General features: G+C 41.0%; 46 protein-coding genes and 1 riboswitch (2 of these 47 cut by a window edge). Of the genes, 15 read left to right on the forward strand and 31 right to left on the reverse strand.

Going from position 1 to position 57,671, the window contains the following annotated elements; all coding sequences use genetic code 11:
- From AAG747_RS19735 to AAG747_RS19745, 3 genes are all read right to left on the reverse strand, one after another.
- A protein-coding gene (locus tag AAG747_RS19735) for a SusC/RagA family TonB-linked outer membrane protein (protein WP_346822941.1) crosses the window boundary here: on the reverse strand, positions 1–84 show its 5' portion. It extends 3,249 nt beyond the left edge of the window; only the first 84 of its 3,333 coding nucleotides appear in the window; its start codon is at positions 82–84; the stop codon falls past the left edge of the window.
- Positions 85–674: 590 nt separating this feature from the next.
- The gene (locus AAG747_RS19740) at positions 675–1,709 is read right to left on the reverse strand and encodes a FecR domain-containing protein (protein ID WP_346822942.1); all 1,035 of its coding nucleotides are present in this window, start codon (positions 1,707–1,709) and stop codon (positions 675–677) included.
- Between the two features lie 255 nt (positions 1,710–1,964).
- A complete protein-coding gene (locus AAG747_RS19745) occupies positions 1,965–2,573 on the reverse strand; it encodes an RNA polymerase sigma factor (protein ID WP_346822943.1) in 609 nt (202 codons plus the stop codon).
- Between the two features lie 444 nt (positions 2,574–3,017).
- Here AAG747_RS19745 and AAG747_RS19750 point away from each other — a divergent pair, with 444 nt between their 5' ends.
- The 4 genes from AAG747_RS19750 (at position 3,018) to AAG747_RS19765 (ending at position 7,727) form a co-directional block, all read left to right on the forward strand.
- On the forward strand, positions 3,018–3,713 hold the full coding sequence (locus tag AAG747_RS19750) for an endonuclease/exonuclease/phosphatase family protein (protein WP_346822944.1): 696 nt from the start codon (positions 3,018–3,020) through the stop codon (positions 3,711–3,713).
- A 209-nt stretch (positions 3,714–3,922) separates the two neighbouring features.
- Positions 3,923–4,130, forward strand: a riboswitch (cobalamin riboswitch).
- Between the two features lie 189 nt (positions 4,131–4,319).
- Complete coding sequence (metE, locus tag AAG747_RS19755) at positions 4,320–6,629, forward strand: 5-methyltetrahydropteroyltriglutamate--homocysteine S-methyltransferase (protein ID WP_346822945.1); 2,310 nt, start codon at positions 4,320–4,322, stop codon at positions 6,627–6,629.
- Positions 6,630–6,789: 160 nt separating this feature from the next.
- Complete coding sequence (locus AAG747_RS19760; protein ID WP_346822946.1) at positions 6,790–7,278, forward strand: PAS domain-containing protein; 489 nt, start codon at positions 6,790–6,792, stop codon at positions 7,276–7,278.
- Positions 7,279–7,367: 89 nt separating this feature from the next.
- Positions 7,368–7,727, forward strand: a complete 360-nt coding sequence (locus tag AAG747_RS19765; RefSeq protein ID WP_346822947.1) for a hypothetical protein — start codon at positions 7,368–7,370, stop codon at positions 7,725–7,727.
- 86 nt (positions 7,728–7,813) lie between these two features.
- Here AAG747_RS19765 and AAG747_RS19770 read toward each other — a convergent pair whose 3' ends face one another.
- Positions 7,814–9,481 carry a peptide-N-glycosidase F-related protein gene (locus AAG747_RS19770; RefSeq protein WP_346822948.1) on the reverse strand — a complete coding sequence of 556 codons (1,668 nt, stop codon included), beginning with the start codon at positions 9,479–9,481 and terminating at the stop codon, positions 7,814–7,816.
- A gap of 296 nt (positions 9,482–9,777) precedes the next feature.
- Here AAG747_RS19770 and AAG747_RS19775 point away from each other — a divergent pair, with 296 nt between their 5' ends.
- Complete coding sequence (locus AAG747_RS19775; protein WP_346822949.1) at positions 9,778–11,055, forward strand: patatin-like phospholipase family protein; 1,278 nt, start codon at positions 9,778–9,780, stop codon at positions 11,053–11,055.
- A gap of 63 nt (positions 11,056–11,118) precedes the next feature.
- Here AAG747_RS19775 and AAG747_RS19780 read toward each other — a convergent pair whose 3' ends face one another.
- A complete protein-coding gene (locus AAG747_RS19780) occupies positions 11,119–13,149 on the reverse strand; it encodes an OmpA family protein (protein WP_346822950.1) in 2,031 nt (676 codons plus the stop codon).
- Between the two features lie 565 nt (positions 13,150–13,714).
- On the opposite strand from AAG747_RS19780, the gene AAG747_RS19785 reads away from it, so the two are divergent.
- From AAG747_RS19785 to lolA1, 3 genes are all read left to right on the forward strand, one after another.
- Positions 13,715–15,184 carry a nicotinate phosphoribosyltransferase gene (locus AAG747_RS19785; RefSeq protein ID WP_346822951.1) on the forward strand — a complete coding sequence of 490 codons (1,470 nt, stop codon included), beginning with the start codon at positions 13,715–13,717 and terminating at the stop codon, positions 15,182–15,184.
- A 421-nt stretch (positions 15,185–15,605) separates the two neighbouring features.
- A complete protein-coding gene (locus tag AAG747_RS19790; protein ID WP_346822952.1) occupies positions 15,606–18,134 on the forward strand; it encodes an FtsK/SpoIIIE family DNA translocase in 2,529 nt (842 codons plus the stop codon).
- A 63-nt stretch (positions 18,135–18,197) separates the two neighbouring features.
- The gene (lolA1, locus tag AAG747_RS19795) at positions 18,198–18,848 is read left to right on the forward strand and encodes an outer membrane lipoprotein periplasmic chaperone LolA1 (RefSeq protein ID WP_346822953.1); all 651 of its coding nucleotides are present in this window, start codon (positions 18,198–18,200) and stop codon (positions 18,846–18,848) included.
- A gap of 223 nt (positions 18,849–19,071) precedes the next feature.
- On the opposite strand, the gene AAG747_RS19800 is transcribed toward lolA1, so the two are convergent.
- Positions 19,072–21,192 carry a carboxy terminal-processing peptidase gene (locus tag AAG747_RS19800; RefSeq protein ID WP_346822954.1) on the reverse strand — a complete coding sequence of 707 codons (2,121 nt, stop codon included), beginning with the start codon at positions 21,190–21,192 and terminating at the stop codon, positions 19,072–19,074.
- 397 nt (positions 21,193–21,589) lie between these two features.
- Complete coding sequence (locus tag AAG747_RS19805) at positions 21,590–22,924, reverse strand: PhoH family protein (RefSeq protein ID WP_346822955.1); 1,335 nt, start codon at positions 22,922–22,924, stop codon at positions 21,590–21,592.
- Positions 22,925–23,270: 346 nt separating this feature from the next.
- On the opposite strand from AAG747_RS19805, the gene AAG747_RS19810 reads away from it, so the two are divergent.
- Positions 23,271–24,089, forward strand: coding sequence for an SDR family oxidoreductase (locus tag AAG747_RS19810; protein ID WP_346822956.1), 819 nt, complete (start codon positions 23,271–23,273; stop codon positions 24,087–24,089).
- Positions 24,090–24,137: 48 nt separating this feature from the next.
- Here AAG747_RS19810 and AAG747_RS19815 read toward each other — a convergent pair whose 3' ends face one another.
- From AAG747_RS19815 to AAG747_RS19830, 4 genes are all read right to left on the reverse strand, one after another.
- The gene (locus tag AAG747_RS19815; protein WP_346822957.1) at positions 24,138–25,904 is read right to left on the reverse strand and encodes a tetratricopeptide repeat protein; all 1,767 of its coding nucleotides are present in this window, start codon (positions 25,902–25,904) and stop codon (positions 24,138–24,140) included.
- Between the two features lie 115 nt (positions 25,905–26,019).
- Positions 26,020–27,024 carry a sugar phosphate nucleotidyltransferase gene (locus AAG747_RS19820; protein WP_346822958.1) on the reverse strand — a complete coding sequence of 335 codons (1,005 nt, stop codon included), beginning with the start codon at positions 27,022–27,024 and terminating at the stop codon, positions 26,020–26,022.
- 192 nt (positions 27,025–27,216) lie between these two features.
- Entirely contained in the window at positions 27,217–28,719 is a 1,503-nt protein-coding gene (locus AAG747_RS19825) for a lipopolysaccharide biosynthesis protein (protein WP_346822959.1), read from the reverse strand.
- 74 nt (positions 28,720–28,793) lie between these two features.
- Positions 28,794–29,570, reverse strand: coding sequence for an enoyl-CoA hydratase/isomerase family protein (locus tag AAG747_RS19830; protein ID WP_346822960.1), 777 nt, complete (start codon positions 29,568–29,570; stop codon positions 28,794–28,796).
- Between the two features lie 396 nt (positions 29,571–29,966).
- Here AAG747_RS19830 and AAG747_RS19835 point away from each other — a divergent pair, with 396 nt between their 5' ends.
- On the forward strand, positions 29,967–30,944 hold the full coding sequence (locus AAG747_RS19835; RefSeq protein WP_346822961.1) for a tetratricopeptide repeat protein: 978 nt from the start codon (positions 29,967–29,969) through the stop codon (positions 30,942–30,944).
- A 76-nt stretch (positions 30,945–31,020) separates the two neighbouring features.
- Here the strand turns inward: AAG747_RS19835 and AAG747_RS19840 are convergent, their stop codons facing one another.
- The 7 genes from AAG747_RS19840 to AAG747_RS19870 all read right to left on the reverse strand — a co-directional run bounded on the left by AAG747_RS19840 (position 31,021) and on the right by AAG747_RS19870 (position 36,610).
- Positions 31,021–32,700 carry a capsule assembly Wzi family protein gene (locus tag AAG747_RS19840; RefSeq protein ID WP_346822962.1) on the reverse strand — a complete coding sequence of 560 codons (1,680 nt, stop codon included), beginning with the start codon at positions 32,698–32,700 and terminating at the stop codon, positions 31,021–31,023.
- Between the two features lie 107 nt (positions 32,701–32,807).
- Positions 32,808–33,635, reverse strand: a complete 828-nt coding sequence (locus tag AAG747_RS19845; RefSeq protein ID WP_346822963.1) for a DUF6089 family protein — start codon at positions 33,633–33,635, stop codon at positions 32,808–32,810.
- A gap of 263 nt (positions 33,636–33,898) precedes the next feature.
- Positions 33,899–34,855: a signal recognition particle-docking protein FtsY gene (gene ftsY / locus AAG747_RS19850; protein WP_346822964.1), complete on the reverse strand. Its 957-nt coding sequence runs from the start codon at positions 34,853–34,855 to the stop codon at positions 33,899–33,901.
- A 99-nt stretch (positions 34,856–34,954) separates the two neighbouring features.
- The gene (locus tag AAG747_RS19855; protein WP_346822965.1) at positions 34,955–35,107 is read right to left on the reverse strand and encodes a DUF4295 domain-containing protein; all 153 of its coding nucleotides are present in this window, start codon (positions 35,105–35,107) and stop codon (positions 34,955–34,957) included.
- A 2-nt stretch (positions 35,108–35,109) separates the two neighbouring features.
- Complete coding sequence (gene rpmG / locus AAG747_RS19860; protein ID WP_346822966.1) at positions 35,110–35,292, reverse strand: 50S ribosomal protein L33; 183 nt, start codon at positions 35,290–35,292, stop codon at positions 35,110–35,112.
- 33 nt (positions 35,293–35,325) lie between these two features.
- Entirely contained in the window at positions 35,326–35,565 is a 240-nt protein-coding gene (gene rpmB / locus AAG747_RS19865; RefSeq protein WP_346822967.1) for a 50S ribosomal protein L28, read from the reverse strand.
- 175 nt (positions 35,566–35,740) lie between these two features.
- The gene (locus AAG747_RS19870; protein ID WP_346822968.1) at positions 35,741–36,610 is read right to left on the reverse strand and encodes a ChaN family lipoprotein; all 870 of its coding nucleotides are present in this window, start codon (positions 36,608–36,610) and stop codon (positions 35,741–35,743) included.
- 334 nt (positions 36,611–36,944) lie between these two features.
- On the opposite strand from AAG747_RS19870, the gene AAG747_RS19875 reads away from it, so the two are divergent.
- On the forward strand, positions 36,945–38,615 hold the full coding sequence (locus AAG747_RS19875; RefSeq protein ID WP_346822969.1) for a hypothetical protein: 1,671 nt from the start codon (positions 36,945–36,947) through the stop codon (positions 38,613–38,615).
- An 80-nt stretch (positions 38,616–38,695) separates the two neighbouring features.
- On the opposite strand, the gene AAG747_RS19880 is transcribed toward AAG747_RS19875, so the two are convergent.
- The 3 genes from AAG747_RS19880 to AAG747_RS19890 form a co-directional block, all read right to left on the reverse strand.
- On the reverse strand, positions 38,696–38,926 hold the full coding sequence (locus AAG747_RS19880; protein ID WP_346822970.1) for a cytochrome b5 domain-containing protein: 231 nt from the start codon (positions 38,924–38,926) through the stop codon (positions 38,696–38,698).
- Positions 38,927–39,035: 109 nt separating this feature from the next.
- The gene (lipA, locus tag AAG747_RS19885) at positions 39,036–39,917 is read right to left on the reverse strand and encodes a lipoyl synthase (RefSeq protein ID WP_346822971.1); all 882 of its coding nucleotides are present in this window, start codon (positions 39,915–39,917) and stop codon (positions 39,036–39,038) included.
- Positions 39,918–40,164: 247 nt separating this feature from the next.
- Complete coding sequence (locus tag AAG747_RS19890; RefSeq protein WP_346822972.1) at positions 40,165–40,908, reverse strand: hypothetical protein; 744 nt, start codon at positions 40,906–40,908, stop codon at positions 40,165–40,167.
- A gap of 77 nt (positions 40,909–40,985) precedes the next feature.
- On the opposite strand from AAG747_RS19890, the gene AAG747_RS19895 reads away from it, so the two are divergent.
- A complete protein-coding gene (locus tag AAG747_RS19895) occupies positions 40,986–41,390 on the forward strand; it encodes an OsmC family protein (protein WP_346822973.1) in 405 nt (134 codons plus the stop codon).
- Positions 41,391–41,442: 52 nt separating this feature from the next.
- Here the strand turns inward: AAG747_RS19895 and moeB are convergent, their stop codons facing one another.
- The 6 genes from moeB to AAG747_RS19925 form a co-directional block, all read right to left on the reverse strand.
- Complete coding sequence (gene moeB / locus AAG747_RS19900) at positions 41,443–42,570, reverse strand: molybdopterin-synthase adenylyltransferase MoeB (protein WP_346822974.1); 1,128 nt, start codon at positions 42,568–42,570, stop codon at positions 41,443–41,445.
- A gap of 176 nt (positions 42,571–42,746) precedes the next feature.
- Complete coding sequence (locus tag AAG747_RS19905) at positions 42,747–43,382, reverse strand: polysaccharide deacetylase family protein (protein WP_346822975.1); 636 nt, start codon at positions 43,380–43,382, stop codon at positions 42,747–42,749.
- Between the two features lie 128 nt (positions 43,383–43,510).
- The gene (locus tag AAG747_RS19910) at positions 43,511–44,842 is read right to left on the reverse strand and encodes an NAD(P)/FAD-dependent oxidoreductase (RefSeq protein ID WP_346822976.1); all 1,332 of its coding nucleotides are present in this window, start codon (positions 44,840–44,842) and stop codon (positions 43,511–43,513) included.
- Positions 44,843–45,008: 166 nt separating this feature from the next.
- Positions 45,009–45,413, reverse strand: a complete 405-nt coding sequence (locus tag AAG747_RS19915) for a DUF2721 domain-containing protein (RefSeq protein ID WP_346822977.1) — start codon at positions 45,411–45,413, stop codon at positions 45,009–45,011.
- Between the two features lie 90 nt (positions 45,414–45,503).
- Positions 45,504–46,520, reverse strand: coding sequence for a YpdA family putative bacillithiol disulfide reductase (locus AAG747_RS19920; RefSeq protein WP_346822978.1), 1,017 nt, complete (start codon positions 46,518–46,520; stop codon positions 45,504–45,506).
- 177 nt (positions 46,521–46,697) lie between these two features.
- Entirely contained in the window at positions 46,698–48,482 is a 1,785-nt protein-coding gene (locus AAG747_RS19925; protein WP_346822979.1) for a peptide MFS transporter, read from the reverse strand.
- Between the two features lie 426 nt (positions 48,483–48,908).
- Here AAG747_RS19925 and AAG747_RS19930 point away from each other — a divergent pair, with 426 nt between their 5' ends.
- A complete protein-coding gene (locus tag AAG747_RS19930; protein ID WP_346822980.1) occupies positions 48,909–49,565 on the forward strand; it encodes a cupin domain-containing protein in 657 nt (218 codons plus the stop codon).
- Positions 49,566–49,649: 84 nt separating this feature from the next.
- On the opposite strand, the gene AAG747_RS19935 is transcribed toward AAG747_RS19930, so the two are convergent.
- Positions 49,650–50,567 carry a chromosome segregation protein SMC gene (locus AAG747_RS19935; protein WP_346822981.1) on the reverse strand — a complete coding sequence of 306 codons (918 nt, stop codon included), beginning with the start codon at positions 50,565–50,567 and terminating at the stop codon, positions 49,650–49,652.
- Positions 50,568–50,827: 260 nt separating this feature from the next.
- On the opposite strand from AAG747_RS19935, the gene AAG747_RS19940 reads away from it, so the two are divergent.
- Positions 50,828–51,442 (forward strand): methyltransferase domain-containing protein, encoded by a 615-nt coding sequence (locus tag AAG747_RS19940; RefSeq protein ID WP_346822982.1) that lies wholly within the window; start codon positions 50,828–50,830, stop codon positions 51,440–51,442.
- A gap of 166 nt (positions 51,443–51,608) precedes the next feature.
- On the opposite strand, the gene AAG747_RS19945 is transcribed toward AAG747_RS19940, so the two are convergent.
- From AAG747_RS19945 to AAG747_RS19955, 3 genes are all read right to left on the reverse strand, one after another.
- Positions 51,609–52,268 carry a phosphatidylserine decarboxylase family protein gene (locus AAG747_RS19945; RefSeq protein WP_346822983.1) on the reverse strand — a complete coding sequence of 220 codons (660 nt, stop codon included), beginning with the start codon at positions 52,266–52,268 and terminating at the stop codon, positions 51,609–51,611.
- A 154-nt stretch (positions 52,269–52,422) separates the two neighbouring features.
- Positions 52,423–53,697, reverse strand: coding sequence for a Glu/Leu/Phe/Val family dehydrogenase (locus AAG747_RS19950; protein ID WP_346822984.1), 1,275 nt, complete (start codon positions 53,695–53,697; stop codon positions 52,423–52,425).
- A 262-nt stretch (positions 53,698–53,959) separates the two neighbouring features.
- A complete protein-coding gene (locus tag AAG747_RS19955) occupies positions 53,960–55,576 on the reverse strand; it encodes a hypothetical protein (protein WP_346822985.1) in 1,617 nt (538 codons plus the stop codon).
- Positions 55,577–55,832: 256 nt separating this feature from the next.
- Between AAG747_RS19955 and pbpC the strand changes: the two genes are divergently transcribed.
- On the forward strand, positions 55,833–57,671 hold the 5' portion of the coding sequence (gene pbpC / locus AAG747_RS19960) for a penicillin-binding protein 1C (RefSeq protein ID WP_346822986.1). It continues 465 nt past the right edge of the window; only the first 1,839 of its 2,304 coding nucleotides appear in the window; its start codon is at positions 55,833–55,835; its stop codon lies beyond the right edge, outside the window.

Raw genomic sequence — 57,671 nt, forward strand, 5'->3', positions numbered from 1 at the left:
TTTCTGGCTGGAAGCATCGTGTGCTACCAGCAGGCCACAAAGCCAGCATTGTATCAAAATTCCCAGAAAAGATAATTTTGACATTTTCACAAGTTTCCTAAGTAAATACTGTGTCATAAGGTGTAGTTAGTTTTAATGACTGAAAAATGGTGATTATTGAATCACTAGAATAGACTAGCAGTATAGGAGGATTGAGGGTGGTTTTCCCACCGGCCATATAGAAAGTAAGATCTTAACTTGAATTCATTTTCATACCTAAAAGAGTTTATTTTACTGTTTACGAACACACTGCAAGAAAAAAGAACAAACCTCTTTTTCTTGTCAGGGTTAAGTACTTCTTCTTCGATATTGGCAATGAAGAAGGCTTTTGTAAATGACTTAGTGGTTAACTAAACGAATGTTTAAAACCCACTTTCAGATTGCCAACCCTTCAAATTTTGTGGATTCTAATTCGGTTAGCAATTCTATCGCGTCCTTCACTTAGTCAATGGAGCTAAAGTAGAAATAAACATATCCGCCCATTCACAAAGCTTAGGTTTAGTTGTGTACTAAATAGAGAAAGTGATGTTAAAAGTTGAATAGTAAGGTTTTTATCATAGGCAATTTTATCGTATTTCGATTAAAATATAAGCTTCATCGCTTTATCTTTTTATGCAATATGTACTTTGTTATATCTATTGATTTGATTTCCGGATAGTCACTGTTTTCCCATCGATTTGAAAATCGAACTTGGACGCAAAACCAAAGCCCTCCAATATGGTTTTCAAGCTTTTCCCTTTAAACTCCCCGTTGAACTGATACTGTCCGGGATGATAACCTTGCACTTGAAACGAAACACCGTACCATCGACTCAAGCGTTCTAAAACTTCGTTGAAAGAGGCATTCTTAAATTTCAACACACCATCTTTCCAGCCCACTACTTCCGTATAATCAAAACCGGATTCTTTAAACTTCCCCGTATTGGCTTCATATATCAACATCGTTGAAGGCATTAGCTCCATACTTCCTGTAGACGCCCGTTCTTTTACGACAACTTTCCCTTCTACCAAGGCCACCCGCACTTCATTTTGCCCCGGATAGGCGTTGACATTAAACTCCGTACCCAACACTTTGGTCTCCACCCCGGCACTTTCCACGATAAAGGGTTTAAGGGAATCTTTGGCCACTTCAAAATAAGCCTCCCCTTCCAAAATCACCCTTCTGTTTTCTTTTACAAACTTTTTCGGAAAGCGAATTCTACTTCCGGCATTCAGCCAGATTTTGGTACCATCCGTGAGCCGGACTTCCGAACGTTGCCCTAAGGGATTTTCCTTTTCGATCCACACCAACTCTTCTTCCACTACAGTCGTTTGCCTTTGAATTTGATAATAAAAAGAAAAGCCAACGCCTAATAACAGCAGTATAGCTGCAGCTACTCTCCACCAATTACTTGTAGTAAGCCACTGGCCTTGTGGTTGTGTAGCAGTATCAATTTGATTCCAAACCTTCTTTTTCGATTCTTCTCTAGGAGAAGATACCTCTTCAAACTTCAATACCTCTAACAGTTGCACAGCTTCCTTCAATTCTTCTTGGTATTCGGGATGTTCTTCTTGCCACCGTTTCCAATACTGCTCTAATTCCGCATCCTGAGCTGTGCCTCGCAACTTCACCCATCGTTGAAAATCTTCGTTCAGAAGCAAATCCGTCACTGTATTTTCGTTTTTTTTCATTTTTCTTGGTTCGTCAATCGCAAGGTTCTTTATTAATATAGAGGCAAGACAGGTTCGATTTCCATCATTATTTTTTACTTTTTTTATAAAAAATCCCAAAATAAAAATCAACTATTTCATTATCAATTATTTACAACTCATTTTTTTCATAAAGAATAGGCAGGTTTCTTTCTGACCGAAAAAAGTAAGCCCTCCATATCTTTAGTGCATGTTACAATAAAAGCTTTTTCAGAAGATTTCTTTATGGGTAAAAACTCAGTACCAATAAGAAAGAAAGGCAAAATACAGAGAGCAAATTAAGGAGAATTGCTGGCGAAGTGCTTCCATGGCACGGGCAAACAAGTTATAGGTAGACTTCATCTCCAAAGCCATCACATCAGCTATCTCCTGATAACTTAGCCCTGCATAAAATTTAAGATAAATAATTTCTTTTTGTCTTTTACTCAATGATTGCAATGCCTGTTCCAAGCGTTGACTTCGTTCAGATTCGGTTTGCTCGTTGATCAACGTCTCTTCGATGGACAAACTAATGGAAAAGTTCAGGTTATCATTAAGCTCCATAAAATTCAGAGGATTGCCTTTTTGTTGGGTCAGGTTCCTGATCAGTTTTCTGCGCAGTGCTTTAAACAAATAAAACCGGATGGAAGAAACCTCTCCTAACCGCTTCCGGCTTTTCCACAGTTCTACAAAAAGCTCCTGAATGCCATCTTCGATAAAGTTGATGTCCGGAGTAATTTTATGCCCATACTCAAATAAACTATCAAAGTAGTTGTCATAAATATATGCGTAAGCAGACCTATTCCCCTTCTGGAACTCTTTCCAAAGCTGTTTATCAGTAATATGATCAAATACCTCGGCCTTCATTTACAGATCAAAGACTGCGTTCAATTTTGTTTATTTGGTTTCAGCAAAATACTACTTTTCGAATACAATGACATCCTTCAAAAAGTACAAGAGCATGGAAGTAGTGCTACCACAGATTGGAAAAATAGACAAATTATTTCAAATTTATGTTCAATTTTCCGGATTCACAATCCACCTGTTACAGAAGTTAAATAACAACATGTAATGTTAAGTAAACTGCAAATTATCACAGCTCAACGGATTTCCAAATTTTCTATGTAATTTTCCACTGTAATTCCGGGCCCTTCGGGCAAGATACAGAGGTGCCCATTCACTCATGGTAACATGACTAATTTATTCCTTAAATAAAAACCCTAACTTATGTGCATTCGAACTATTTTCTTTTCTTGTGTTTTATCTCTTACTATCTGTGTAGGTACACAAGCTCAAAAAAGAGTAAAAATAATGACTTATAACATCTACCATGGCGAAACGATGAAAGGCGACTTTGACTTGGATTATCTTGCCGAAACCATCGAACAACATCAACCTGACTTGGTGGCCATGCAAGAAGTGGATTTTAAAACCCAAAGGGCCAAAGGTATGGACCTGGTAACAGAATTAGGCTACCGGTTAAAAATGCAAGGTGTATTTGGAAAAGCAATGAGTTTTGACGGAGGAGAATACGGAGAAGGAGTGTTATCTAAATTTTCTTTTGCCAAAACCCAGAACTTTGCTTTAAGCTGTTCTGAAGGAAAGGAGCCCCGGGCAGCCCTCGCCGTATGGATACAATTGCCTGCCGGTGACACGATTTGCTTTGTAGGCACTCACCTTGACCACACAAAAGACCCCGCGGACCGGATTACGCAAGCCAAAGAGCTAAACCAACTGTTTGCCAACCCTCAATACCCTACGGTGTTAGCCGGAGATTTAAATGCTTCCCCAGACAGCAAACCCATTAAAACCTTAAAAAAACAATGGAAACTGACAAGTGGTAAAAATCCGGAACCCACGTATTCAGTCGAAAACCCCCGGGTCAAAATTGATTATATCATGACGCACAAAAACCACAAATGGAAAGTAATCGAAACGCAGGTTATTAAAGACAAAATTGCCTCTGACCACTGTGGCTATGTAGTAACCTTAGAATTAGAGGATTGAGGGATGAATGGGTTGAAGGATAGAAGAGTTGAGGGATTGGGGGGAATATAAAGATATTTAACAAAAACGTCTCCTCTCTCTTTTGGGAGTAGGGAATGAGTGAGTGGTGAGTGAGTGAGATGGGGAATGAGTGAGAGGGATTTTTGAGCCCTGTCGTTATTAGTGATGATGGATTCCTTTTAACTGTAAAAAAATTTCCTACCTTTGTTGCTTCAAATGCCGTTATTGGTTTCCGCGAAAGCGGGATTAAAAAGGAACCATGTGAAAATCATGGGCTGACGCGCAACTGTAAATCCGGTTCCGGAACACTTCCGGAGTCAACACCTCTGGTCAATGAGCCACTGTCTTTCTCTCAAAGATGGGAAGGCGGCCAGATGACGGATAAGCCAGGAGACTTGCCAATTACGATATGACAATGCTTTCGCGATTTGAAGTTTTTTGTCAGGCAGTATAACCTTATTCTCTTTCCTTCACAAAGTGGCTTGTGCAAGTGCATTTTGTGCCTTCTCCATACGGAAAGCAGTTGGGGTATATCCTACCTACGCACTCAATCAAGAAAGCATACTTCTAATTATTTTTTATTTCATTTTTAAACATTCATGAAGTATGCTAAAGAACAATTTAGGTTACCCGCGTATTGGCGCTAAGCGCGAACTCAAAAAAGCTTGTGAACACTTCTGGGCAGGAAAAATCTCTGAAAAAGATTTGCTCCTTACCGCCAAAAACCTTCGAAAACTCAATTGGCTTACTCAACAGGAAGCAGGCATTGACTTAATCCCTTCCAACGACTTTTCATTCTATGACCAAGTCTTGGATATGTCATTGATGTTGGGCGCTACTCCCGAGCGTTTTGCTTCACTGGCTAACGATCCGCTTACCTTGTACTTTGCCATGGCACGTGGCTATCAACAAGACGGACTAGACCTCAAAGCTTTGGAAATGACCAAATGGTTTGATACCAACTATCACTATTTGGTGCCGGAGTTTACCGCCAACCAATCTTTTGAATTGTTTTCTACGAAAGCAGTGGATGAATTTTTAGAGAGTAAAGCTTTAGGCATTCATACCAAACCTGTATTGATTGGCCCTGTGTCGTATTTACTGTTGGGCAAAGAGAAGGAAGAGGGTTTTCACCGCTTGGATTTGCTGGACCGTCTTTTACCGGTTTACAAAGAATTACTGACCCGTTTGAGTGAGCAAGGAGCCACTTGGGTACAATTGGATGAGCCTTACCTGACGGCTCATTTGGACCCCAGCACCAAATTCGCCTATCAGAAGGCATATAAAACTCTCCGGGATGCGTTTCCGGAGTTAAAGATTTTACTGGCTAGCTACTTTGCCGAATTAGACGACCCGGAATTTACCGCACAACTTCCGGTATGCGCCATACACCTCGACTTAGTCAGAGCTCCACAACAGTTGGAGGCCGTCCTTCATCACCTTCCAAAAGAAACTTCCCTTTCTTTAGGAGTGATCGATGGAAGAAATATATGGAAGCCCGATTATCAAAAAGTACAAGCGATTGTCAATAAAGTGTTGAAGAAAATTGATGAACAACGCATCCTATTGGCACCCTCTTGCTCGCTGTTGCATGTCCCTTATGATCTGGATGCCGAAGAAGCCTTGTCTCCTAAGCTCAAACAATGGCTCTCTTTTGCCAAGCAAAAACTTCATGAGCTGAACGACTTACACCGTATTCTCACTCAAAACGATACTACTTCGCTACAGCAAAATCAAAAATGTATTGAGGACCGGGCCAGGTCCGTACTGATTCACCGTAGCAAAGTAAAAGAACGGGTTAGTAAATTGACAGAGAAAGACAGCCAACGGGAGAGTGCTTTTGACCGAAGACAAGCTCTTCAAAAAGAAGCCTTGCAATTGCCTTTGTTTTCCACAACTACTATTGGTTCATTCCCCCAAACGCCTGAAATCCGGAAACTAAGAGCTCAGTTTAAAAAACAACAGCTTTCGGAAAGTCAATACGAAGAGAAACTTCAGCAACTCACCCAAGAGTTGATCTCCTGGCAAGAAGAGGCCGGACTGGATGTATTGGTGCATGGCGAATACGAGCGAAACGATATGGTCGAATACTTTGGCGAACAGTTGGAGGGCTTTGCTTTTACTCAATACGGCTGGGTGCAAAGCTATGGGTCCCGTTGTGTAAAACCACCTGTGTTGTTTGGAGATGTGGAAAGAACCGCTCCTATGACAGTGAAATGGAGCACGTTTGCCCAATCGCTCACCAACAAACCTGTAAAAGGAATGCTCACCGGACCTGTTACTATTTTACAATGGTCTTTTGTCCGGGATGATCAGCCCCGGGAAACCACAGCGACACAAATAGCATTGGCTATCCGCGATGAAGTGAGGGACTTGGAACAAGCCGGAATCCGTGTAATCCAAATAGATGAGCCTGCTTTTAGAGAGGGCTTGCCCTTGCGCAAAGAGCACTGGCGCCATTACCTCGATTGGGCCGTAAAAGTGTTCAAGGTGGCTTCCAGCGGAGTAGAAGACCAGACTCAAATCCATACCCATATGTGCTATTCCGAATTTAACGATGTGATGGAAGACATTGCAGCCATGGATGCCGATGTGATTACCATCGAAACATCCCGTTCGCAAATGGAATTACTGGATGCTTTTTCAGACTTTCACTACCCGAATGAGATAGGTCCCGGGGTTTACGATATCCACTCACCAAGGGTCCCTACGGTGGAGGAAATGGTAGAATTATTGGAAAAAGCCCAACAAAAACTTCCTGCGGAAAATTTATGGGTCAACCCGGATTGCGGTTTAAAAACCCGTAAATGGCCTGAAACGCAACAAGCGTTGACCAATATGGTATTAGCGGCTAAAATTATGAGAAAAGCCCCTCAGGAAAATCGTCAATCCTTGCAAAACCAAGAAGTCAATTAGTGCATAGTGCTTGACATCTGACTCTCTGCCTGGCCATTTGCTTTGGCTGGGTGGAGCGTTTTCCCATTCTTTTCTTTCCAATGCAGATTTACCTTTTCGGTATTATACCTTTATAGTGGCCTCACTATCTTCAAGACTTTTTAACAAACCACCGATTGCTATGGAGCCTTATCAAAAATCGTTAAAAGGAAAATTAAAACCCCTGATATGTTGGGATATTTATCACGCTCATTTTCAAAAACAACATCTGTTACAACAAGACTTAGAGCAAATCCTCAACTTAGTGCAACAACACCAATGGCAAACGGCTTTGAACTTCAGAAAACTGCTTCAAGAAGAATATACATTAGTGGTAACCAATCCTCAAAAAGAAATTACTTGGGTCAGCTCCGGCTTTATTGATATGACGGGCTATGCTCCTTCCTATGCCTTGAACAAAAAGCCGGGTTTTCTACAAGGTCCGGATACAGATTCAAAAATGGTAAAAATGATTTCTGCAAAACTCGCACAAAAGGAAAAGGTCAGTGGAAAATTGATCAATTACAGAAAGGGAGGCATCCCGTATCTCTGTGGCTTGGAGATCCATCCTCTTTTCACTTCCCGTCAGCAATTTTCGCATTTCATTGCGCTTGAAAAAGAAATAGTATAAGTAAGGAGGACCGAACAAAGAGGAAGAAAAGCCAAAAAGTGAATTTTTCTGTAATTTTACCATCTCATTAAATCTTACAGTATTATCTTATGAAAAAACTTTTCCTTGCTTGCTTTACACTGATTGCATTACTTTCATGTGCTCCTCAAAAAAACTTTGGTAAAAAAGTAAAGAAAAAATACCCCCTAACCTATCAAGGTATTGAAAAGTGGGCTTACCGCCAACACCCTCAGGATACCAAAGCCCGGACACAAAGTATTCATCAACAAAGTGAAGCTTTTTGGCATATTGCGGAGATCTTACAAAACCAACCGGAGGAGAAAACCGAAAAAATGTTGAAAGTTGCCATGTACCGTTGGAATTGGCTGGAGGGGGATCCTATTTATGAAAATGATCAACCGGTAGACTGGTTTATGGTATGGGAGGAGTATTTACAGAAAACAAGATAAAATCCGTATTTCCATAAAATTAAAAACCTTCCAGGTTTTGAAAACCTGGAAGGTTTACTATTCCAATCAGCTTGGGATACTCTTTCTTATTTCAAACTTCCTACATAAAATTGCAAGCGCAACTCTTGCCCAAAGTCATAGGGAAACTCCACCAGTATTTCCCCGTCTGTAGAAAGCAAGGCCACCCGCCCGTTTCGCCCGATCATTTCCGGGTTGCTGTTCCGGTACCACCAGTGGCGCACCATTCCGTCCTCCGCCTGGTCTGTCAGACGAAATTCGTAGCAACCTTCTTCTAACTCAATCACATCGTCATATACTTGTTCATCTTCCAAGATAGAACGTTCAAAGTATACTTCTCCCCTCTCATTACTGATCGTATAGCCATTCTCCCGGGCTCGTTCTTTGTTATTGGCTTCTATATGCAAGATAAAACGTTTCGGCAGTTTGACAGGAGCTTCCACTTCGCTACTCATGTTGTTATTTGCCGGGTATTCATCCTTTACCGCATTCGGTTGGCCAACAGACACTTCAAACTTCGTATTACCCTTTTCTTCTAATCCATCCCAACTGGGAACAGGCAAGACCACGGTAGCCTTTTCTAAAAACTCCAATCGTCCTGACCATTGATACGTTTCTTTTTTTCCTCCTTGCAACCCATAGGTAATTTGCAAAGACTGCAAAGTAGCACTACCCGTATTCTGAATGAGGATTACCGGGTTCTTACAAGAGGGATTCAAACGGCTATACGCATCTTGGTTGGTAGGACTGATGATTTCCATCACCCGGGCATCGTTTTTAAAATTAGGGGCTCCATAGGAAAACAGCTGGTGGGCCATTCTGAAATTCCCGCCTTTTTCTCCATTATCCGAATACGGTTCAATGCCATAATCCAAGGTGATGGTTTTACCAGGCCGTACATGCCGGGTCAATTCAAAATCGTAGGTATCCACAGGAGTTCCCGGGCACCAACCGGCCCGGTCAAAAGGCCAAGTGCCCCCTTGAGGATAAATAGGATTAAAACCGCAATCTTTCCAAACATTCCAGCGAAACAAAGCCTCCTCATTGAGGTAATACGTATGGGTTTTACTGTCCCATTCACAGCAGTTTCTAGGGCCAAAATGTCCGTGGCCGGAAATCCGGCTTCGAAGCATAAACATTTTTGCCTGAGCCTCCAAGTGTATTTCCGTTGCTTTCAGCTTTTTATCATCAGACAAGTCTTCGTAAACATAACTTCCGGAGGGATAGATGTTCTCTACTTTAAGTATGTTGCGGGGAGGAGTTCCTTTGATAAAATAGAATTTCATATCCAAGAGCTCCTGCGTATTTCCGGAAGACAAATCTACTTTCCCCTTCAACAAAGGAGCGTAATCCGACACATCGTATACATAGGTCCAGCCTTTCTCGCCCTTCAAATCCAGCCGTTTGCCATAAGGAGTTACAAAGGCTTCAATTTCAAAACTCTCAACCGTGGAATCTTCTTTCCGTACATAAATCACCGTATTGGTGGAATAGTCCCATTCCCCGCATGGGTAGCGGTCGCCCGTAGTCGCTTCGTCACATTTCAGCGTACGAACCATTAGAATTTTTTCATAGGTATCGTCTGAGCCGGGAAATTCGAATACGCCTCTCCTTTTTTCGATATCCTCAAAAGTAAAGGTTTGAACCACCAAGGTATCTTTGGCGACAGTCTGGGTAAATGCCGGGGCATTGGCAAAAACGAGTAACAATAAGTTAAGTAGTGTAAGACGGATCATAAAATTTGATATAGTGATTTGATAAGGCCCTGTTAAGGGAATATTTTCCAGTTTTCTCGAACATTTTTTCAACAAAAAATATCCTACTGTAAAAGTATAGAGGGTAAAAAGATTTCCCTAATTTGAAAACTTTATTTTTGAAACCGGGTAAGCGTCACCCACACAGAACTAATCATGGATTTTCTTGGTGATGTAAGTAGAAATACCAACTTTGCAATAGAACAACACCTACAACTACCTAATTAGCAAATACTCAAAAAATCATTTCAACTACTACCTGAAAAACTCCGGAAGCCATGATGAACCTCGATCAATTTCTAAACAATGACACGATTCTCAAGCTGCGAAATAAAGCGCATCAACTAAAAAAGGACCCTAATTTTATCGTCTCAGACATCGTTGACGACCAACATCATCAATATGTGGATTTGGTGCAAGAAGGAGGCGGCATCCTGGGCATAGCCCTGCTCGGGTACACCTATATTATGGAGGAAGCGGGCATTCGCTTTTTCAACTTGGCGGGGACTTCTGCAGGCTCAATCAACGCTCTATTGATGGCAACCACCGGTCAGATCAATGAAAAAAAGTCGGAACGGATTTTAGGATACCTCAAGGATCAAAATTTATTTGATTTTGTCGATGGCCCCGAACGGGTCAAACGATTGTTACAAAAAGCCATTGCCAGCAGGGGCCGGTACAAAGTAGTCGCTTTAAAACTTCTTAAAAATGCTTTGTTGATTAAAAAGCTTCTCAAAAAACGAATGGGGGTTAATCCGGGAAAAGCCTTTGAAAATTGGCTGAAAAACATCCTAGAAAAGCATCAGGCAAGCACATTGGAAGCTTTACAAACAGCCCTCCGGCAAATCCCTCATTTGCACCATCGCGAACATATCGAAATCCATTATGATGCGGTCAAGCTGGCGATTATATCGGCCGAAGTCACTACCAAAACCAAAGTGGAATTTCCCAAAATGGCCCATTTGTATTGGGACCTGACAAAAAACAGCCCTCATCCGGCATCTTTTGTACGGGCTTCCATGGCCATTCCCTTCTTCTTTGAGCCCCTGACACTGAAAAACCTGCCCGGTGCCGGCCAGAGCAATCACCCCGAATGGATGGAATATGCGGGCTACCGTGGGGCCATTCCTTCGGAAGTAAAGTTTGTAGACGGAGGCTTGGTCTCTACTTTTCCGATCAATGCCTTTCATATTAAAAACCGCCTGCCTAACAAACCGACTTTTGGGGTAAGACTGAGTACTTTCAGAGAAGAGCCTGCCGATACTTCACACTTTCCGGGCTTTATGGGAGGGATGTTGGGTACCATGCGTCAAATTCACGACCTGGACTTCCTGCTTCGTAATGACGATTACAAACAACTTATCTGTAGGATTAATGCCGACAAGCAATTCAACTGGTTGAACTACAACCTACCGGACCAGGAAAAGGTTGAACTATTTAACTTGGGGGCTACCCGTGCCATGGAGTTTTTGGATAACTTCCGTTGGGATTATTATAAGGAAACCCGGAAAGTATTGATCAATGAGCGGCCTTCCATGATCAAACATTACTTATAAACGTTGGGGGCATTTTACTGTTTGGTCTTTTGCGAGGAGAAAGGGATATAAAGCTCTTTCTCCTCACATTTTTAAGACTCTGAACTCCACTCTTCGGTTCATTTTTTTATGTTCCGGATCGCGGCTTCTGGAGAGCGGACGGGTACTGCCGAAAGCCTTGGTTTTGATACGGAGCGAATCCACGCCTTTGGAAATCAAATACGTTTTGACGGCCTTTACCCGTTCTTTCGAAAGCTCCATATTCAAGGTGGGATCGCCACCAATGTCTGTATGGCCTTCCAGTACGACTTCAAGATGGGGGTGCTTCAAGATGGTTTCGGCAATCCGGTTCAATTCCGAAAAGGATTCTTTTAACAACAGGTCTTTACTTTGGTAAAAAAATATGTTGTTCAGCACAATGGACTGACCTACTTCCAAGGGCGTTAAATACAAGTCTTTTTGCAATTCACTGTAATGAGCCGTATGGCTCAGGTCAATATTTTCATGCTGTGAGAGGTAACTTTCCGCTCTGGCCCAAAAACCATAACGGTGATTTACCGGAAGAATAATTTTGTAAATACCGGTACTGGGATCTGAAAATGCCGTACCGACTTCTTTTCCACTTCGCAAGTCCTCGTACACAATTTCCGCAGCTAATGGCTCATGGGTTTTGTGATTCAATACCTTGCCACTGATCAAGACGACCGGGTCCGGCCTTAAGGTTTCGGGCAACCGGGCCCTGAAGAGGTCCGCACTTTTATCAATTGAATTTTTATATGAGACAAAATAAGCATACTCTCCGGAGGCATCGATGGTATAGGAAGCGTCCCAGTCTTCAGAATTAAATACAGGACCCAAATTCACAGGCTCGGTCCAGTTGGTCCAGGTATCGTCCAGGCGCCTGGCCATATACATGTCCGCACTGCCATAACCACTGAACCCCATCGATGAAAAATATAAGGTATACCCATCAGATGCCAAGAAGGGAGTCAGTTCCGGAGCTGCCGTGTTGATTTTTGACCCGAGGTTCAAAGGTTTGGACCACACTTCCTTTCCTGTTGCATTTTTTGTTTTAAAACTCACATACAAATCCCGGTCACCATAACTGGTACTGTCCTCAATGGCCAGTAAAAGTACCTTTTTGTTATTGGCCAATGAATATTCACTGAACTTGCTGAGGTTTTCGTAATTCTGAATGATCAACTTCTCCGGAAAGCTCCAACCTTCTTTAATTTTATTACTGATTGATACTCCCCCACTGGCGGACCCGTCTTGATGATAAACATTGCCCAACAACAAGGTGTTGCCATCGGGAGTGACCGAACAAATATAATTATGGTTAAAGTTATTCAGCGGAGCGGGCATTTGCCGGGCTGTGGTCCATTGCCCGTTTTCGAAGGTCGTTACCCAGATATCGTCTTTGGTAACTTTTTCACTCGTTTTCCGAAAGTTTTCCGGATGATTTTTCCGGTCGAAATAAAGCGTTTTTCCATCCGGAGAGATAATGGGTAGAATCTCATCATAAGCGGAATTTATCTGCACTGGTAAATGCTCGATTTCCACAGATGTTGTGAGCTTCTCCGGTAAGTTAATTTTCGCTTCCAGTTTTTCTTTTCCAGTAGAGATTCCGATGGCATCAATATGATTCCAGCCAGGAACCGAATTGGTTTTTAGTACAACTTTGGCCGAGGTAATGGGAAATGTAGTTGTATCCATCAATACGCTCAGCATCCTCCCTTTCTCCGGAATAGCTCCGGGATTGGTATTTTCATAAATCCGGTGAGAAGTGCCCTGAGTATCCGTAATTTCTATTTTTGATATGGTTCCGGGATTAAAGCTTTCGGCTACCACCAATTGGCAAATACGCATCGGATACTCAAACCCTACTTTTATCCATTCTTCATGCACCGAACCCGGTTTGGCTGGTGACCAGGCACATGGGCTACTACCGGCGGCAGGTAGCTTATTAGGTTTTCCCAATGCTTGTATGGCTTTATATTGCTTAGAGGTGGTGCCTGCTCCATATTCAGAGGAAACACCTACCACTTCACTAGCCCACTGAACCGTGATGTGTTGTGCCCATCCCCCTACACACAATCCCATGCATATCAGCATACTAAAAAACTTTTTCCTCATTATTCAGTTTGTGTCATTAGTTTACGTTTCAGTGCTCATCTATCCAACGTTTATGTTTTTAAGCACTTGTTATTTTATTTGTTCTAAATACCTGTACTTATTAGGTAAAGCAACTACTTGCCTGCTATTCATCACATATCAGTATCAAACATGATCAGCTACTCCCTCACATCTTATCCCATTGATGAAGGAAGTCCGGTGGCCATTTGTCCGGAAGCATGTTTTAATACATTTCGTTTCTTGGGATCGTCAAAGATGAAGCGGTGAAATGTGGAATACACTTCCCGAAATAACCCGGCCGAATATATGCCGTTGCATGTAATTCCTCTATCCAACTTCGCTAAATGACTGGCTTTCTATTTTTTTAAAGTTATGAAATTTCCTAGATTCGAACAGAAATCAACCATTTTCAGATCCTTCATTCAATGGGCATATTGATTATTTTACCCAGGTTGTTATCACTGATCACAATTGTATGAATAGTTAACCATGCTCCAATTCAAATAATATACCCAAATATTTTGCACGATAATATTAAAACATAATGAAACTGACCAAAGATCTCTATAAAACTTCACTGGGCTTGTTTACCGACCTGTATGAAGTCACAATGGCCTATGGCTACTGGAAAACCGGAACCACCGAAAAAGAGGCTGTCTTTCATTTGTACTTTCGCAATAACCCTTTTCACGGAGGATATGTGATCAACTGCGGATTGGAATATGTAATCGACTACCTGGAAAACTTTAAGTTTGAACCCAGCGATCTGGACTATTTACGTTCCTTGACGGGAAATGATGATAAACCGCTGTTTGAACCGGCTTTCCTGGATTACTTACAGGAAATGAAGTTTGAGTGTGATATAGATGCCATTCCGGAAGGTACCATGGTATTTCCGCATGAGCCCTTGATTCGCGTAAAAGGTCCGCTGTTTCAATGTCAGCTTATCGAAACCCCTCTATTGAATATTATTAATTTCCAAAGTTTGATTGCCACCAAAGCCGCCCGTTTAACACTCGCCGCCAAAGGCGATCCGATTTTGGAATTCGGTATGCGCAGAGCACAAGGTATTGACGGTGCCTTGGCTGCCAGCAGGGCTGCCTATATCGGGGGCTGCGATGCCACCTCTAACATACTTGCGGGCAAACTCTTTGATATACCGGTAAAAGGTACGCATGCCCACAGTTGGGTGATGTCTTTTGAAGATGAAGCGGAATCTTTCCGGGCTTATGCCAAGGCCATGCCGAACAACTGTATCTTTTTGGTGGATACGTTCAATACATTGGAAGGCGTGAAAAAAGCCATCCAGGTAGGCAAAGAACTGGAAAAAGAGGGCTATCAAATGGCTGGAATCCGGCTGGACTCCGGTGACTTGGCGTATTTGAGTATTGAAGCCCGTAAATTGCTGGATGCAGCAGGATTGAAATACGCTAAAATTGTGGCCAGTAATGATTTGGATGAATACCTGATTGCCAGTTTGAAGGATCAACAGGATGCCAAAATAGATATCTGGGGTGTGGGCACCAAGTTGGCTTCTTCGTATGACCAGCCCGCATTGGGTGGCGTGTATAAAATTGCCGCCATCAAAGACAACCACGATCATTGGGAATACAAAATCAAACTGTCCGAACAAAAAATTAAGATCTCAAACCCCGGAGTACAACAAGTACGCAGGTTTTATCAGGGTGATCAAAGTATGGCCGATATGATCTACAACCAAGAAGAAGCCCTTAAAAATAACCACCTGATCATTGACCCGATGGATGACACCCGGAAAAAACGCATTGCTTCCAATACTCCTTATAAGGATTTGTTGGTTCCCATATTCAGAAAAGGGAAGCGGATTTATGAATCTCCGAAAATTGCCACCATCCGTGACAAAACTCAACAGGAGTTACAATCGTTTCACCGAAGTATCAAGCGTTTTGCAAACCCACATAGTTATCCGGTAGGGCTAGAGAGCCGTTTACATGAACTCAAAAAATCCCTTATCCTTAAACTAAGAGAAGGCTGATCGCGAATCATAAACTTATAAGGCTGTTTGAAGAAATTTTTTTGTTGTTCAATGCATTATGGAATCCGGACCTATTTCAAACAGCTTTATCAATAAGTTTCGGAGAAGACCGGGCAATGCCCTCTTTTGCATTCAAAAATTAATTTTAAAAGACTATTTTTGTAAATTATAAATAGAAGCATATAGGATCTTTTTGTCAATTTGCCTGAACCGCTCCTATTACCCAATAGAAAAAAATGAGATGGCAAAAAATCAAGGATGAGGCTTGGCCATCAACGTAATTAAACTGTACTATAAAAACCCTTTCAAAAAATTATTTTGTTCTCAACGACTAACAAGCGAAAACCCAAGAGCACGTTTGGCATATTTTTCAATGATTCTCCTTAAGGGGAATTATAATTAACTAATTGAACAAACATACATGGCATCTAAAAAAAATACGTACAAGCAGAAGAAAGCCCCAAAACGTCAGGCCTCTTCCCAAAAACGCGATAGCAATTTCCAAATAAACGTTCAATTCTACAAAGACCGCAGGTTTAAGCTCAGCCTGGGATTTTTGCTGCTTTTTTCCTCATTGACGCTGTTTTTATCCATTGTAAGTTTTTTATTTAGTGGAAAAGCAGACCAAAGTGTAGTGGAAAGTTTGGGTTTCGGAAGTTTAATCAATTCAGGATTGGAGGTAGAAAATTGGCTGGGGCTCATTGGCGCCTGGATTTCCCACCTGTTTATTTATGAGTGGTTTGGAATTCCCTCTATTTTGCTTTCTCCCTTATTGTTTTTTGTGGGTTTTGAAATTGTATTCCGTAAGACCATTCTCCCCATGAATCCTACCATAAGTACTATGCTTTTTGCCATGCTCTGGTTTAGTATTTTGTTGGGCTATATCGTGTTGGTTTCCGAATCACATACCAATTTGGCCTTTATCTGTGGAAAAATCGGATACCAGTCGGCTTTTGTACTCAACAGTTTTGTGGGCTGGGGGACTGTTTTCTTTTTAGTGTTGTCTTTAGCCGTCTTTGTCGTGTATTTCTTTGATTTAAGCCAAGTGCTCGGTTTTAAAAAGAAGGTTCAAACTACCCTTGGCAATGTGGTAGAAAATACCCGGGATGCCGTTACTAACAACAAGCCAAGTAAAGAAGAGGAGGAAGAAGAGGAAGAGGATCCGCAAACCACTCCAAACACAACCTTACCTGCGACCCAAAAGAGAAAGGAACCTGCAAAACCTTCAGAAAAAACAGAGACAAGTCAAGAAAAGTCAAGAAAAGAGGATCAACAATGGGATATTGTACCGGCAACGCCTAATCAACTATCTGTTCAAAAAGATGCTAAATCACCTCAGGAATTACAGTTGAGTATTGAAGATACTTCGCAAGTACAAGAGGCCTCTCTGGTGAATATTCCCGACCAATCGGACAATACGCCTACCGTCTCGGTAGAGGATATGGATTTTTATGATCCTAAATTGGATTTGGGTAATTACCAAAAACCGACCTTGGAGTTACTCAATAATACCGGTTCTCAAAAAGTGAGGGTGACCAAAGAAGAATTAGAAGAAAATAAAGATAAAATCGTAGAAACCCTTAGCAACTTTAAAATCGGAATAGCTTCGATCAAAGCGACTATCGGGCCTACGGTAACCTTGTATGAAATTGTACCGGATGCCGGGGTAAAAATCTCCCGTATCCGGAATCTGGAAGACGATATTGCTTTAAGTTTGGCGGCCTTGGGAATCCGGATCATCGCTCCGATTCCGGGAAAAGGGACCATTGGAATTGAGGTACCTAATAAAAACAGGGAAATGGTGTCCATCCACTCGGTATTGGATTCAGAGCAGTTTGTAGATACCAATAAAGCCTTGCCCATCGCTTTGGGAAGAACGATTTCCAACGATGTATTTATTACGGACTTAACGAAAATGCCTCATTTGTTGATGGCAGGGGCCACCGGTCAGGGAAAATCCGTGGGGATCAATACCATTCTTACTTCGATTCTCTACAAAAAACACCCTGCCGAGGTCAAGTTTGTGATGATCGATCCCAAGCAAGTTGAACTTTCTCTGTTTAACAAAATTGAACGGCACTTTTTAGCAACTCTACCCGATGCCGAAGATTCCATTGTCACCGATACGACCAAAGCTGTACATGTATTGAGTTCACTGGTCACCGAAATGGAACTTCGCTATAAACTATTAAAGGACGCCCATACCCGGAATATCAAAGAGTACAATAATAAATTTGTACGTAGACGGCTTAACCCGGAGAAAGGACACCGTTTTATGCCCTATATCGTCTTGGTCATTGATGAGTTGGCCGATTTGATGATGACCGCAGGTAAAGAAATTGAGATGCCCATTGCCCGACTGGCTCAAAAAGCCCGTGCCATCGGAATTCACCTGATCTTGGCCACACAACGTCCCTCTGTAGATGTAATTACAGGGATTATCAAAGCCAACTTTCCGGCCCGTTTATCTTTCCGTGTGTTTTCCAAAATTGACTCGCGAACCATTCTGGATACCGGAGGCGCTGATCAGTTAGTCGGTATGGGAGATATGTTGTTGTCAAACGGTTCCGAAATCATCCGCTTGCAATGTGCATATGTAGATACGGAAGAAGTAGAAAAAATTTGTGAACATATTGGAGAACAAAAGGGTTACGAAACGCCTTATTTGTTGCCGGAATATGAAACAGAAGAAAATGAAATCGGAAAAGTGGACCTGGCCCAAAGAGATGATATGTTTGAAGCGGCTGCCCGTTTGTTGATTACCCACCAACAGGGTAGCACCTCCTTGATCCAGCGAAAGCTCAGCCTGGGATATAACCGGGCAGGCCGGATTATTGACCAATTGGAAGCGGCCGGAATTGTAGGACCTTTTGAAGGAAGTAAAGCCCGCCAAGTATTGATTCAGGATGAATATACTTTGGAGCAACTTTTGAACTCTTTAGGTAAATAGGAACTAACCAAAACTTTACTTTTTTCGTAATTAGCTATTGAAAACAAATCAAAAGACAGACTAATGAAAGAATTATTGACCATAGTAGTTAGCGTAGTATTCACCTCTTTTTCACTGTTTGCACAAAATACCAAAGACCCTCAGGCCTTGAAAGTATTGGATGCTATGAGCGCTAAATACAAACAAATTCCAGCCTTTACTGCCCAGTTCAAATACCAACTCGAAAACACCGCAACAAAACAGAAAGAAAGCATGGAGGGAAAGATCACGGTAAAGGACAATCAATACCATCTGGACATGGGAGATCAGGAAATTTTTAATAACCAAAAAACAGTATGGACCTATATCAAAAGTATCAATGAGGTAACCATTACCGAATACGAGCCTGATCCCGAGGAAGTAAATATCACGGACTTACACTCCATTTACAAAGACGGATATAAATACAGGTTGAATGGCAATGAAAAAGTAAACAATAAGGATTGTTCCATTGTGGAGCTTCACCCGGAAGACCGTAACTTGAGTTTTTTTCAAATTACGTTGTATATCAGCAAAAGCGATAATACCATCCAACAATGGAAAATCTTTGAAAAGAATGGACGGTCGTATGAGTTCTTAGTGAAAAACTTTACTTCAAATGTGAGTGTCAGTGATTCGGATTTTGTTTTCAATAAGAGTAAGTATCCGGGAGTTGAAGAAATTGACTTGCGATAAACCGTTCTCAAATATAGACTATTAAAGCATTTGCCCTTTTCCTTCGGAAAGGGCTTTTTTGTTGTATCCGTTTTCATGAACCTCTTACATTACAACCAAACGTATTCCCTCTCTTTCCCGCTCATTTATCCACTTTCCAATAGGTTTAAAGCCACTCAAGGCAACTAAAAAAGCCGGGTAAGACGATGGCTTACCCGGCTTTTTCACACTTTATCAAGCCTTATCAATACTGTTTCCAATCGTCAAAGATCGAAGTAACTTCTTGTACATAAATATCCTTCTCTAACTGATCCAACCAATCGGCTTCGGAAGCAGAGCGGATGGAATCCAAACGGGTTTCCATACCGATGGTTTGCAAAGAAGTAAACTTCAGTGTCTCACTGTTTTCCGATAGGTTTTTAAACTTCTCGGCTTCTTCTTTTAAGTTATCCTGTTCTTTTTTGAAATCCGCATAACTCAAAGATTGGAAGGTATTTTCTCTTTGCTTTTGCAGCCGTTTCGCATTTTGTTCAATTAAATTGAAAATATGATTCCCTTCTACTCTCTGCTTGCTTCGGTCGGCAAGTTTGGCTTTTAAAGAGGCCGGCAACTCCCATTTTTCGTACGAAGCGGAAGCAATTTCATCCCAAGGCATAGCATAATCCAGTTCTTTTTCTCCGATTTTCAAATACATATAGCTATCCGGAAACTGGATATCAGGAGAAACCCCTTGCTCTTGCGTGGCTCCACCATTGATCCGGTAAAACTTCTGAATGGTTAATTTCAGCGAACCCAAAGGCTTGTATTGAGAATAGTTAGGATTCACATAGTGATCCAATTCCAGAAAGCGCTGTACCGTACCTTTTCCAAAAGAATTGCTGCCAACAACCAAAGCCCGGTTGTAATCTTGCATAGCAGCCGCTAAAATCTCGGAAGCCGAAGCACTGGCCTCGTTGATCATCACCACCAGTGGGCCATCCCAAGTTACAGACGGATCGGTATCGCTCAGAATAGTGGGTTCCCCTCTACGGTCTTGTACCTGTACTACCGGTCCTTCTTCAATAAAATATCCGGACATTTTTACTACATCTTGTAGTGATCCCCCTCCATTATTTCTCAAGTCCAGGATTACACTTTCCACTCCTTTTTCTTTGAGCTTGATCAGCTCTTTTTTCACATCTTCGGAGCTACTTCTTCCTCCTGTTCCGTTAAAATCCGCGTAAAACTCCGGCAAGTAAATATAGCCATATTTTTTCCCGGATTTGTTATTTTCAATTATGGCCGATTTGGCATAGCTTTCTTCAAAAATTACCACATCCCGAATGATCGGAATCACCATAATTCGCCCATCAGGCTTTTTCACGGTAAGGCGGACTTCCGTTCCTTTAGGCCCCCGGATTAGCTTTACCGCATTTTTTAAAGACATACCTACAACGGAAACAGCTTCTTCTTCTCCTTGCCCTACTTTGAGAATAAGATCTTCTGCCTTCAATTGTTTCTGTCTCCAAGATGCGCTACCGGGAACGATATGTACCACTTTGATATTCCCGTCTTGCATGGAAAGTTGTGCCCCAATTCCCTCTAACCTTCCTGACATTTGCATATCAAACGTTTCTTTGCGTTGAGGAGGAAAGTATTCCGTGTGAGGGCCGTACACGCTTAGTATAGCATTTAAGTACTCGCTGTAACGGTCTTCTTCATCTAATTTTTTCAGGTAATCAAAACGGTTGTTATACGCTCTAAGCAATTCGCTTCGCACTTCTACTTCCAATTCTTCCGGAGATTTTGTTTTGGGCTTTTCCTCACTCTTTTCACCTTCTTTGGTAGCTTCCTGAGCTTCAATTTTATTATGGTAGCGAACCAGAGCTTCGTATTTCAAAAACTTCCTCCATTCCTCTTTCAAAGCGTTTGTTGACTCCACGTATTCGCGTTTGTCAGGGTCTAATTCCAAGCCTTCTTTTTTAGAATAATCAAAAGGTTGGTCCAGAATTTCCTGATAGTACGTTTGAGCTTCATCAATTCTCTGTGTCAACACATCCATTGCCTTGGTATATAGCTCATTGCCCCCTTTCATTATATCGTCATCAATTTTATTTTGGTAGGCAAGCAACACATCAATATCGCTTTTGATAAAAAAGCGCTTATTAATATCCAATTGTTTGAGATATAGTTTAAAGGCTTTTTCCGACAAATTATCATCAATCTCTTGAGGCTGGTAATGCGCTCTGTTTAAAAGAACTTTAAACATTATATCACTCAGCAATTGGTTACGCCCCACATTGTCGTGCTGTTTCTCAAAAATGACAAAGCTGAATAAAACGACAATTAAGGCAGGTACTACTACATATAAATATCTTCTCTTCATAATACTGAATATAGAATTAGCACTGTAGGGATTTTAATCAGGAATATTACACAAATTCTAAAAAAATACCTCAGGATCTTTGGTAAAATCACTTTGTGCTAGAGTATAATTTGGAAAACAGGGTACTTTTAGAGGAGGTAGCACATACTACTATCCAAAGGTACATACAAAATAGCAATATAAAGACACTGATAAGGGAGCATTTTGCTTCTGCTCAGTATAACTCTCTCTCCCCTAAAATAGTTGCGAGTTTTTTGTCATTCATGGTCACGTATTCACTTGCCGGATACGGCACATAGTTGATGCCGTGAGTTATGCTGCTTTGCTTCTGCTCTTTCCCCAAATAAAACCATAGGCTTATTTGTTACAACAAAGGTAACAAACTGACTTTCAGGACTTACAACAAGTCATTAGCCAAATTTGCCAACTCGGAGCGCTCTCCTTTTTCCAAGGTTATATGAGCGGAGATAGAGTGCCCTTGGATTCGGTCGATCAGATACGACAAACCATTACTTTGTGTATCCAGGTAAGGGGTATCGATCTGAAAAATATCACCGGTAAAAATAATCTTGGTGTTTTCTCCGGCTCTGGTAATGATTGTTTTGACTTCGTGGGGAGTTAAATTCTGGGCTTCATCTACAATGAAACAAATATTGGAAAGGCTTCTTCCCCGTATATATGCCAAAGGGGATATTAAGAGCTTTTCCAACTCCAACATGTCTTTGATCCGTTTGTAGTCTTTATCGGTTTCTTTAAACTGATTTTGAATCAATTTCAAGTTATCGGATAAAGGCTCCATATAAGGATTGATTTTCGATTTTATGTCACCGGGCAAATACCCTATATCTTTATTACTTAAGGGCACAATGGGACGGGCCAGGTATATTTGATGAAAGGTTGAACGGGTTTGAATCGCACCGGCCAAAGCCAACAGGGTTTTACCCGTGCCAGCCACCCCTTGCAAGGTTACTAACTTCACATTAGGATTTAAAATAGCATGAAGCGCAAATGCTTGCTCTGCATTCCGGGGCTTAATCCCATAAGCACTGTATTTTTCTACTCTTTCGATCAGGTTAAGTTCCGGATTGTAAAAAGCCAATGCAGAAACGTTCGTATTCTTAAGGATAAAGTAATGGTTGGCAAAGGGTGTTTCTTTCAAACCTAAGTCTTTGACACCGCAGGAGCCTTCTTTATATAAATTGTTAATAACTTCCTCTGGTACCCCTGTCAAGATCGTTTTTCCTGAATACAGTGCTTCAACATTTTTAATCTTTCCTGTTTCATAGTCTTCAGCCTGTAAATTCAGCGCTTTGGCTTTAATTCTCAGGTTAATATCCTTACTGACTAAAATTACTTTGCGTGATTTGAACTGGTTTTGCAACTTAATCGCGACATTCAGAATTTTATGGTCGTTTTTTTCAGCTCCAAACACTTCCCGGGCATCCGGAGCACTGGACTCATCCATCACTACAATTAATTGCCCTAGTTTTTCTCCTAAGGGGATCCAATCATGTAAGGTATTTTTTTCCGAAAGCCGGTCTAAACAGCGGATGAACTCCCTTGCTTCAAAGTTTTTCGTATCATTTCCTTTTTTAAAATTGTCGAGTTCTTCCAGCACTGAAATGGGCAATGCAATATCATTATCCTGAAAGTTATTGATAGAATTATGATCATACAGGATTACCGAGGTATCCAATACGAAGATCTTTGTTGCCTTTTTACGTCTAGCCATAAAAGAAAATCGGTAAATTCAACTGAACGAATCTATGTAAGTCCCCTTAGAAGATCATGCATTTCAAGATAAACAAATTGTTAAGCCTAACAAACCATTTTCCCGCTTAAAGCAAGGTCCTCTTTGTTATTTCATCGGACTACCTGTGAAAAAAACGGTTTTTAGTCCATAGTTTTTACCTCTTACGGTCATCCTTTTTATCTTCGCATCAGTTTTAATGTTTGAATTTATATGTCTTTGCCTATTGGAGATACCGCCCCCTCATATTTCAAGAAGAGAGAGAAAGGCAAAGTCATCATATATTTTATTGCAAATACATTTAGATTTTCTTCTGCTATCAGAACATATGACTATGAAAGGCAAAACGGTGATCGTTACGGGAGGAACCTCCGGGATAGGCAAAGCGCTTGCCTTTGAGTTTGGCTCAAAAGGCGCAAATATTCTGATTACAGGCCGTAACCAACAGAGGCTCGATGAGGTAATACAGGAGTTTTCCGGAAAAGGGATCCGACTGCGAGGTATACAAGCCGATGTCAGTCAGGAAGCGGACAACCAACGCATGGTGGACGCAGCACTTCAACACTTTGGCTGTATTGATATCCTTATCAATAATGCCGGTATGTCGATGCGGGCTTTATTTGAAGAGGTAGATTTGAAGGTGCTTCATACCTTGATGAATGTAAACTTTTGGGGAACTGTATATGCTACAAAATATGCTTTGCCACATATAATTCAACAAAAAGGCAGTGTTATCGGGATTTCTTCCATTGCGGGTTACCGGGGCTTACCTGCCAGAGCGGGTTACTCGGCTTCAAAATTTGCCATGCAAGGATTTTTGGAAGTACTTCGTACGGAAATGCTGCCTAAAGGCGTGCATGTACTCACCGCATGCCCGGGCTTTACGGCATCAAATATCCGGACAACTGCTTTGACCAAAGATGGAAATACACAGGGGGAATCTCCTCGCAATGAGGGAAACATGATGAGTGCGGAAGAGTGTGCCAGCCATATTTATAAAGCGACTTGTAAACGTAAAAAAACGCTTATTCTCACACAACAAGGAAAGTTGACGGTATTCTTAAACAAGTTGTTTCCCGGATGGATGGACAAAATGGTATTTAACCATATGGCCAAAGAAGAAGATTCTCCATTCAAAAAGCTCTAAAAGCGAAGGGGCCTTGTGATCACAAGGCCCCTTCGCTTTTAGACTCGTTTATTCAATCAATTTTTTCTGGGCTAATTTTTCATCCAACACTCCGGCTCCCCCTGCTTCCTTTGCTTTTTTCCACTGCTCCAAGGCCTTTTCCACTTGCCCAAGCTTGTACAGAACATCACCGTAATGTTCGATAATGGTGGCCTTTCCGGAAAAACTGGCAGCTTTATTTAAATATTTTTCAGCTTCTTCATACTCTCCTTTTATATACAATATCCAACCGTACGTATCCAAATAAGTAGGGTTATTGGGCTCTATTTCCATCAGTTTTTTACCCATCTCTTGTGCCTTATCTAGCTTTACACCTCTCAAAGACAGGTAATAGCTATAATTATTCAACACATGCAAATCGTTCGGATCATTTGCCAGCACTTCTTCATAAGCGCCTTCCGATTTGTCATATTCTTTGAGTGAATGATAAATATCCCCTAATTGGGCATTGATTTGATTGGTCAATTCCTTATCGGTAGACAACATTTTGCCTTGCTCCAAAATTGCCTTGGCTTCCATATAATCTTTTTTCATATAATGGCCCGACCCATTATATAAGTAAAATAACGGTTGATTGGGGAATAGCTCCAAAGCACTTTCCGAATGCCGGATGACACTATCTACTTGGTTTAATTCCCAATCCAAAGAGATCAAGTTCTGCCAGGCTTTAAAATTATCGCTGTCTACCTGAACTGATTTCAATAAATAATCCCTGGCCTCTTTCCTTTTTTGGTTGGCAATCAAAAAGCTTGCATAGACTTCATTGACTTGAGCATCTTCAGGATGGGCATTTTTGGCAATCTCCGCCAATTTTAACCCCACCACCCGTTTGTCTTCACTATAAGCGACTTGAAGATAGTTATACAAGATTTTCACTTTTTGCTTCACGTTCAACTGTGCATTGGAAAAAGCCATTTCCAATGCTTTTTCATAGTCTTCCGTTCGGTCTTGTTTTTTATAAATATCCGCCATTAATAAGAGGATATGAGGGTCGTCAGGCTCATTTTCAACCAATTTCTCCAACATCTGTGTGGCTTCCTCAATACGGTTATTGGTCAATAATAACTGCGCTTGAGCCAAACCGAATTCTGTTACTTCCGGGTAGGCTGAAATTAATTTTTCCCCTTCTTTCAAAGCTGCGTCCAAGTTTCCTTGACTCAAATAAATCCGTTGCTTTTGCTTGATCAACGAATCGTTTAGCCCGAATTTTACCTCCAGTTCGTTGTACACGGAAATAGCGGCATCTACTTCTCCTTTTTGCAAAAAAATTGAAGCGAGTTCGTAAAAGTAATTTTCGGAAGATTTACTATGTATTGTCAGCCAACGATAACTTTCGACCGCTTTGTCATACTCTTCAAGTTGCCGGTAAATTTCCGCCAGGATTTTATGGTAATATTCGTTGGTTTCTTCAAAACGGGTAGCTTCACGTGCATAAGGCAATGCTTCATCAAACCTTCTCAAACGGGTCAGGGTATGGGCTATTTTATATTTGGTAGCCGCACTGGATGAATTGACTTTGTCACTTTTGCGAAATAAATTCAGTGCCGTTTCATAGTCTTCCAACACGAAATATTTCATAGCCTCGATAAAGATCGATTCGGCCTCAATCTGATCGCGATCGTTGACTTGGGCGGGACGCTTTTGGGAATGGTGGCTCAAGACCTCCTGGGAGTCAGTACGTCTTTTTTGTTTATTTTTCTTTCTCTGGGCAACAGCAATATCACTGAGGCTCAAAATCATTAAAAAGAGTAGTAGAAACTTGATCGAACGGTTCATTTGCATATCGATTTTTTCCCTGGGTAAACCTCTCAACTTCAAACGACACTGTTGGCAGTGTCAAACACTTTGGTGGCTTATCTTTCTATAAAAAAGACAGTACACCACAGCATTCCTAATCAAAAAGTTTATTAAAATCACCCAAACTTAAGTCTGAAACTTTACCTTCATATGTAACGCGCTTCCCTAACATTGAGTTTGACATGTTAACGTTAATTACATTCGCTCCCTCCAACAACAAAGATTTTGAAATTACCGAATTGGTAATTTGAGTATCGGCTTCCACAGATACATGAGGCCCGATGACAGAGTTCACAATTTTCACATTCTCACCTACGAAGACCGGACTGATCAAAACAGAATTGATGACCTGTACCGTTTCGGCCACCATATGCTTTTTGGGCAGGTGATTCAAATATGTCTGATTGGCTTCAATCATGGCATCTTTGGTACCACAATCTACCCACTCGTCCACCAATCCCGGAACAAACTTTACTCCTTTACCTTTCATCCTATCCAACACAGTGGTAAAAGGATATTCGCCATCCACCAAGATTTGCTCTTCTAAAAATGTGGCAATTTCATTCCTTAGGCGATCCCCCTCTTTGAAGAAATATACTCCGGCTACTGCCCGGTCGGAAATAAATGTATCCGGTTTGTCAATAAAATCGGTAATCACATTATTTTCATCCACTTTTACCACCCCAAAGGCAGAAGGGTTTTGAACTTTCTTCACCCAAACAATGGCTTCTTGAGTCGGGTCTAGTTTTTTATCGGATTTGAACAAAATATCGCCAAAGGCGATAAGCACATTTCCCGTCAGAGATTCTTTGGCCGTATAAAGTGCGTGAGCCGTCCCTAATAGGTCTTGTTGATAATATACTTTTACAGGTAGTTTTAATTCGGAAGTAAGGCTTTCAAAAAACGCTTCCATGGAAGGGTCTTGATGATGTACGACAAATGCCACCTCCTCCACTTTTCCATCCACCAGTACCAGAAGATCTTCCACCAGCCATTGAATGATAGGCTTTCCCGCAATTTTAATTAAAGGTTTAGGAGTCGTTAATGTATGTGGCCGCAAGCGTGTCCCTCTGCCAGCCATCGGTATGATTATTTTCATTGTAGATTTCTTCGTTTTGATCATCTATTAATATTCTGAGGACTTGTGAAGCCTATATACAAGCCCTATCCCCCAACTAAATTTTAGCGCCACGCTTTTGAATTAGTTGCCATCTTACCTCCCTTTCCTTACCGTTATCTTTTACCGAACCTTCGGCCCTCTAAGCTAAGTAAACAAATTTACAAAAATCCACTAATCTTGTATGGCTTTATTTCGTTGAAACAGTTGTTTAAATTCATTTCGCTCTTTGAACAATACCAGCAGTGCGAATAAGGCCAATAAGGCGTTTTGAATAAAGAAGTTACCCCATTGTGGTTCAATTTGAATTTCTCTTCCGATCCATACTATCACCGAGGCAATCAATAAATAAAAAATAGCAGAGCCCAAATCATACGGAACGGCATAAAACTTTTGCCCGATCAAATAACTACTGACAGCCATTCCAAAATAGCAAAACAAAGTAACCAAAGCGCTACCGGCATAGCCGATTTGAGGAATAAGAAGCAAGTTCAATACTAAGGTAAAAAACGCTCCACCAATACTGATATATGCTCCATAGCGGGTTTTGTCCGTGACTTTATACCACACGGCTAAGTTATAATAAATGCCCAAAAAGATATTGCCCATCAATAAAATAGGCACCACAAACAAACCTTCTTTATAAGCTTCTTTTCTCAAAAACAAATCGCTAATCCAACCTAAATTCACATTGACAGCCACAAACATGATACTCAGTACGATTACAAAAAACTTCATGGCACGGGCAAATAACTGTGGTGAACCTTGTTTTCCCGCCTGTGCAAAAAAGAAGGGTTCGGCTGCGTATTTATAAGCTTGTACTGCCAACGTAATGAATATGGAAAGTTTATAACAGGCTGAATAAATCCCGATAGCTTCGATACTGCTCAGCTTTAGCTTTTCTTCTGGGAAAAGGTATTTTAACAAAATCCTGTCGGCTACTTCATTGATACAAAAGGCCATTCCCGAAAAAATCAGCGGGTAGGCGTATAAAAACACCGGTTGGAACCCTTTCCAATGAAACCGTAAGCGAACTTGACGGAACATATTGATAAACCAGGGAATCTGCAAAATGTTTGCAATCATATTGGACAAAAATGCATAGCCCAAGCCCAGTTCCGGATCGTAAAAAGTATTTATAATTTCTTGAAAACCCGTTAAATACTTTCCTTCATAAATATCTCTACAAACGATCAAAAAGAACACGTTTAAGGCAACGTTCAATACGACATTGGAGATTTTTACCAAGGCAAACTTGACCGCTTTCCCTTGTTTTCGCAATTGTGCAAAAGGAATCGCTAAGATGGCATCCGTTGCAATCAAGATGGCAAACCATGTTACATAATTTCCACTTTCGGGAAACCCGATACCTGCTGCAATGTTCGAAGAAAAAGCGATGAGTATTCCGGAAAATAGTAAACTGGTAGTAAGAATGGCCGTGAAGATCTGGTCAAAAATACCTTCTTTTTTATCTACAAAGCGAAAAAAGGCCGTTTCCATTCCATAGGTGTAGAGCACATTCAGAAGTGCCGCATAGGCATAAAAATAAGCCACAATCCCATAACTATCCGTTTGTAAAACACCTGTGTGAATAGGCACCAGCAGATAGTTGATCAACCGGGGTAGGATAGTGCCCATTCCATACACCACTGTTTCGGAAAAAAGTTTTTTTAACATGTCAGTTGTGTCAAACAAAAAGGAGGCAAGGCCAGTCGGCTTACCTCCATTCTTTTCTCGGTCAGAATAAAGTGTTATTTCCCTTGAAAGACGGGTTTTCGTTTATTTAAGAAGGCCTTTGTACCTTCCACAAAATCTTCACTTTTACAACAGTTCCCAAAAGAGTTGGCCTCTGTCTGGTATCCGTCATCGGTAGTTTGAGATGCATTCACACAATCGATGACCATTGAAACTGCCAAGGGTGCTCTTGCAATGATTCTTCGTAAAATCGTTTCGGCTTTTTTAATCAATTCCGCCTGTTCTACTACATGGTTCACTAGTCCAAGCGATTGGGCTTCTTTGGCCCCTACGGGATCCCCTGTCATAATCATTTCAAAGGCCTTACCTTTCCCAATGAGTTGGGGCAAACGTTGCGTGCCACCATAGCCAGGAATCAAGCCAAGGCTTACTTCGGGAAGGCCTATTTGCGCATTTTCAGAAGCCACCCGAATATGACATGCCAATGCTAATTCACAACCTCCTCCCAGCGCATAGCCGTTGATCGCTGCAATGACGGGTTTGGGGCAATTTTCGATTTTAGCAAAAATCTCCTGACCACTTTCCGCAAACTTCCGTCCGGTCATATAGTTGATTTCTGAAATTTCTTTAATATCGGCTCCCGCCACAAAGGCCTTATTTCCCGCCCCTGTTATTAACACCCCTTTGATTTCAGGGTTATCATATACTTCTTGAAAAGCACCCTCGATATCTTGCATTGTCTGGGCATTTAAAGCATTTGCTTTTTCTTCCCGGTCGATGACGATGCTATAAATGCCATCCTCTAAATTGGTCTTTAAGTTATGAAAGCCCATATGTTGCCAGTTTTAGTGCTAAGCTAAAAGATTAGCATCCGTTTTCAAAGATATATCCGTGTTTATTCTATTCTGCAAAAGTACCGATTCTCAAGCAACTACACTGATATTTGCATTTGATTTTCAATAAATTACATAGAAAACTCAAAAAACAAAAGTGTATTTACTCCCTTTACCAAGATTTTGGAAAAGGCTTTGGTTTAAGAAACGCACTTCCGTAGCAAAAATAGACAACCTTTTTTAAAACATGCAACTTCCCAAAGTAGCTCTTCCGAATTACGATCAATTTTAATAGTTTTCTTTTTTTGAATAGACAATATTTCAGGAGTAGTTTTATTTTTACCCAATATAAATATGTTCTGTTTCCTATCCGGTTCACAATGCATTTTATGAAAGATGAGAGAAGCCAGTATTTTCACATTTGAATTCAAATTTTTAGATAAGAAAGGGCAACCCTTTACCTATTTTGGCAAACTGGGCAGAATCAGCCGGGATGGGCTTATTCTCCATCAGCACCGCATCTTTTTTCAGGATATTCACAAGGTAGAGTTTCATAAAAATAAAGTGATTGTAGTACTCGTCCCCTACCCCACGATCAGTGAATACTTGTCCAATCAAATTATCAAAGGACATAACTGCATTGTGCTACAGGTGAAATCTTTTGCTTTTGAGGTAAAAGCAATCCTTGACAGAAGGTGTGCACAACTGCAAATTGAGGAGCGTTTGCAAAAAATGACCAAGGCCGAAATTAAAACACAGTTCAAAAAAGTGAACTGCCCTCATTGCGACTCCATCATTGACCTCACTGGCCTTGTAGAATCTCAATTTGTCCATTGCCAGTATTGTCAAGTGATTTTTGATAAATATACCTTTGAGATTCCTGGCAATGAAACTTATAAAATTTGTCCGGAAAATGGCTATTATGACCGGATACAGAGCTTTACGGACATTAAATGTTATTACTTAATCAACGAAAAGGCTTTTTCTTCCCACACCTATTTTTGTTCGGATAGCTTTGCCGAAGTTTTTTTCAAAGAGTCTTATCTCAAAAACCTCTCGTTGCTGATAGGATTTGTAATGGTCACCATTCAAAAATTCCGATCTCTCCAACGCAGAAACCCTTATTTTAAAGATTTATACCAAGCCAATATATTAGCCCAACAAGGAGAAGTGGAAGCTGCCGGTGAAATATACGATGAAATCATGTCCCGGACATTTAGCCATCCGGGCATTCATTACAATTATGGCTTGGCTTATTTACAAGTGGAGGATCAAAGACGAGCGCACTTTCATTTTCAAAAATCACTTCAAGTCTGTAGCAATTACGAGCCCACCAAAAATATATTGAGGAAACTTCAGTATTTAGAAAGGTAAACCCCACAAACCATAAAAGCTTGCACGATGTAAAAATGCAAGCTTTTATGGTCGTTTTTATACCTTCAACGTTTATTTAAAACTCATGCCTCCGTTGAGGAATATTCCATCGCAAAGAGAAGTTGGTAAAGGATGTATTCAAATCCCTGGTATCGTCTTCACTATTGAAGTTGCGAAAGGTTTGCTGAAAGTCTAAGAATAAGTTATGAAACAGCATATAAGATACGTTTAAATCCACATAGGCTATTTTAGTACTGATACCCTGCCCAATCGTATTTCCCACATCTTGTTGACGGGTATTATAGTCTTTAGAAAGATCAGCCCCCCAGTTTTCTCCTTCACCATCTTCGCCGGTTTTCGTATACATTCCCATCAATTTCAATGACAGTCTCGGTAAAGGTTGGTACCGGATAATTCCCACATATTCCAGCAGGTTAGCCCCTTTAGGGTGCGCCAATGGTTGAGTAAAATGCTGGTAGTTTTGATACATCACATCTCCTTTATGAGAATACATATAAGGGCGGATAGCGTTAAATTCCAGCTGAAGATCCAAATTTGATACCCCAAAAGCGTCAATGTACTTTCCCCCCAACTGACCTGCAAATTTGTTTTTCCAATCGCCATTCCCATTCACCATTACATCCACCAAGAGTTCGTCTAAAGTATATTGGCCGTACAATTGAAAACGATTCATCAGGTTCCACTTGAAATCCATACCAATCAACACATTGTCCGGATCGCCCAAATCATGTTCTACCGCACGGTAAAAAATAATGGGATTGAGGTAATCAGGTTCAAAATGATTGTTTCCAAGGCTATCTTGACGGCTAAAAACAATGGTTTCAAACAAGCCAATGTTCAAATGGTCTGTTACATCTACACTCAGGTGATGAGAGGTGATATATTTTCTAGGGTAATGCCCACTCACTTTGTCCTGATTATTTGCAGTCATTTTAGCGAATAAATTGGTATAATTGATTCGCCAGACTTTTGTATTAATTTTTGCAAACAAATAATTATTTGAATAATCAGACAAGACCGTGGAACGGTATCCTTGCCCCCAGAAGTTTTTATCGTGTCCGAATTGAAAAGAAATCTGCTTGGTAAAGTTGAATGTAATATACCCTCTGGGAGAGAAGAAATCCTGACTGTCGCCATCTACTACTTTCCAAAAGCCTTCACCGGGCACGGCCCCATTCTTAGCAATTTCTTGCTGTACATATAAAGGAAACCGGGTTTGGTTATCGGTGATAAACGAATAAAAACCTACTTTTTTCCCTATGTTCCCTCGCAACTCCAATCCTCTTGAATTGATATAAGGAGTTGAACTTAATTGGTTATCTTTTCCTACGGAAAAGTAAAGTACAGGATTAATATGTAAGTCAAAATCAGGGTCATTTACATGGTAGAGATCCGGCTTTCTCTTATAAAAATGTTTTAAAAACGGTTTTTGATTTACCCCGTGTTCTTCTTTTGTCCACTCCCAACTATCACTTAAGAGGTACTCCAAATTAAATTGATCCACCTTGCTTTTGGCAATATCGGCTTCTTGTACACCTTCTATGAATTCTACTATTGCCTTTCTATGATAAGGTTTTACATAAGAATGAAAGCTTTTCGAGAAAGTACCTTGTTTGATTTCATAGCGATCAATCAAATGGTAATATTCTGTATTTAATGGTGCTAAGGCACTTTGCCCCAAAGCAATGCCCCAGCTCCCCAAACACATTAAAAAAAGTAGAGTTAGCTTTTTCATCTGGAAAAAATTAGATTAAAAAGTTTATATAGCAAAAGAGCTATCTTCAAGAAAGATGGATACTCCTCTCAAAAATAGCTCTTTTATACTGACTTAGTCGATATTGGCTAGTAGCTTATATAACCAGCACGTCTTCTGAACTTGCCTTTACCTCTTTTGCGATAGCGAAGGTATTCACTATTATGACCGTAGGTTCTCGGGATGTACTGCAATTTCAAGGACACAATTCCATAGAAATCCGAAACGTCAGGATTTCCTCCTCTTATCGTACTTTTCCCTCCAAAGCCATGAGGTCTGATTTTTTCATGATAGGTTCTAGCATTTCCACTCAACTGAGAAACATTAATATTCTTATTGCTTACCCCATCAATAAAATCGGAGGTAGAGATTCTCAAACCTCCATCTAAGAGTACGGCAAATTGAGGGCTAAAACGGTAACGAACACCCACGCCCACAGGAATAATAAATGCATGCCCTGGTATACTTGCATTTTCGGGCTCGTGCTCGGCAATATTGAACCACCAATCACCAATAGTAGGATCTTCTACCAATCCTTCCGGATCTACTTTTGTAATTCCCACACCGGCATAGGCGTAAGGGGCAAAAGCAACATTGCGATCATAGATAAACATCATTGTGGTGTTCAGTTCGTAATGATTAGCCCTGAAGGTTCTGTTTCTTTGCTCATAGGTATCTTTAGCATATAATTGATAAGCACCTACTCCCACTGTCCAGCGAAAATATGGATGGATAGCATACCAAAGATCTAATGATAAAGCTGGTCGGGTATGGTCAATTTTAACACCTGAAATATCCCCAGAATAGTTTGTAGCACCGACCCCACCAACCAAACTCCACTGTGCTTGTGCTTGTTGCGAGTTGATTATCAAAAATGCAGCAAAAAATGATAATACAAGGGTAACTCTTTTTACCATAGTTTTTTGAAGGTTTATATGGGCAAAAGTTGGATTTAGTAAAAATTATGTCTTTGTGGTTAATTTATATTCAAATAATTGAACTTTCTGAGTCCTCTTACTTAAAGTATTGTATATCAATGAGCGCTCCAAATTTATGGAAAAAAATCTATCCAATACGCATGTTGTTATAGGAACTTTTTCTAAAAAATAGGACAAAACTAATGTAACAAAAAAATATCCAACTTTTTTTAAGTATTGTCCATCAAGGACTTACCATTTTTTTATTCTTTGTCAAAAAGCGATTTCACAAACAGCATTTTGTTAAAAGGTTGTAGGTCTTCCACTTTTTCACCGACTCCAATATATTTTACCGGAATTCTGAACTCATCCGAAATCCCAATCACAACTCCTCCTTTTGCCGTACCGTCAAGCTTTGTAATGGCCAATGAGCTCACTTCAGTTGCCTTTGTGAATTCTCTCGCTTGGATAGCCGCATTCTGACCAGTACTACCGTCTAGCACCAATAATACTTCATGCGGTGCCTCTTCAATTACTTTTTGTTGAACTCTACGAATTTTGGAAAGTTCATTCATTAAGTTAACCTTCGTATGCAATCTTCCTGCCGTGTCGATGATGATCACATCATATTCTTCCTCAATACCTTGTTTAACGGTATCAAACGCTACAGAGGCAGGATCGGCATTCATTCCTTTAGACACTACAGGGACTCCAACTCTCTCCCCCCAAAGGATAAGTTGGTCTACAGCTGCGGCTCTAAAAGTATCCGCAGCACCTAAAAGCACTTTTTTACCTTGCTTTTTGTACTGTGCGGCCAGTTTACCAATTGTGGTGGTTTTCCCCACTCCATTCACACCCACCACCATAATTACATAAGGTTTAGTGTCAGTGGGCAGGTCAAAGCTTTGGATGTCCTCTGATTTATTTTCAGACATCAACGCGGCAACCTCTTCATATAGAAGATTGTTTAACTCCGAGGTGTTCACATACTTATCCTTAGCCACCCTTTCCTCAAGCCTTTCAATGATTTTCAGGGTCGTATTTACTCCGACATCCGAAGCAATCAGGATTCCTTCTAATTCATCCAAGACCTCTTCATCGACTTTAGATTTGCCAACGACAGCTTTACTTATTCGTTCAAATAAGCTTTTCTTGGTTTTTTCCAGTCCTTGGTCCAAGGACTTTTTCTTATCCTTAGAAAAAAAATCAAATAATCCCATGTACGTATTTCATTAGGCCCTTAAATATATAAAAAGTCCCACTATAAAAAAACCCTACAAAATGTAGGGTTCTCACAAAGAGCCAATCTCTTATATACCTTACTTATTTAATACTTCCTGAACCATATCCTCCGGCACAATCTCCTCTTTGAAAGTATAAGCTCCGGTTTTAGGATTTTTCACTGCTTTAATCACTTTAGCAATCTTAAGACCGCCCTCTTTCTTTAAGGTCGCAACTACTTTCTTAGCCATGGTTACTTAATTTCTCTGTGAATAGTATATTTTTTCAAAATAGGGTTATATTTCTTCAATTCCAATCGATCTGGCGTATTCTTCCTGTTCTTGGTAGTAATATAACGAGAAGTTCCAGGTTGACCAGAGTTTTTATGCTCAGTACATTCTAAAATCACCTGTACTCTATTTCCTTTCTTTGCCATTTTCTAAACTCCTTTGAAACTGTTAATAATCAATTAAACAATCACATTGCCTTTTTTACGCGCTTTACGAAGCACTGCAGAGATTCCTTTTTTGTTGATTGTTCTCAATGCAGTCGTTGACACTTTCAGCGTAATCCACTTGTCCTCTTCCGGAATATAAAACTTCTTGGTATGTAAGTTCGGATAAAATTTACGCTTTGTCTTATTATTTGCTTTCGATACGTTATTTCCAACGCTTGTTCTTTTCCCTGTAATTTGGCAAACTCTTGACATTATTCCTTCTAGTTTAATTTTGGATGTGCAAATATCAAAAAATCTTTCTTTAATTCAAACCTTCCGGCAAAAATATTCTTTGCTTTTTCAAAAACATTTCCTCCCCACAAATGCTCAAGCAAGTTGAGTATGTACCTTATGCTCAAATACTTGCCACCACATTTTTTGAAAAGCCTTAGTGGGTTTTGGTCATATCCACCGGAATGCAGATAATAAAATCGGCTTTTCCCGAATGAGTGCTATTCAAGACTTGAATCTCATCTTGCTCTACGGTGGCGATGGTTACGATGTCCAATTGTTTGTTCAAACGCTTCAAGTACCAATATATCCCTTCAAAATTATTGGAATGATACGTTCCGTTGAAATGTAAAAAAGTCTCTCCGAATTTGTAATTCTTATTAATAAAAAAAGCCATTGTAGCATCTTTTATAGCTTGGGCTTTTACTACATTTTGAGGTATCATATCTCCATGATGCCCTTCTAACATAGTCAACATGTCTCTATATCCTGATAAACTGGATTGAAAGTCAATCGGCATTGGAGGAAAATACTTTGCAGCGGCTGGTTCTAACTGGTTCAACCCGTCAAACCCTTTTCTCGCCACAATAGCCGCATACCTTCTGGGAATATTGGTTGCGATAAATTCCAATTGATTTTCTTTGGAAAACGTAAGCAAGGGAGCATAATCCGTAGAATAATTCGTCCACAACTTGATGGCACTTTTAAAGTGGGATTCGTTAATCAGCCCTTTCAAATATTCATTGACTACAAGTTGCTGATCTGTTTCGAACATCTCCGCACCCAGTACCAATTTATCCTCTTTGATATAATAAATGTCTTTTACCGCCTGCAATTGCAGCCAATGACAAATCGGATTATTATGCAACTCTCCAAACAGCACCACATCCGCATCACTCATTCTCTCCAGCATCTGATTGTAGGAAACCGTCTTTCCTGATTTATCAAACAACTGGTAAGTAGACTTTTGTGCGTTTGCCTGAAGCATCGTTAGCATAAATAAAATTAAAAAATGTATTAGTTTCATAGCTAATGAAGATTTTTTTTCAGAATTGTAATCCCAAAGAAAATAAACATCTCAATTTATTTTGCTTTTCTATGGCAAATCAATACAAAATCAAACTTATCCCCAATTTGCGCATCCTTTTTTTTAAGGAAATTTCATTATTCCCTTAAAAAGGTACTATTCCTTTTTTCAAAAAACCTTTCCTCCTCTTTTGGAAGAAGAAAGCACTTCTACTTCTGACTTTCTCCTTACAAAATTCCTTTATCGTTCAGGACTTTATTTGCGTACATACAGAATAAACCCAAAATGGCATAATCCCTGTGTATTACTTACTCAATGCAAAATGAAGATTTCTATGAAGAAGCAACTTTTTTTGTTTTTCTGCTTTCTGTTCTTGATACAGCTACCTGTATGGGCACAAGTGCCTACTAAAATCCTGCCCAGGGATATTAATATTCCAATGTGTAATCAAGTTTTTCCAAGCATTCGAGGAGATGCCAAAGCATTGGTGTATATGACGGACTACACGAATTCAAAGCGACTCCATATACAATATGCAGAGAAAAAAGGACCGGAAAGCTGGGAAGACCCGGTAAAAGTAAAATCCATCAATTTACTATTTGAAAATAATTACTGGCCTGGTTATTCTCTTACGTATGACGGCAATTACATTTACTTCACCTCTCAGAAATATGGAGGGCGGGGGAAATACGATATCTGGTTCACTGAGAAAAAGGGCACAGTATGGGCCGACCCATTGAACATTGGTATGCCTGTGAACAGTGAAACGAATGACGGAAGTCCAAGTCTTTCCGCTGATGGCCAATACCTTTATTTTATGAGGTGTGAAAGTATGGGTTATAATGAAGCATCGGGCTGTAAACTATTTGTAGCCAAAAGAAAAAACGATTGGATGTTTGAAGAAGCAGAACCCTTACCTGATTTTATCAATCAGGGCAATTGTGTTTCGCCTAAAATCTTACCGGATGGCCAAACGCTTATTTTTGCCTCTGACAAAGCGGAGGCTGGTAATCTAGACTTGTACCTGACAAAAAAATCTAAAGAGGGCTGGAGCGAACCCATTCCTATCGACTTTATGAATGACGAACATGACAACTTTTATGTCAGTGTTCCTGCCAGAGGAGATTTGATCTATTACGTCAAAACATATAAGGAAAAAGAAAACATTGTCAAATCAATTCTTCCGGAAGCGTTTCGCCCTCACCCCATGATCCAAATCACCGGTAAAATTGTAGATAAAGATTCGGACAGACCATTGAAAGCCGCCATCCGGATTCAAAACCTGGAGGATGCTTCACAGGAACAAGTTATTAAAAACCACTCTGACGGCTCTTATTATGTTTTGATACAGGAAGGGGCAAAATATGATTTTTCGGTAATGGCTTTAGATAAAAAACATAATTTTTATGCTAAAACGATCGATTTGACAAAAGACTTCTCACCTAAAAACCCTAACTGGGATATCAAGCTCTCAAAAACCCAAAAGGGAGAGACATTCCGGCTGAATACAGTATGCCTATCAGAGGACGCACACATTGATCAAGCCAGTGAACAAGACTTGAAAAGAGTATTTTTACTCTTAAAAAGCAATCCTTCCATCAAAATTGAAATCGGAGTACATACTGACTCTGTCTATTACGATACGCTATATCAGACAGTGAATTTTGAAGAGAATTTGCAAGCAGAGGCATCCAATGATTCGTTGCTACTCCTAACAGAAAACACTTCTCTTACTGATAGCCAACGGGAAATGACTACAGGAGAAACCGAAGCGATCCTGGCAGATTCATTCAACCAAGAAGCTTCTCTTCCACCCTATACGGTTCGTAAAATTGACCCGACCTTGGAGCAAGCTGAAAAACTAAAAGCATTTCTGGTAGAAAAAGGAGTGCCTGAAAATTTCATTCAAGCGCAAGGATACGGAGACCGGCATAAACTTGTACCGAATACCAGCTTAGAAAACCGCAAAAAAAACCGGAGGGTCGAAATCAAAATTTTACATTAATCAATTACTTTACTTTTTTCCGGTATGTTTATTCCAAGCATCCGTCCCTGAATGTTAAATCTTTCGGGGGCGGATTTTCTTTACCCTTCCAGGTATCCTACCACCTCAAATTTATCAAACACATTTGCATTATGAGGTGCATCTTTCAGTTCTTCTGTCAAATCTTGGCCAGCCCAATGCTCATAATGCTTTCCGTTCCTCCATAATTTTGAGCGGCTCACATCATAAATTTTCCCTTGAAATGCACACCATATTTCTTCCCGGTCATTTCCATTCCGCAAGGCCAACTGTTGCTTTGTATAAGATTTCATAAAATTGAAAAATGCTAAAAAAAATCAGGCTTTATGATTTCGAAGAAATGATAAAGCCTGAACTTATATTCAAAAAAGAATTACGAAAGACAGCCTTTCGTCAACTAACTTATACGTTTACATGTCTTTCGGCATGATAAGAAGAACGCACCAAAGGACCGGATTCAACATATTTAATTCCCCGCTTCAGTCCTTCTTCTTTGAACATTTCGAATTTATCCGGATGCACAAACTCCACCACTTCCAGGTGCATTTTAGTAGGTTGCAGGTATTGTCCGAGAGTTAGGATATCCAACCCGGTTTCTACCAAATCGTCCATTAAACGAAACACTTGTTCATCGGTTTCCCCTAAGCCTAACATCGCTCCTGTTTTCGTACGTTTGCCAAACTCCTTCATCCGGGTGAGTTGTTCCAAACTACGCTTGTATTTTGCTTGTGGCCGCACCTTCCGGTAGAGTTCTTCTACCGTTTCCACATTATGCGAAGCGACTTCCTGTCCGGCTTCAATCATCCGGTACAACGCGTCCCAATTCCCCCTCACATCCGGAATTAGCGTTTCTATCGTGGTCTCAGGGGAAAGTTTTTTTACTTCCCGAACCGTTTGATACCAAATTTCAGCGCCCCGGTCTTTCAATTCATCCCGGTTCACCGAAGTAAGTACGGCATGTTTCACCTGCATTAACTTAATTGCCTCTGCGACTCGCTTTGGCTCTTCGGTATCATATTCCGTAGGCCGTCCTGTTGCCACAGCACAAAACGAACATCCCCGGGTACATACATTTCCAAGAATCATAAAGGTAGCTGTGCCGGCTCCCCAGCATTCCCCCATATTCGGGCAGTTACCGCTCTCACAAATGGTATGTAATTTATAATTATCAACTAATTTTCTAACCCTGGCGTAATTCTTTCCTACAGGCAACTTGACCCGTAGCCAGTCCGGTTTTTTTCTCCTTTCTACTTTTTCAGAAGATATTACGGGTAATTCAATCATAACAACACGGAATTAGTTTTTAATAATCAAAACGGCCCGTTACAAATGCTGTACAGTTTTTTTAGGATACTCAGTTCATTAGGAGTGACCCGTTACACTAAGATCTTTAAGAAAAACGAAACGATTTGCCATTCACAAAAAAGCCTGAAATTTCAGTTTTTCTTAGAATCGAACAGACAAAATTTGCACTTGTCAGACGCTGCAAATGTAATACATTCCAACGAAAGTAACAGGGAAGAAATTCGAACTATTTGCGTACGCCAAAATAAATGGTGAGGAAAGCAGAAGTATATACACTGCGGTTTTTGGCGAATTCCATGATTTCGATTTCATCAAAATACTTATCCAACATAAATCCGGCTTCTACTCCGGTAACGTTGGACTTAAAAGCACCAAATTCAAACGACATGGCCAGTTTCAAAGAGGTTCCCCATTGAATTTTGGATTTGGACAAACTTTCAAAGAAGCTACCCGTACCCAAAATGCGCGCATTTTGAATATTGCCACTGTTAGGCACCACCCTTACTCTGCGAATTCCCCCTCCCATGTCCTCTTCGATTTCAATTAGATAAGGAGCTACAACGCCTAGAGTAGGGCCTATTGCGGTAATAAAATCCACTTGAACTCCACGTTCCCGGGCTTTTTTAAATAGAATAAATTCTCTGCCATACTGAGGCCGGAGACCATACAAATAATTCTTTTTGCCAGGGATAAAAGTACCTCCTGTCAGGATATTTTGATAGCGCTCTTCTTTCGGGTGTTTTACATTAACGATTTCCAAAGAAAAACTATGAAGCATTTTAGGGGTGAGTGCCCGTGCATATTTGAAGTAAACACCTCCAATCAGCCCACCAATGGTATTAAAATTAATCCCACCTACAAATTCACTTTTATACATAAATTCATCCTCTTCCGTATCTCTGTATTGGGCATGAGCCAAGGAGGTAAAGAGTAGAAGAATGGCGGCTATTAGATATCGGTATGTTTTCACTTTTTTATACTAAATTTAGTGATTTTTACTGCTTGCTTTTCTTATGTTTAACTATAAAATACAAAATCTTTATTCCTATGACAACTTTCAATTCTAGCTATCAGGGAAACTTAAGAACCAAAGTGCAACACAACCCTTCAAAAGGCGAATTAATCACTGATGCGCCGGTGGATAATCATGGAAAAGGAGAATCATTTTCTCCCACAGACCTGGTTGCGGTAGCTTTAGGCAGCTGTATGGCCACCATCATGGGTATTTTGGCCGAACGCGAACAAATTGACTTATCAGGCTTACGCTATACCACTGAAAAGGTAATGCAATCTTCTCCTCGTAAAATCAGTGAAGTTATAATTCACTTCACCTTAGCGGATAGTCAATTGTCTGATCAAGATAAGAAAAAATTGATAAAAGCAGCACTGAACTGCCCCGTTGCATTAAGTCTTCATCCTGATCTCAAACAAACGGTTAGCTTTGATATTTAATCATGGCAATTCCTCCAAGCGACAGAGACTCCTCTCTATCGCTTGGTTTGGATTAATACGTTTCCATTTCATCATCTACCAACATGGCCCAGGCATGAATCCCCCCCTCCAGATTATATAAATTCTTATATCCGTATTTTGTTTCCAGTTCTTGTACTACATGGGCACTTCTCCCTCCGTGGTGGCAATACACTACCGTAGGTTTTTCTTTGTCAACCTCATGAAGGCGTTCACTCACCGTTTGCATGGGAATCAGGCGAGCATGTTCCAAATGGCAAATCTCAAATTCGTACAATTCTCTTACGTCAAGCAATTGCCAGGCTTCACCTTGAGAAAGCTTTTCTTCCAACTCTTGTACCGTTAACGTTTTCATGGGTTCTTGTGGCAAACTCACCCCACAAAACTCTTCGTAATCTATCAAGCCCTCTACTTTCGCACTTTCAGGATTGCGTTGAATCACAAACTTTTGCGTACTCATTTCCAATAAATCCACCACCATCAATTCACCGTTGAGTACTTTCCCTATACCCGTCAGCACTTTTACCGCCTCATTAGCTTGTAACATACCTATATAGCCGGGTAATACACCGATTACGCCTATTTCCGCACAACTTGGCACCTCTCCCGGACTTGGCGGTGCAGGAAACAAACAGCGGTAGGTAGGCCCTTGTGCTCCATTTTCATCCGTATAATTGAAGACCGACACTTGCCCTTCAAATTTAAAGATCGCTCCGTAAATGTAAGGTTTGTTTAGCAGTACACATACATCATTGATCAAGTAGCGTGTAGCAAAATTATCCGTACAATCCACTACCAAATCATAGCCTTCTACTATTTCAAGAGCATTTTGAGACGTAAATGGTTGTAAATATGTAGTAAATTGGACATAAGGGTTTTGTAAAGAAAGAATTTCCCGGGCTACTTCCGCTTTTTTTCTACCGATATGTTCTGTGGTATACAGCACTTGTCTTTGTAAGTTACTGTCCTGAATTTCATCAAAATCCACGATTCCTATTTTTCCGACTCCGGCTGCCGTAAGATACTGCAATACCGGGCACCCCAGACCTCCGGCACCTACTATCAATACGTTACTTTGTTTTAACCGGAGTTGTGCCTCTTCTCCAAACTCTGGTAAAATCAAGTGCCGGCTATATCGCTGTTTTTCTTCTTTTGTAAGCATAATGAAAGTGTATTCAATACCTGTAGAATACAGATTTGTAAAGTATATTAAATTTCATCCGGAGGAAAAGCCTTTTCATTTCCTCTTCAATATCTTTGAAACAAATAAAGGTAACAGAAGGCCTCCGTTTTCTTCGAATTATTTTCAAAAAATCCACAAAGAACGAAGCTTTTCCACTAATTCAATGTGCCAAACTTATATCCCTGAGCCTGAAAAGTATCTATGTACCTGGGTAAAGCATACGACATATTTTCAAATGCCTTAATATTATCGTGAAATACGACAATCGACCCTTGCTCCGAATACTTCACTGTTTTTTGTAAACAGTTTTTTTTATCCAGGGATTTCATAAAATCCGCACTCAATACATCCCACATGATCACTTCATAGCCTTTTTGCTGCACTGCCCGGATTTGCTTCTTGGTGATCCGCCCATAAGGAGGGCGAAAAAGCCATTTACGCCCGTTTAAGGCCGGATCCAAATAGGCTTGGCATTTGTCTATGTTTTGCACATATTCGGAAAAAGCTGTTTTCCAACCGTTCAAATGATTAAAGGTATGATTTCCGAGGCCATGCCCTTCTTCCAGTACCCGTTGAAAAACCCGGGGGTGTTTCCGGACATTATCCCCCACACAAAAGAAAGTGGCTTTGACTTTTTTCTGGAGCAAGGTATCCAAGACAAATTCGGTGATTTCGGGAATGGGCCCGTCATCAAAGGTCAGGTAAATGATTTTTTCTTTGGCAGAGCGGCTCCAGGTTAAGGAAGGATAAAGGACTTTTTTAAAGGGCCAACCCATTTTATGAATGATCATAAGCAGTTGTGATTAATCTTCCCCAAAGATAGAAAGGTTATTGATCGAACGGAATTCTTAGGAAGAAGAAATGTACGGATGATGCCCTACGCGAGCAACTTTATGCAAACTACCCGATTGGGGAGCATTCACCAACCAAGTAATTCTAAAAAGCGCTTTTTCTTTTTGAAATTGACCGTAATTGCCGGGTGTTGCTTTCTGAATTCATTCACTACTTGTTCCTCATAGGTCTTAAAAAACTCAGGATCAAAGTTGGCTTCTTGTAAGTGCTCCAACACATATTCAATTGGCTTTTCCTTTTCAATCCAATCCTGGAAGTGTTCATGCCTCAAACGTATCCCCATCGTATTTACCCCTAACAACCTGCGACTTCCTTGTTCAAATACAAAATGCAGGCATTTTTTCCCGTCTTCATGTTCCCAATAAAAAGAAACTTTTCCATCAGGCAATTGAGACGGTACCGTTCCATAGGTTTGGTATTCAATATCAAAAAACTTAGCAGAATTAAACCAAGGCCCGGGTTGATAAGGAATTTTCTCTTTACAAAGCGAATAGGCCAAGGTTTCCCCATGCATCCGGCCTGTATACCATACTTGTTCCACAGCTTTACGCCCCGGAAGGGGAACTTGGAACTGAGCACAATCGCCAATGGAATACACATCTTCCAAATTGGTTTCAAAATATTCGTTGACCACAATACCCCGGTCGACATTCAAGGAAGTATTTCTCAAAAAATCCACATTGGGTCTCACCCCGGCAGTCAAACCTACCAATTGACAAGGAATTTCCTCTCCCTTACTGGTGATCACAACTTTTGCTCTTCCATCGGCATCGGGGAGGATTTCTTGCAACTCCGTGCCCAATCGCAAATCTATTCCATGTTCTTCGATATGCCGGTTGATCATGGCTGATTCCCCTGGAGGCAAGACTGCATTCCAAAAGCTTTTTTCCCGCACCAAAAAGGTTACATGAATTCCCCTGGAGTGTAACATTTCGGCCAGTTCGATGCCAATCAGCCCTCCGCCTACTATCACTGCGGACTTAGCACCCTCGGAGTACGTTTCAATACGTTCCAGGTCCTGGTAACTGTACATACCCATTACCCCTTTCAAATCCTGCCCCGGCCAGCCAAATTTGTTGGGTTTGGACCCCACCGCCAACACCAACTTATCATAGGGCAAACGCTCACCATTGCTATACTGTAAGTACCGGTTTTCAAAATCAATTTTTTCTACATACTGATGTACAATACGGATATCATTTTTTTTCCAAAACCAATCTTCGTACGGTTTGGTATGCTCGTATTTCATATGCCCCATATAGATATACATCAGGGCTGTACGGGAGAAAAAATACTCTGTCTCCGCAGAAATGACGGTGATTTGATGTTTGCTATATTTCCGGATATGCCTTGCTGCTGTAATCCCCGAAATCCCGTTGCCAATGATTGCGATGTGCATAATATGAGTATATCGGTAAGTGGTTAATAGGTTACTCGTAATATAGTTTCAATATTACAGATCGCCAACAAAACCAATTGTCTGAAGTATGACATTTGATTGGAAATAGTGGTGAACAAATTGACAAAACAGGTTGAAACCGAAAGCAGGTCAACAGCCTATCAACTTAGAATACCTTTTTGGAAAGTTGTTCTATGTCGCTTAACTGTATGTTCAATGCTTTGGCAGAAATTTGAATTTCCCATACGGAAAAGCCTAAAGACGCCATCAAAAGCACCAAAGCAGTTCCGAAAAAATACTCGGCAATCAAATCCTTTCCCGAAAACATCAAAAACATACAAAATACACATAGAAACAAACTAAATACCCCCAGAGCCTGCATCAAGCGGATCAAAGTGATGCGTTTTCGCAGGTTGTTAATCTGACTGACCAACAGCGTATTATCCGGTTGCTTTTGATATTTCGAATGTAAATCCCGAGTCAGGGAAGCAATTGCCAGGTAGCGGTTGGTATATGCCAGCAACAAGAGAGAAATTGCGGGAAATAACAATGCTGGGGTTGTTAAGGTCATGGTCATTTTAAGTTTTGAATAAGCACAAAGTTGGTTAGTCCAATGCGTTAACATGAGTAAAACGTCTTTCAAAAGGAAAAGGCCTGCGCATTATACGCATGCCTCCGCTTTTCCCTCCTGCTTTTTTTTCACTATATGATCAATGATTTTATCGGCATGCTCGCGGGAGTTTTCAATAAACCATTTACTGGTCTGCATACCTCCGCAAATTACCCCGGCCAAATACATATTTTCCAAGTTGGTTTCCATGGTTTCCTCATTGTGTACCGGAACTTTTCCTCCTTCATAGTCAAGTTCGATTCCTATTTTTTCCAGGAAACGAAAATCCGGTTGATACCCCGTCATAGCCAATACAAAATCGTTTTTCACGGTCACAATTCCTTCCGGTGTCAGAATATCGACTTCGCTTTCGCGGATTTCTTGCACGGAGGCGTTAAAATATGCTTGGATAGAACCTTCTTTGATCCGATTTTCGATATCCGGCCTTACCCAGTATTTCACCCTTTCACTCACCTCATTTTCCCTCACCACCATAATCACTTCCGCTCCCCTCCGGTACGTTTGCAGGGCCGCATCCACGGCAGAGTTGGCAGCACCAACCACCAACACCTTTTGCTCCACATACAGATAAGGATCATCGTAATAGTGCTTTACTTTGGGCAACTCCTCCCCTTTTACCCCCATCAAATTGGGTTTATCAAAAAAGCCGGTCGCAATAATGATGGTAGCCGCCTGATAGGTAGCTTTTTCCGTTCGGATGGTATACACAGTTCCGGACTTTTCCACTTCTATCACTTTTTCAAACAATTTGATCGGCAATTGCCAGGAGCTTTGCACCCTACGGTAGTACTCCAAAGCTTCGGTACGGTTGGGTTTGTCGCCATGAGAGATAAACGGCACCCCTCCTATTTCCAAGCGTTCGGAAGTAGAGAAAAAGGTCATGTTCACCGGGTAATTGTACAGAGAATTTACCAAGCAGCCTTTTTCTACAATTAAAAAATCCAGGTTTTTCTTTTTTGCGGCAATCCCACAAGCCAAACCAATGGGACCTCCGCCAATGATCAAGACATCTAATACTTTTTCGGACATAGCAAATTTAGTTTTCATTGAGCTGGAAGTAAGACAGGCTAACAAAAGGCACTCATAAATAGCACTATTTTTTCATAGCCGGCCTTACTCGTATTTGTCACTAGTGTTCTCTTTACTCACTGCAAATTTCGTAAATAAAAAAGGAGCGGCAAAAACTTACTTTGCCGCTCCTTCCGTATCGGTAAATAATATATTTTACGCCACTTCGCTTTCTATAGCTTCCTTGGCTAACTCTTCTGCGGATTTCACATCTTCGGCACCATGGGTCATTGCTTTGAGTTTTTTCAAGCGTGCCAACAATACGATTCCAAAAAATACCGTAATTCCGAAAATACTCAAGAAGGTGATCAACTCCCTATCGTTTTGAATTTCATCAATCACAATTTGCCCCTCGTATTTACCTTTCTTTTTCTCGATGGCCAATTTTGCATGGTATTTATTGGACTCCGTTACTTCTTCATCGGCAAGTTCTTCCTGCAAATGTTCCGTATTTTCTTTGTCCATGGTAATCCGGGCATTCAAGGGTTCGTTTCCACTCAAGGTATGAATCACAAATTTCCCCTGTGCATCGTTGTACACATTCACCCGTACCTCAAAGTTTGTTCGCTCTGAAGGGCCTTCCTTAGGGACCAAATCCCCTAACAAATCGATAATCACTTCAGAAAACACATCTTTCTGCACCACTTCTTTTTCGGAAATACTTTCCAAGAAGGCTTGGTCAGCAAGTATTTCCATTTTGATGGGTTTACTTTGAGAGGCCTCCCCAATCAAACCGGCCACTTTGTTACCCAACCCCGTAGCAGCAAAGTACAAGCCCATCATCAAGGAAGCGTATTTTACCGGTGCTAACTTAGTAATAAAGGACAAAGAAACCGGAGAGGTACACAACTCCCCAATGGTATGTAACAGGTAAGCCAGAATCAACCAATACATCGCCGCGTCTCCAAAAGGTTCGGCACCGGCTTCTACTGATGCAGCTCCCATCATCAAAAAACCGGTCCCCATGATAATCGTACCGATGGCCATTTTGAAAATTGCAGACTCTTCTTTTCCTTTCACTCTTCTTCTCACCCAAAAAGCTGCCACTGTCGTTCCGAACACCATAATAAAGAAGGCATTGACCGACTGGAAGACCGAAGCCGGAATTTCCACACCCATAAAAACCCGGTTGATCTTTTCTTTGGCATAAATGTTCATCAAACCACCCGCTTGCTCAAAAGCTCCCCAGAAAACAATAATGATCAAGAAAGACAACAACAGGACTACTACCCGGTCTTTTTCGATTTTGGTCAACCCTTTCTTTTCGTCTACCATTCTTTTGGCCGTATCGACTCTCTCCTTCACGACCTCTCCTACACCTTTCAAGTATTTTTGCCCGTAAACAAACACCAACTGCCCTAACAGCATACCGATACCGGCCAAACCGAAACCATAGTGCCAACCCACTTTTTCGCCAATCGCTCCTACGATAATCGAAGAAAGAAATGCGCCTACGTTAATGCCTATATAGAAGATGGTAAATCCTTTGTCTCTGCGGATATCTCCTTGTTTATAAAGCCCTCCAACCATTGTAGAAATATTCGGTTTCAAGCAACCTACCCCAAATACAATCAGGACCAAACCCGTATAAAATGCCCACAAGGCCTCTATTGCCAAAATACCATGACCTACACACAAGAGCAAACCGCCTAACATTACTGCTTTCTTCTGTCCGAGGTACCGGTCTGCCAATAACCCACCGGGGATTGACATCAGATACACCATCATGGTGTACCACCCGTAGAGTGCCAAAGCATCTTCATTGCTCCAGCCAAGTCCTCCCGTTGGCCCGTCTTTTGCCTCTGCAATAATGTATAGCACTAATATCGCCCTCATCCCGTAGTAGCTGAAGCGCTCCCACATCTCTGTAAAAAACAGGATGTACAAGCCTACCGGATGCCCGAATAGTTCTTTAGTATTTGTTTGCGTCTTTGCGTTCATATGTGTATTGTTTTTTGACTAAAAGTTTGAGCTGATAATTAAATTTCAGTTAATAAATTTAAATCCAGCGTTAAAAATAATTCAAAAACTTTTGGATCAAAATCTTTTTACTCAATTTCCTGGGTTTCCCGGAGCCAACCCCACCACAGATAAGGCTTGAAAAAAGCGCAATATAACACCAACACAAGGCCCCAACCCGCTTGTTAAAAGTAATTAAGATTTTCTCCGGAGGATTTGTTGTCCTATTGTTAAAAATTCAGTAACTTTTACTTAACTTTCTAACCCAACCCATCGGATATTGAAATTTCACTACACCATAGTATGCTCTCATATTCAACATCCCATTAAGAATCACCTTTCTTACCACTTATACAAGCATCTCAATCAATTGACTTTCCTGATTTTTCACTCAAATATTATTCAAACATGGAAAAAGTGCTTTCAGAAAACAGCCTTGAGCTAGCCAAAGAGCTACTCAGCGTAGCCCCTGATTTCACCCGTTTGTATTTCGAAAACGATTACGTTAAAGTTGTCAAAGTCTCTCTTCCTCCCGGTTCCGAACTTCCCTTCCACACTACATTTGACCGAGCAATCTATTCCCTTTCCGACTATTCGATCAAATGGATGGCTAAAAACGAACGAAGATTTGAAAACTGGAAAAAAGGAGATGCTCATTGGCATTATAAGTCTCATCACGATATTATCAACATTGGGGACAGCCTTGCGGAGTACCTGATCATTTTACGCAAACCCCTTGCATTACCTTCCTTCAACCCCTTTGACATAGAGTATGACGAATGCATTGACAGCCTGCCTTATGTCACTGTAAAATTCGAAAACGACCATTTAAAAATTACGGAAATCACCTTGGCCCCGGGGCAAGAAACCAAAATGCACAACGGCATCAACCGCCTGGTCTATTCGCTTAACAATTATAAAATTTTGTATATCCAGGAAGACGGCTCGGAGATGATGGAAGACATGCAAGAGGGAAATATACTCTGGCATGACCCGGATATGCATGCATTCCGAAATATAGGCGTTTCCGAAGCGAAATTTACCATGTTCTCATTTAAAGAATAAACCCTCCGGATACGGTAAAGAACAGAAGAAACCCCACTGAGAGACATATACTCCCAATGGGGTTTTCTTGAAAAAAGTAATGTATTACTTTACGATAAAAGAGGTTTTCCCAATCATGACCCCTTCCGAATACAGCTCTACCTGATACGGTCCTTTTTTAAATTCACTGCCTTTCTCATACATAAAATTCACCGGCTGTTTGGAATTGTCAAAGAGAATATCTTTAGAAGCCGTATAGAAAATATCACTGCCTTCGTAAGAAAAACTTCCCGAGCCTGCAGCTACATTGTACAAGGCAGAACCTTCGGGATCAGTGATTCGCAACATGATGGTTTTCGTTCCTAGCTCGGCCAAATGGTTCTCATCCAGATGAAAAGCAACTTTCAACTGATCTATATGGCGTTGTTTGAATTCCGAATCGACTTTTTCTTTGCCCCGTTTGTTCACGGCTGCCACTTGGATATTCATGGCCTTCAAAGTAGCCGCAGCACTGACCTTCTCTTGTAGTTTTCCTTTTTCTTGTTGGAGAGAAGAAATTTGGTCGTTTAAGGTATTCTTCTCTTCTTTTAAATTGATGTTTTCATCCAGCAACTCTTGATTTACTTCTTTAAGATGGGCTATTTCCTGGTCTTTCTTTTTCAACAAGACTTCATAACCTTCCAATTTTCCTTTAATCCGGTTATATCGTGCTTGCGCCAAATTGCGGGAGCGCTTCAACTCGTTTTTTTCGTTTTCCAGTTCTTCTTTAATCAAAAGCAATGAATCCACATTTCCCCCCAACTCTTGAAGTTGTTCAATCTTTAACTCCAGTTGCGTAGAGATCGAATCCAGCTTTGCATAAGTTGATACCAACTCCATATTTTTACTATCCAACAAATCCCGGTTTTTCTGCTCATTGCTCCGGTTCAGGTACCATTGTACACCATTAATAATTACCAACAGGACAATCACTACAATAATTAAGATTTTCCGGTTGTCCATTGAAGTTTTTTGTTCACTCATTGCTTATTTCAATTTTTTTTCTTATCTAAAATAAATCTGCCTGATTGAGCGTAGGCCAATTCCAAAACCTTGAAACGCTACATGCCGGCAGCCATTTAGTCATCTGTTGATATTTACAAAAAATGCCGCTGTAAGTTAATGAATACTGTAGATATTCATAGCATTTGTAAACAATACAGGCAGGTGCAAAATTATATGAAGAAGTAATCTTTACAAGATTAGAACTTTTTAAACTGTAAATATTCCAAAACAATATTATTATGAACACGCTGGACGCAAAATATTGGGACAAACGCTATCAGGCCCAAGATACGGGTTGGGACACCCAACAAATCTCACCTCCCCTGAAATGTTATTTTGACCAGCTGGCCAATAAAAACCTCTCCATCCTTATTCCCGGTGCGGGCAATAGTTATGAGGCGGAATACCTGTATCAAAACGGCTTTAAAAATACGTACGTCTTGGATTTTGCCCAAACGCCATTGAATAATTTTCAGCAACGCTGCCCCGACTTCCCTAAAGAAAATCTGATTCAAGAGGACTTCTTCTCTTTCACTGGCAGGCACTTTGACTTGATTGTCGAGCAAACTTTTTTTTGTGCTATCAACCCTGAGCTTCGGAGCACTTACGCCCACAAAGTCGCAGAATTATTAAAACCACAAGGGAAATTAGTAGGTTTATTGTTTAACGATCCCTTGTTTGTAGAGGGGCCTCCTTTCGGAGGTAAGAGAGAAGAATATTTAGAACATTTTAAAAAACAATATGAAATTGTTTACTTTGACCTCTGTTTCAATAGCCTTCCTCCGAGGGCGGGGAGGGAATTATTTATCTTACTGAAAAAAAGACCTGTATGGAACTTTCTAAAGTCTATTTGATCGTCTTTCTCATTGCTGCCAGCACCATCTTTCCCATGATTGGTTTTTTTATGGATTGGAAACACCGTAAGAAAAAAGTAGGCAAAAAATAATAAAAGGCGACCTTCGAATTTCTTTTTGAGAAGAAAGATGAAGGTCGCCTAACTATTTTGTATCGGGAATCTGTTTATTTCAGCTTGGCGATGATGGTTTTTCCACCTTTGGTTTTTTCATTCAAATTTACCGTTACCTCTGCATCCAAAGGCAACAACACATCCACCCGGGAACCAAACTTGATAAAGCCAAACTCCCCGCCTTGTAATACTTGTTGGCCTTCCTGGATGTACCAACGAATCCGTTTGGCCAAGGCTCCGGCAATTTGACGCATCAATACCTCTACCCCTTGCTCATTTTTGACGACAATCGTGGTCCTTTCGTTTTCCGTACTGGACTTAGGATGCCAGGCTACCAGGTATTTACCGGCATGGTACTTTACATACTTTACAATACCTGACATCGGATTGCGATTGACATGCACATTGATCGGGGACATAAAGATGGAAATCTGCTTTCGCGGACCATCAAAGTACTCCGTTTCATGGACTTCTTCAATCACCACCACTTTGCCGTCAGCGGGGGCAATGATGTGATTAGGGTTGATCTCTGTTTTCACTTTTGGCAAACGGAAAAACTGGAGAAGCAACAAAAAGAATACGGCACTAATGCCTAGCACCACTTGAGGTACCCATGCTGTGTCTTGAAAAAAATAACGCGCCCCTGCATTCAAGGCGAATAAAATGGCCCCAGAAACTAATAACAATCTGTGCCCTTCTCTGTGTATGGTCATGGTTCAAGAAAAGTTATTTAGCAAAAGTATATAAAAAAAATCAAGATAGATGAATAGATCACCTACCTTGATTTTTTTTAAGCGATTATTGTGAGCATTTTGCTCAAAACCAGCAAATAACAAGTATAAAAAAAACACTTGTGGGGAAAGACAATTAAAACCCGCCCCGGTATTTGTAGGTTTCCGCTACTTTTGAAATCGCTACCATATACGAAGCGATCCGCATTGATACTCCATACTCTTGCGCTGTATGGTATACCCGCTCAAACGCTTCTTTCATAATCCGGTCACTTCTGCGATTCACTCTTTCACGGGTCCACTTATATCCCAAGCGGTTTTGCACCCACTCAAAGTAAGACACCGTTACCCCTCCGGCATTTGCCAAAATGTCCGGCACAACCCAAACCCCTTTTTCGTGGATGATGTTGTCAGCCCGGAAAGAAGTAGGTCCGTTAGCCCCTTCTACAATCAGCTTGGCTTGTATTTTATCGGCATTTTGAATGGTAATCACATCTTCTTTGGCCGCGGGCACCAATACGTCCACCCCTGCAATCAACAACTCCTCATTGGTCACCATCTCTCCGCCTTTAAAGCCTTCCAGGTTATTGCCATTTTGAGCGCGATACGCAATCGCTTCCTGAATATCGATTCCCTGGTCGTTCCAGTATGCACCCGTATGATCACTGATCCCTAGTATTTTCAGGCCTCTTTCTTCCAATAAAAGAGCCGCATTACTTCCTACGTTACCGAAGCCTTGGATAGCACAGGTGGCGTGAGCCGGGTTAATGCGCAGTTTTTCCAGTGCTACCAGGGTAGACACCATTACACCACGTCCGGTAGCTTCCACTCTCCCCAAAGATCCTCCCAATACCAGAGGTTTACCGGTTACTACGGCATTTACCGTACGGCCATGCGCTTTGGAGTATTCGTCCATCATCCATGCCATTTCTCTTGGTCCGGTCCCCATATCAGGCGCAGGAATGTCGCGATCAGGCCCAAAAATCTCGTACATAGATTGTGTGTAGGCGCGGGTTAACCGCTCTAATTCCCCTACGGACATTTCCCAAGGAGAGCACTTAATTCCTCCCTTACCACCACCATAGGGAATATCTACCACGGCACATTTCCAGGTCATCCAAGCGGCCAGCGCTTTTACCTCATCCAAATTCACATCCGGATCAAACCGGACCCCCCCTTTGGAAGGACCTAAAATGTCAGAGTGAATTACCCGGTAGCCTTCAAACACCTTTTTGGTGCCATCGTCCATCGTAATGGGCAGGTTTACAATTACCTGTTTGGTAGGGCTTTTTAATACTTCATAGGTTTCATCGTCCAATCCCAGCTTTTGTGCTGCAGTGTGAAACCTCGACATCATTGACTCGAAAGGATTCTCTTTATCCTTGATCGGAGCTGGTTCCAGATATGCCATAGTGTTTAGATTAAGTAGCTAAGGTAATACCTTAGATTTGCTTTATAAGATAGATTTATTGGTTAATTTTTCACTTTCAAACTTCTTTCTCAGGAAATCAAAAAACGCCTCTTCCTTGAGAAACATTTATCCAAGAACAAAATAAGCCGTAATAGGAAGTGTAATTTACTCCTATTTTCCGGCCTGAATTTTCTTTTGTTCTCTGATGGGTACAAATTTATAATTTAATTCAGCGAAAAAACCAGCAATTCCCCGAAGAAATTTATTCGGAGACCACTTTGGGGTTGTAACTTAATTTGGAAATGTAAAACACTTCCCGGGATTTATCCTTTATCACGGTGTTTTTAACCTCTTGAATACCCACGGTAAGATAGTGGTTCTCAAACCATTTGAACACCCCACCAAACTCCCAATATTCACTTTCCTCCTCCTCTATGATCGTAGGTAAGGTGTGCACTGAGTCGGCATAGATACTTCCGGAAGTGACAGTATAAGCCAGGACCGTTTCCTGAGGCTGGATAAACACCACTGAATCATCTCGAGAGTATACTTGCAAACTTTCCAAGGGAAGTTCGAATTCCGTATCTTCCTGGAATTTATAACTGTTGTCCCACAACAAACGCCCTTCTTTATCAAACCCGCAAGCGATGCCATGTACATACTCGAACTTATCAGGCCGGTTTTTTCCGGGCGAAAGATCCATTTCCGCCAAACGGGTAGGCATATACTCTCCATAATAATTATCATAAGAAGAATACGAGGGGCGGTGTAGATAATACATGGGATCGAGCATACTGCGATAGTAGCGGTTGAGGGAATAAGATTGCATGGGAGAATGGGAATCACGTACCCCTTCGTAAGACTCAGCTAATAGAATGATCCGGTCTTCGGTTTCCTGTAATTCGTGAACAAACAAATCACTGCTAAGTTTATATATTTTGTCCTTCGCTCTTCTTTTAGCGATTTTGCGTTCAATCTTTTCTCTCTGATTCGGTTTCAAATATTTAAAATAATTGGACAAATACCCAAAATCATAATACCGGATGCGCTCTTTTTCCTCGCTCAACTGTTGGGATTTCAGCACGTATATTCCTTGTGCTTTGTCGTCATTTCGCAAAGAATAGGTTCCGAAAATCAGCAACTCTTCGGCTGACTTGGTGAAGGGGCGGTAGGTCAGCAAATTGACTTTGCGATCGATCAAATAGGGAGAATTGCCAAGTGACTTGCCCTCCAGGTCATAGCGATTGATAAACAAGGTTTTGCGCCCGGGTATCAACGAACCTTTGAGTAGAACCGTTACCAACCCTTTCGCTTTGTCAACATTCATTTCTTCCAAATCGGCATCCAACTGGTGGATAGAAGGAAACACCTGAAGGTGTTGTTTACGATGATTGTATGACAAAACACCGGGATGCCCTTTGACCACTCCTCCAAAATAAAACACTCCATTGGCCACCTCAAAGTGCGTGATATCAAAGTGCCTTAAATTTTGATAGGTAATGATCGATAGTAAACCCGTCCTTAAGTCCACAGTTAAGATTTCATAGTCAAATTCTTTTTCAGAGGTCAAAATGTACACGATTTCATCTTCCAGACTATAAGCCACCAATTGCGTGGTACTTTTTGTAGGGTGTACTTTTTCCCAAACCTTCTCCAAGTTGGCATTCAAGAAGGTAAATTGCAGCTCGCGGTTGCCACCTTTTAAAGCCTTTTTACTTTTCAACAAACATAAAACACCATGTTCTTCCGCCGGAATTACTTTGTAATCTTCACCTAATTTCTCATCAATTTCAAACTCAAAGCGCTTCCGGTCTATTGGCTGGCTGTATACTAGGGAAGTTGTCCAGAATAAAAGGATGATGATTGCTATTTTGTTCATAAGTCAGAATGCATTTATGAGTTAATGATCTTTGGTCATGAGATATAGAATGCGGGCCGGGGCGAACAGCCAAGCGTGTTTTTTCGATGGATATGGCCCTTCAAACCCTCGCTCTTTTGATAAATTTAAAGAAAATGTGTTATAAAGAATAATATTGCTGAAATTTGTATTTTCCCAAATGAAGATTTGGTGGACTTGGGCAGAGGTAAAAGTTCAAGGTGCAGTTTTGAAGGTTGCCACTCTATAGAATTAACACATGAAAAACAAAAAAAAGCTCATACTACTCCGCAACTTATTGTTCGGTATATTGGCTTTATTACTGGCATTTATTTGTCTGGACATGGCTTTTCCCTTTCCTGTCCGCTTATCCTATTCCCAAGTGATCACTTCCCGCAAAGGTGAAATCTTACAGGCCTTTCTCAACCGGGGTGACAAGTGGCGGATGAAAGTCACCTTGGAGGAAGTAAGCCCGGAACTGGTAGAAGCCTTTCTCAAAAAAGAGGATAAGTACTTTTATTACCACTTAGGAATTAATCCGGTGGCCGTATCCCGGGCTTTTGCCAACAATTTATTAAAAGGGAAAACTACTTCGGGAGCTTCCACCATCACCATGCAAGTGACCCGTTTGTTGGAACCCAAATCCAGGACATATGCCAACAAATTATGGGAAATGTTCAGATCCTTTCAACTGGAATGGCATTATTCCAAAGATGAAATTTTTGAAATGTACCTCAACCTGGTACCTTACGGGGGAAATATTGAAGGGGTCAAAGCTGCCTCTCTCTTGTACTTTGGCACTACTCCCGACAAGCTCAGTATGGCCCAGGTCATGACCTTAGCCATTATCCCGAACCGCCCAACCACCTTAGCCTTAGGGAAAAACAACTCTTTGATCGAAAAAGAGCGCAATCAATGGCTAAAACGCTTTCAACAGGCCGGTTTTTTTGCCGATACCGATTACGAAAGTGCCCGGGCCGAACCCTTGGATGCCTACCGTAGGCCGGCTCCCAAAATCATCCCGCATTTGGCTTCCCGGCTTCATCGAAAATACCCTTTACAACCCAACCTTGCCACCACGATCAATTCGGAAATGCAACAAAAGGTAGCGCAGATTGTTAAGAACTACTCCCGTAGTGTCAGGCGGTTTGACATTCATAATGCAGCCGTCATGGTAATTGACAATGCCAACAGAGAGGTATTAGCCTATGTGGGTTCTCCGGACTTTTATGACAACCAACATGCCGGACAAGTAGACGGGATACAAGCCGTACGTTCTCCGGGTAGCACGCTCAAACCCCTGTTGTATGCCACCGGATTTGACATGGGCTTATTCACGCCCAAACTAACCATCAACGATGTCCCGATTGACTATGACGGCTACAGTCCGGAAAATTTCGATAAAAAATTCCATGGAAAAATCAGTGTGGAAACCGCCTTGGCCAAATCACTTAATGTACCGGCCGTAAAAGCACTTAAACAAATAGATGTGCCTGTGTTTATCCAGAAATTGATAGAAAGTGGCTTTGCACAAATTGAAAAAGACAAATACAAACTGGGATATTCCGTGGCTTTGGGAGGGTGTGGAGTCACCTTAGAAGAGCTCAGTACTTTGTATTGTGCATTCAGCAATGAAGGTGCTTATGCCCCGGTACGTTACCTTCAAAACGAAAGAGACTCCGTGTCACAACGTCAGGTGTTGTCTCCTGCCGCAACCTATATGACCACAGAAATCCTCACTCAATTAGAGCGACCGGATTTGCCTAACAATTATCAAAGTAGTAGTAATGTGCCCAAAGTAGCCTGGAAAACCGGCACATCCTATGGCCGGAGAGACGCCTGGAGTATCGGGTATAATAAAGACTTTACCATTGGCATTTGGGTTGGCAATTTCAGCGGTAATGGGGTCAGAGAGCTTACCGGTTCCCAAATAGCCACCCCCTTGTTATTTAAGCTTTTTCATACGATCGATTACAATAGTAAAAAGGAATGGTTCGGCATGCCGGAAGATATGCAATTCCGCCTGGTTTGCAGTGAAAGCGGGCGCATACCCGACCACAGTTGTAAACACCAAATCACGGATTATTTTATCCCTCTG

It is taken from the genome of Rapidithrix thailandica (assembly GCF_039710355.1).
Taxonomy (GTDB): domain Bacteria; phylum Bacteroidota; class Bacteroidia; order Cytophagales; family Flammeovirgaceae; genus Rapidithrix; species Rapidithrix thailandica.

What these genes read in the sequence shown, in the direction of transcription:
- AAG747_RS19840 (WP_346822962.1), bottom strand. Translation starts at nt 32,700, where the DNA reads ATGAAAAAGCTAACTCTACTTTTTTTAATGTGTTTGGGGAGCTGGGGC.
- AAG747_RS19940 (WP_346822982.1), top strand. Translation starts at nt 50,828, where the DNA reads ATGAACACGCTGGACGCAAAATATTGGGACAAACGCTATCAGGCCCAA.
- AAG747_RS19950 (WP_346822984.1), bottom strand. Translation starts at nt 53,697, where the DNA reads ATGGCATATCTGGAACCAGCTCCGATCAAGGATAAAGAGAATCCTTTC.
- AAG747_RS19790 (WP_346822952.1), top strand. Translation starts at nt 15,606, where the DNA reads ATGGCATCTAAAAAAAATACGTACAAGCAGAAGAAAGCCCCAAAACGT.
- metE (WP_346822945.1), top strand. Translation starts at nt 4,320, where the DNA reads ATGCTAAAGAACAATTTAGGTTACCCGCGTATTGGCGCTAAGCGCGAA.
- lolA1 (WP_346822953.1), top strand. Translation starts at nt 18,198, where the DNA reads ATGAAAGAATTATTGACCATAGTAGTTAGCGTAGTATTCACCTCTTTT.
- AAG747_RS19930 (WP_346822980.1), top strand. Translation starts at nt 48,909, where the DNA reads ATGGAAAAAGTGCTTTCAGAAAACAGCCTTGAGCTAGCCAAAGAGCTA.
- rpmB (WP_346822967.1), bottom strand. Translation starts at nt 35,565, where the DNA reads ATGTCAAGAGTTTGCCAAATTACAGGGAAAAGAACAAGCGTTGGAAAT.
- AAG747_RS19810 (WP_346822956.1), top strand. Translation starts at nt 23,271, where the DNA reads ATGACTATGAAAGGCAAAACGGTGATCGTTACGGGAGGAACCTCCGGG.
- AAG747_RS19910 (WP_346822976.1), bottom strand. Translation starts at nt 44,842, where the DNA reads ATGCACATCGCAATCATTGGCAACGGGATTTCGGGGATTACAGCAGCA.
- AAG747_RS19935 (WP_346822981.1), bottom strand. Translation starts at nt 50,567, where the DNA reads ATGAGTGAACAAAAAACTTCAATGGACAACCGGAAAATCTTAATTATT.
- AAG747_RS19745 (WP_346822943.1), bottom strand. Translation starts at nt 2,573, where the DNA reads ATGAAGGCCGAGGTATTTGATCATATTACTGATAAACAGCTTTGGAAA.
- AAG747_RS19785 (WP_346822951.1), top strand. Translation starts at nt 13,715, where the DNA reads ATGAAACTGACCAAAGATCTCTATAAAACTTCACTGGGCTTGTTTACC.
- AAG747_RS19825 (WP_346822959.1), bottom strand. Translation starts at nt 28,719, where the DNA reads ATGTTAAAAAAACTTTTTTCCGAAACAGTGGTGTATGGAATGGGCACT.
- AAG747_RS19815 (WP_346822957.1), bottom strand. Translation starts at nt 25,904, where the DNA reads ATGAACCGTTCGATCAAGTTTCTACTACTCTTTTTAATGATTTTGAGC.
- moeB (WP_346822974.1), bottom strand. Translation starts at nt 42,570, where the DNA reads ATGCTTACAAAAGAAGAAAAACAGCGATATAGCCGGCACTTGATTTTA.
- AAG747_RS19775 (WP_346822949.1), top strand. Translation starts at nt 9,778, where the DNA reads ATGATGAACCTCGATCAATTTCTAAACAATGACACGATTCTCAAGCTG.
- AAG747_RS19915 (WP_346822977.1), bottom strand. Translation starts at nt 45,413, where the DNA reads ATGACCTTAACAACCCCAGCATTGTTATTTCCCGCAATTTCTCTCTTG.
- AAG747_RS19750 (WP_346822944.1), top strand. Translation starts at nt 3,018, where the DNA reads ATGACTTATAACATCTACCATGGCGAAACGATGAAAGGCGACTTTGAC.
- AAG747_RS19920 (WP_346822978.1), bottom strand. Translation starts at nt 46,520, where the DNA reads ATGAAAACTAAATTTGCTATGTCCGAAAAAGTATTAGATGTCTTGATC.
- AAG747_RS19800 (WP_346822954.1), bottom strand. Translation starts at nt 21,192, where the DNA reads ATGAAGAGAAGATATTTATATGTAGTAGTACCTGCCTTAATTGTCGTT.
- AAG747_RS19845 (WP_346822963.1), bottom strand. Translation starts at nt 33,635, where the DNA reads ATGGTAAAAAGAGTTACCCTTGTATTATCATTTTTTGCTGCATTTTTG.
- AAG747_RS19780 (WP_346822950.1), bottom strand. Translation starts at nt 13,149, where the DNA reads ATGCTGATATGCATGGGATTGTGTGTAGGGGGATGGGCACAACACATC.
- AAG747_RS19855 (WP_346822965.1), bottom strand. Translation starts at nt 35,107, where the DNA reads ATGGCTAAGAAAGTAGTTGCGACCTTAAAGAAAGAGGGCGGTCTTAAG.
- AAG747_RS19905 (WP_346822975.1), bottom strand. Translation starts at nt 43,382, where the DNA reads ATGATCATTCATAAAATGGGTTGGCCCTTTAAAAAAGTCCTTTATCCT.
- AAG747_RS19895 (WP_346822973.1), top strand. Translation starts at nt 40,986, where the DNA reads ATGACAACTTTCAATTCTAGCTATCAGGGAAACTTAAGAACCAAAGTG.
- AAG747_RS19820 (WP_346822958.1), bottom strand. Translation starts at nt 27,024, where the DNA reads ATGAAAATAATCATACCGATGGCTGGCAGAGGGACACGCTTGCGGCCA.
- AAG747_RS19880 (WP_346822970.1), bottom strand. Translation starts at nt 38,926, where the DNA reads ATGAAATCTTATACAAAGCAACAGTTGGCCTTGCGGAATGGAAATGAC.
- lipA (WP_346822971.1), bottom strand. Translation starts at nt 39,917, where the DNA reads ATGATTGAATTACCCGTAATATCTTCTGAAAAAGTAGAAAGGAGAAAA.
- AAG747_RS19740 (WP_346822942.1), bottom strand. Translation starts at nt 1,709, where the DNA reads ATGAAAAAAAACGAAAATACAGTGACGGATTTGCTTCTGAACGAAGAT.
- AAG747_RS19925 (WP_346822979.1), bottom strand. Translation starts at nt 48,482, where the DNA reads ATGAACGCAAAGACGCAAACAAATACTAAAGAACTATTCGGGCATCCG.
- AAG747_RS19955 (WP_346822985.1), bottom strand. Translation starts at nt 55,576, where the DNA reads ATGAACAAAATAGCAATCATCATCCTTTTATTCTGGACAACTTCCCTA.
- AAG747_RS19830 (WP_346822960.1), bottom strand. Translation starts at nt 29,570, where the DNA reads ATGGGCTTTCATAACTTAAAGACCAATTTAGAGGATGGCATTTATAGC.
- AAG747_RS19875 (WP_346822969.1), top strand. Translation starts at nt 36,945, where the DNA reads ATGAAGAAGCAACTTTTTTTGTTTTTCTGCTTTCTGTTCTTGATACAG.
- AAG747_RS19805 (WP_346822955.1), bottom strand. Translation starts at nt 22,924, where the DNA reads ATGGCTAGACGTAAAAAGGCAACAAAGATCTTCGTATTGGATACCTCG.
- AAG747_RS19835 (WP_346822961.1), top strand. Translation starts at nt 29,967, where the DNA reads ATGAGAGAAGCCAGTATTTTCACATTTGAATTCAAATTTTTAGATAAG.
- AAG747_RS19760 (WP_346822946.1), top strand. Translation starts at nt 6,790, where the DNA reads ATGGAGCCTTATCAAAAATCGTTAAAAGGAAAATTAAAACCCCTGATA.
- AAG747_RS19765 (WP_346822947.1), top strand. Translation starts at nt 7,368, where the DNA reads ATGAAAAAACTTTTCCTTGCTTGCTTTACACTGATTGCATTACTTTCA.
- AAG747_RS19770 (WP_346822948.1), bottom strand. Translation starts at nt 9,481, where the DNA reads ATGATCCGTCTTACACTACTTAACTTATTGTTACTCGTTTTTGCCAAT.
- ftsY (WP_346822964.1), bottom strand. Translation starts at nt 34,855, where the DNA reads ATGGGATTATTTGATTTTTTTTCTAAGGATAAGAAAAAGTCCTTGGAC.
- rpmG (WP_346822966.1), bottom strand. Translation starts at nt 35,292, where the DNA reads ATGGCAAAGAAAGGAAATAGAGTACAGGTGATTTTAGAATGTACTGAG.
- AAG747_RS19870 (WP_346822968.1), bottom strand. Translation starts at nt 36,610, where the DNA reads ATGAAACTAATACATTTTTTAATTTTATTTATGCTAACGATGCTTCAG.
- AAG747_RS19945 (WP_346822983.1), bottom strand. Translation starts at nt 52,268, where the DNA reads ATGACCATACACAGAGAAGGGCACAGATTGTTATTAGTTTCTGGGGCC.